The sequence below is a fragment of the Arthrobacter sp. AD-310 genome, from assembly GCF_054656615.1.
Map to the genome: position 1 here is coordinate 57672 of NZ_BAAHNO010000014.1, position 55089 is coordinate 112760.

Consider the following 55089-nt stretch of genomic DNA (forward strand, 5'->3'; position numbering starts at 1 on the left):
CTGGACCTCGACGGCAACCCCCAGCCGGTCATCGAACGCACCGACGCCTCCGAAATGGCAGTGACGGTGGGCGCCGACGGCTTCTCCTACACGCGCAAGCCCGGCGAGGGCCCGGATGTGGCGGACCGCACCGGCTTCAAGCTGGGAGCACAGGTCTGACCCATGCTGGAGCCGACGACGATTGAGGCCATCGCGGACGAACTGGTGGAAGCCGGCCGCACCCGCACCCCTGTTCCACTGCTGACGGCCCGGTATCCGGGCATGACGGTGGAGGACTCCTACGCGGTCCAGCAGCTCTGGCGGCGCCGCAACGAGGAAGCGGGCCGGACCCTGGTGGGGCGCAAGATCGGCCTCACGTCCAAGGCCATGCAGGCCGCCACCGGCATCACCGAACCGGACTACGGCGCCATCTTCGACGACATGGTGCTGGACACCGGCTGCTCCGTCGAGTGGGACCGGTACACGCATCCGCGCGTGGAGGTGGAGCTCGCGTTCGTGTTGAAGGACGGGCTCAAGGGTCCCGGCGTGACCATCTTCGACGTCCTGAAGGCCACCGACTACGTGGTTCCGGCCCTCGAAATCCTGGACTCCAGGATTGAGATGGAGGGCCGGACCATCGTGGACACCATCTCCGATAACGCCGCGATGGGAGCCATGGTGATCGGCGGAAACCCGGTCAAGCCCGACGCCGTGGACCTGCGCTGGGTCTCGGCCATCCTCTACAAGAACCAGACCGTGGAGGAAACCGGTGTGGCCGCCGGGGTCCTGGACCACCCGGCCAACGGGGTCCACTGGCTGGCCAACAAGATCGCCGCCCACGGCGACGCCCTGAAGGCCGGGGACATCATCCTCGCCGGCTCCTTCACCCGGCCCATGTGGGTCTACAAGGGCGACACCGTCCACGCCGACTACGGCCCCCTGGGGAGCGTGACATGCCGCTTCGAATAACGGACACCTTCCGGGACGCCCTCGCTGCGCAAAAGGGCGGGGCAGGCCGGCCGCTGGCCGGCATGTGGGTCTGCTCCGGCAGTCCCCTGATCGCCGAACTGTGCGCCGGATCCGGCCTGGACTGGCTGCTGGTGGACGCCGAACACAGCCCCAACGGGCTCGAGTCCATCCTGGCCCAGCTCCAGGCCATCTACGGCTACCCCGTACACACCCTGGTCCGGCCGCCGGTCAACGACACCGTGGTCATCAAGCAGTACCTGGACCTGGGCGTGCAGAACCTGCTCATCCCCATGGTCAACTCCGTCGCCGAGGCCGAAGCCGCGGTGGCAGCGACCCGGTATCCGCCGCAGGGCGTCCGCGGCGTGGGTTCCGCTTTGGCGAGGGCGGCGCGGTGGAACCGGGTCCCGGACTACCTGGCGCGCGCCAACGAGACCATCAGCGTCACCGTCCAGATCGAATCCACCGCCGCCGTGGAAGCCGTAGAGGACATCTTGAAAGTCGACGGCGTGGACGCCGTCTTCGTCGGGCCCTCCGACCTCGCCGCCTCGATGGGCCTGCTCGGCCAGCAGGACCACCCCGAGGTGCGCGCCGCCGTCGAACACTGCCTCGCAGCTGCCAAGGCGGCCGGGAGACCCGCGGGGGTCAACGCCTTCAACCCCGACACCGCCCGCCACTACCTCGACCACGGCGCCAACTTCATCCTGGTCGGCGCCGACGTCGCCCTCCTCGCGAGGGGCTCCGAAGCCCTCGCCGCCCAATACGTCCCCAAAGGCGACATCAAGCCAACCGACGGCGGCACCTCCGCCAGCTACTAACCCCAACTGACTCGCAGTTGTTGTCGTTCTGACGCCTGAAAACGACAACAACTGCCAGTCAGTTGCGCCTCAGAATGGTGAGAGGGCGGGCGCCCACGCCGGCTCTGATGTCGCCACCCCCCCTCGAGCGCTGGCGCAGCCTGAAGACCCGGGGGCAGGATGGGGTGATGGCCGCCAACCTGGACATTCCTCCCTCGTTCTACGGGGAACTGATCACGAGCACCACCCGTGTTGTGACCTGGAACGTCTGGGGCCGGTACGGGCCGTGGCAGGAACGCGAAGAAGCCATCGTGGCCACCCTGAAGCAGGCCGGCCCGGACATCGTCGTGCTCGCCGAGTCGTGGGCCCGGGACAATGACAGCCAGTGCGCCCGGCTTGCCAGGCCGCTCGGTCTCCCCCACCACGCCTTCAACGGCGTCCCGGCCCAGGAGGACGAGTCTGCGCTCTCGGGCGTCGGGGTGATGTCCCGCTGGCCCATCTCATCCTCGGCCAGCCTGGCCTTCGGCAGCCTCCGCGTCCAGTTTGCCAGGGTCGACGGTCCGCGTGGGCCACTCCAGGTCTACGGCGTGGTCATGGATGCCTGGTGGCTCGACGAAAGCCAAGCAAGGCAGGACGCGGTCCGGGGCCTCTTGCAGCATCTGCACAAATCCCAGGATGACCGAACCCCCATGATTGTCTGCGGCGACTTCAACGCGGACCCGGACAGTGACGAGATGCGCCTGATGACCGGCCGGGCCGCGGCACCGGTCCAAGGGTTGTCCTTCTACGACGCGTGGGACTTCGCCGCAGTGGGCGGCCGCGGCAGTACGTGGTCCAACGCAAATCCCTGGGCCACACAGCTGCTGTGGCCGGACCGGCGGATCGACTACATCTTCAGCGCCGCCCCACGCCGCGGCGGGGCCGGCCATCCGGTGGCGGCCGCACTGATTGCGACCGAACCGGTGCAGGGCACCTACCCGTCGGACCACTTCGGGGTCCAGGCCGATCTCCGCTACTGACACGCTGCGCACCCGTTCGCTCCGCGTCAAGGGTCCTGCGCTCAACGACAAGAGACCAGGCCAACGCTCCCACCACACTAAGAGGAACCCGCTATGCCGCCCGGCTGGCGTCGCTGCCTACTCGAAGTGGAGTATCCCGTGGAAACCTATGACGCGCTGTTGGCTTCAATCTCGGCCGCCCCCGGCCAGGACAGCCGGACCATCTTCAACCCGGCAACAGGCGAAGCGGTGGGAGAGGCCCCGGTCCACACCCTCGAATACCTGGAGGAGGCCGTGGCCGATGCCGTCGCCACCCAGCCCGCCTGGGCTGCGCTGGGCCACGACGCCCGGTCCGCCGCGCTCCTGAAAGCAGCCGACGCCGTCGAACGCTCCGCCGAGGAGCTCGCCCAACTGCTCTCCCGCGAGCAGGGCAAACCGCTTAACGGCCCCAACGCCCGCTTCGAAGTGGGCGCCTGCGCCGCCTGGCTGCGCAACACCGCAACCACCGTCCTCGAACCCGAAACCATCGTGGACGACGGGGAAACCCGCGCCGAACTGCACTACAAGCCGATCGGCGTCGTCGCTGCCATCGGCCCGTGGAACTGGCCCATGATGATCGCCGTCTGGCAGATCGCGCCTGCCCTGCGGATGGGCAACACCGTGGTGGTCAAGCCCTCCGGCAACACCCCGCTGTCCGTCCTCGCCCTGGTCAAGGTCCTCAATGAGGAACTCCCCGAGGGCGTCCTCTCGGTGGTTTCCTGCGGCCGCGAAGTGGGCGCCCGACTCACGGAGCATCCCGCCATCGGCAAGGTCATGTTCACCGGCTCCACCGCCGCCGGCCGCGCCATCATCAAGTCCTCCGCGGATACGGTCAAGCGCCTCACCCTGGAACTCGGTGGCAACGATGCCGGCATCGTCCTGCCCGACGCCGACCCGAAGGCCATCGCCGGGGACCTCTTCTGGGGTGCCTTCCTCAACACCGGCCAGACCTGCGCCGCGCTGAAGCGCCTCTACGTGCACGACGACATCTATGACGCCGTCTGCGAGGAGCTCACCGCCGTCGCCAGGGCCATGCCGATGGGCAACGGCCTGGACGAAAACAACGTCCTGGGCCCGCTGCAGAACAAGGCCCAGTACGACGTCGTCGCGAACCTTGTGGAGGCAGCTAAGGCTTCCGGAGCACGCGTCCTCGTGGGTGGGAACCCGGATCCCGGACAGCCCGGCTACTTCTACCCCACCACCCTGGTGGCAGACATCGACAACGACAACCCGCTCGTCGCCGAAGAGCAGTTCGGCCCCGCACTGCCGATCATCCGCTACAGCACGGTTGATGAGGCCGTGGAGAAAGCCAACGCGCTCGACGTCGGACTTGGCGCCTCCGTCTGGTCCTCCGACCGCGAGGCGGCCCGGGAGGTCGCCGCCCGGATCCAGGCAGGCACCGTTTGGATCAACCGCCACGGCGCTGTGGACCCGCGGATACCATTTGGCGGCGCCAAGCAGTCCGGCTACGGTTTGGAATTTGGCGTCGAAGGCCTCAAGCACCTCGGGGTGCCGCAGGTCATCAACGGCTGAGTCTGTCCACGGCGGAAGTGGATACGGGAGCCTGGCACGCCGCGCGGCAGTGCCGGGCTCCCGTTGCTGTCCGGGGTTACCCCATGGCGGGAGCGGCGGAGGTCCGGCCGGCCAGCTGCCGCCGGGCCCAGCGGGCAAGCTTCTTGCCCTTGCCTTTCCACCAGTTGTCCTCGTCCTTGTCGTGGTGCAGCCTGAAGATGATCGCCACCAGCACGAACATCCCCATCACCACGTCCACCCAGGACGCCAGCACCAGCGCGATAAGGACAGTGACACCATTGGCGATGATGGACGGGACGGCCAGGGTCCGGAAGACGGTGCTGGCCACCCATCGGCGGTGAGACCGTGGAACGGACAATGCCCGCACCATGTCGAAGCAGACGCACACCACCACAATGGTCTGCCCGAGCGCGAGCATCAGCTGTCCGGGCACCGATCCGCTGAACGCGGCCACCACCTGCATTCCCGGGCTCATGGCCGGGCCTTACCGAAACCACACATGGAAAACCCCCAGAAACTTCGAACCACTGCTGATCCAGCGGTGGTTCCATTGAAGTTTCCGGGGGCTACAGGAACACGAGTAGTCAGTACTCTATTTTTTACCGGCCCGGAAGAGCAGTACTTATTGCCCGATCGCCCTCGGCCGCCACAGGACAACAGCCTGCGACCTTGGCCGGGGGCGCTGGCCACGCGCCAGGCTCACCACGTCACCGGCCGCGCCCGCGGCGAAAATGCGGGAGTCGAACGGCTGCGGGCGGCGCCCAAGTTCTTCGGTGAGTTCGGCAACGCGCATCTGCAGGGCTGCCACCTGGTTTTCGAGTTCCAGGATCCGTTTGATCCCCTCCAGGGACACGCCTTCCTGGGACAGCCGCTGCACCTCTCGCAGCATGTTGACGTCCCGCTGCGAGTACCGGCGCGACTTCCCCGGCGCCCGGCTGGGCTTGACGATGCCCAGCCGGTCATACTGCCGAAGCGTCTGCGGGTGCATGTCCGCGAGTTCAGCAGCCACGGAAATCACGAAGATGGGCTGGTCGGCGTTGATGTCCACGGCACACCTCCCCTGCTAAAGCCGGGCCTTGGCGGCAAGGCCCTCCCGGACGTCGGCGCCCGAGGTCGCCTCGGCGAAGGCCTTGACGGCGGCCTCGGCTTCCTTGCTCAGGTTTTTGGGAACGGCGACGTCGATGGTCACCAGCAGGTCGCCGGTCGCCTTCGAGGTCTTCACGCCTTTGCCCTTGACCCGCAGGGTCCGGCCCGACGGCGTCCCGGCCGGAACGCGGACCCGCACCTTTTCGCCGTCGATGGTAGGCACCTCGATGTCGGCACCCAAAGCAGCCTCCGGGAAGGTGACCGGCACGTGGATGCGGAGGTTGTCGCCGTCGCGCGTGTAGAACGGGTGCGGCTGGACAGAGACGCTGACCACCAGGTCGCCGTTGCCGGCCGGGCCGGGCTGACCCTTGCCGCGGACCCGCACCTTCTGGCCGTCCTTGATGCCGGCGGGAACGCGGACGTCGATGACGTCGCCGCTCGCCTCCCGCAGGCCAATCGTGGTGCCCCGGATCGCGCCTGCGAAGGAGATGCTGGTGCTCGCGGTTCGGTCGGCGCCCTTCTGCGGTGCGCGCTGGAAGCCGGTCTGGCCGAAGCCGCCGCCGAAGAGGTCGGCGAACTCGGGCGGGATACCGCCCGAGGACGGGTTGAATCCGCCCGCGTGACGGCCGGTGTTGCCCGTGAAGAGGCCGCCGAAGAGGTCCTCGAATCCGCCGTTGCCGGCACCGGCGCTGCCGGGAGCAAACCGGGCGCCGCCGCCCATCGCCCGGATGGCGTCGTACTGCTGGCGCTCATCGGGATCCGAGAGCACCGAGTAGGCCTCGGAAATGTCCTTGAACTTCTTCTCGGAAGCAGTGTTCCCCGGATTCTTGTCAGGGTGGTGCTCGCGGGCCAGCTTCCGGTAAGCCTTCTTGATATCGGCGTCGGAAGCGTCCTTGGCAACACCAAGGATCTTGTAAAAGTCCTTGTCCACCCAATCCTGGCTAGCCAATGGCGTTTCCTTTCAAAAGTTATGGGTCGGTGGTTGAGCCCGTCGAAACCACGCTTCGGCAGGCTCAACCACCGGGGTAATGCTACGCAGGAACGGCGACGATGACCTGGGCTGCGCGGAGGACGCGTTCTCCTGACTTGTAGCCGGAGCGGAGCACCTGGCTGACGGTGTCAACCTCGATGTCCTCGCCGGGCTGCTGGATCAGGGCCTCGTGGATGGTCGGGTCGAACTCCACGCCGGTCTCGTCGATGCGGGTCAGGCCGTAGGTCTTCAGCGCGTTCTCCAGCTTGGTGGCGATCGCGGCGAAGGGACCGTCGGCGAGGTCGCCGTGCTGCCGCGCGGCGTCGACGTCGTCCAGCACCGGAAGCAGGGCGTTCAGGACGCCGATGACGGCCATTTCCCCTGCCACGGCGCGGTCGCGTTCGACGCGCTTGCGGTAGTTGACGTACTCGGCCTGCAGGCGGAGGAGGTCGTTCTTCAGCTCGGCTGCCTCAGCGCTGGATGTACCCTGGGCCACGGATTCCGCCGCGGGCACTTCCATGCCGTTGAGGATTTCCTCGGCCTGGGCCAGTGCGTCGCCGTCCGAGTCCGTTGCCCCGGCGCCGGCGGCTGTGTTGCCGCCTTCAGAGTGCCCGCCCTCCGGGTGCCGGGCCTGCCCGGTCACCGGGTCAACCTTGCGGTTGTCCCGGATGACCGGCTCGCCGTTCTGACCGCGCTCCTGTCCGGTGGAAGTGTGCTCTTCCTCGTTACCGTGGTGCGGCATGGCTACTTCTTCGCTTCGTCTTCGTCGATGATTTCGGCGTCGACGATGTCTTCATCCGAAGAACCCGCCTGGCCGCCGGCCGGGGCGCCTTCGGCACCTGCAGCACCGGTGGCGCCGTCCGGCGACCCTGCCTGCGAGTAGATGGCCTCGCCCAGCTTGGTCTGGGAAGCCTGCAGCTTCTCGAAGGCGGACTTCACCGCAGCGTCGTCGGTACCTTCGAGGGCCTTCTTGAGATCGTCGACGTCGGTCTGGACCTCGGTCTTGACCTCTTCAGGCAGCTTGTCGGCGTTGTCGGCGATGAGCTTGTCCACGGAGTAGGCGAGCTGCTCTGCGGAGTTGCGGGTGTCGGTTGCCTCGCGGCGGGCCTTGTCCTCGGCTGCGTGCTCCTCGGCGTCACGGACCATGCGGTCGATGTCTTCCTTGGACAGTGCGGTGCCGCCGGTGATGGTCATGGACTGTTCCTTGCCGGTGCCCTTGTCCTTGGCGGAGACGTGGACGATGCCGTTGGCGTCGATGTCGAAGGTGACCTCGATCTGCGGGATGCCGCGCGGCGCCGGGGCGATGCCGGTCAGTTCGAACGTGCCCAGCGGCTTGTTGTCGCGGGTGAACTCACGCTCGCCCTGGAAGACCTGGATGGCCACGGACGGCTGGTTGTCGTCTGCGGTGGTGAAGGTCTCGGACCGCTTGGTGGGGATAGCCGTGTTGCGCTCGATCAGGTGCGTCATGACGCCACCCTTGGTTTCGATGCCGAGGGACAGCGGGGTGACGTCGATCAGGAGGACGTCCTTGCGCTCACCCTTCAGCACACCGGCCTGCAGGGCTGCACCAACGGCCACAACCTCGTCCGGGTTCACACCCTTGTTCGGCTCCTTGCCGCCGGCCAGTTCCTTGACCAGCTCGGAGACGGCGGGCATACGGGTGGAACCACCGACCAGCACGATGTGGTTGATGTCGGAGAGCTTGATGCCGGCTTCCTTGATGACGTCGTGGAACGGCTTCTTGGTGCGCTCGAGCAGGTCCTTGGTGAGGTCCTGGAACTTGGCGCGGGTCAGCTGCTCGTCCAGGTGGACCGGGCCGTCGGGGGTGACGGACAGGTACTGGAGGGAGACATTGGTGCTGGTGGAGGAGGAGAGTTCCTTCTTGGCCTGCTCGGCAGCTTCGCGGAGGCGCTGCAGGGCGATCTTGTCCTTGGACAGGTCGATGCCCTTGACCTTGAGCTGGTTCAGCAGGTAGTCAACGACGCGCTGGTCCCAGTCGTCGCCGCCGAGGCGGTTGTCACCGGCGGTGGCGCGCACCTGGATGGTGGAGAAGTTGTCTTCGTCCTTGCCGACTTCCAGCAGGGAGACGTCGAAGGTACCGCCACCGAGGTCGAAGACCAGGATGAGTTCGTCTTCCTTGCCCTTGTCCAGGCCGTAGGCGAGTGCTGCGGCGGTGGGCTCGTTGACGATGCGCAGGACGTTCAGGCCGGCGATTTCGCCGGCTTCCTTGGTGGCCTGGCGCTCGGCGTCGTTGAAGTAGGCCGGGACGGTGATGACCGCGTCGGTGACCTTTTCACCCAGGTAGGACTCGGCGTCGTTCTTCAGCTTCATGAGGATACGCGCGGAGATTTCCTGCGGGGTGTACTTCTTGCCGTCGATGTCCACCTTCCAGTCGGTGCCCATGTGGCGCTTGACGGACGCGATGGTGCGCTCGATGTTGTTGACGGCCTGGCGCTTGGCGATCTCGCCAACCAGGACCTCGCCGGACTTGGAGAACGCAACAACCGACGGCGTGGTGCGGCCACCCTCGGCGTTGGCAATAACGGTGGGCTCGCCACCTTCGAGAACGGAGACGACGGAGTTGGTGGTTCCGAGGTCGATACCTACTGCACGTGACATGTGTTGCTTCCTTCTTTCCTTGGAAACTGGTTGGCGCCCGCTAATTGAGCGTTCTGCACTCAACTTTACTCAGGGCGTTCACGATGTCAATCCAAAGTTGAGTCGAGTGCGCTCAACTTATTCTTCCTATCCGCTGAAGTTGGCTGCAATGGCGCGGTTTTTGGGCACAAAGAAGCCCGACGGCGGTTCTCCGTTTCGCTCCTGGAGAACCGGCCGCCGGGCTGCTTCGACGGTGCGGAGGCTTAGCGTTCGGCGTCAGGGTCGCCATGCAGGGGGCCTCGTTCCTCGGCCGTGGTGTTGACCTGGCCGTCCGTCAGCCGCTCCCGAATGCCGTCTTCCGCGGTTTCGCCTGCCGACTCGACGGAGCCGTCGCCATAGTCACTGTCCCCGTACTGGCCGCCTTCGCCCTCCAGGCCGGGGGCACTGCCAGCCGCCCGGGCTTCCTCGCCGGGGATTTCCGGGTTCTCAGTCATAAGGCATCTCTCCCTTGAGTTCCGCGTCCATCCGGACGCACTGGCAGTTTACCCAGCGGGGTTTTGCGCGAACAGGGGACAGGCCTTGCGTCACGGAGAGCCCGCTTTTAGCCCTGACGGATCGGCTCAGGCCCGGAAACATGGGGCTTCGTCGCCCTTCGTCGGCCAAAAGGGTGCCCTCACGGCCCCGAACAGTGCACTCCAGATACGACCCCGCGGGCAATAAGCTCCTCGGTGGCCGCAGCAGGGCTGAACTTCAGCGGCTGGAGACTTCCTCCAAGGGCTCGACGCCGGGCCGCCGCGCCGCGCTCCCGCCGCTCGCGCGGCCCAGCCTACTGGGCCACCAGATCCCGGGTCCGATGTCGTAGGCCAGGGCGGGCACCAGCAGCGAGCGCACCAGCACCGTGTCCAGCAGCACGCCGAAGGCCACGATGAAGGCCAACTGCACCAAGAACATGATGGGGATGACGCCCAGCGCCGCGAACGTTGCCGCCAGGACCACCCCGGCGGAGGTGATCACCCCGCCGGTCACGACCAGGCCGCGGAGGATACCGGGCTTTGTGCCGTGCTTGAGCGACTCCTCGCGGACGCGGCTCATCAGGAAGATGTTGTAGTCCACGCCCAGGGCCACCAGGAAGACGAAGCCGAAGAGGGGGACGGTGGCGTCTGCCCCCGGGAAACCCAGGACTTCGTTGAAGACGAGGGCCGAGACACCCATGGCGGCGCCGTACGAAAGCACCACGGAGAGCACCAGCAGGACCGGAGCCACCACGGAGCGCAGGAGCAGCATGAGGATGAACAGGATCACCACCAGGACCACGGGGATGATAATCACCAGGTCGCGCTGGGCGGTGGTGTTGGTATCCAGGGCGGTCGCGGTCACGCCGCCCACCAGCGCGGTGGCGTCCACTGCCTTGACGTCCGCGCGCAGTGCCTTCACTGATTCCTCGGCCTCCAGCGAGTCCGCGGCCGAGTCCAGCGTGGCGTTGATGAGGACCTTGCCTTCGCGGACGTCAGGTGCGCCGGGAGCCCCGGGCGCTCCGGTGATGGGCACGCCGCCCTCGGCCAGCAGGTAGGCATCGCCGACTCCGTCGGCCGCCTTCACCGCGTCCAGCACCTCCTGCGCCTTGCCTTCGTCCGCAACCACGACGGCGGGGCTGCCGCTGCCGGCGTCGTAATGGCGGGCGAGTGCGTCCTGCCCGTCCACGGCGTTGGAGTCCGTCAGGATGACGTCCGTCTGCGGGACGCCGTTGGCCTTCAGCTCCAGGAGGCCGGCCGACGCTGCGACGAGCAGCAGGACCGACGCAACCCAGATTGTCCGGGGCCTCCGCCGGACCAGGGAACCGGTGGCCCGCCAGAGCCCCTTCTGGCCTTCCAGTCCGGTGACGAGCCCGGGTTCGAGTTCTTCGGCGGGCAGCAGTTTGGGCCGGAATGGCCAGAACGCCGCGCGCCCCAGGAGGCCCATCAGGGCGGGCAGCAGGGTCAGTGCCGCGAACAGCGCACAGAGGATACCGGCAGCAGCCACGGGCCCCAGCGCCTTGTTGGAGTTGAGGTCCGAGAAGAGCAGGCACAGCAGGGCGATGATCACGGTGGCACCGGAGGCCAGGATCGGTTCGAAGGAGGCCTTCCATGCAGTCAGCACAGCGGCGGTCCGGTTGCCGGTGTGCGTCAGCGCTTCACGGAAACGTGCCACGTAGAGCAATGCGTAGTCCGTGGCAGCGCCGATCACCAGGATGGAGAGGATGCCCTGGCTTTGCCCGTTCAGCTGGATCCAGCCGGCCTTGGCCATGCCGAAGACCAGCAGGATGGCGGCGCACAGCGCGAAGACCGAGGTCAGGAGCACCATGAAGGGCAGGAGCAAGGACCGGTAAACGATCAGCAGGATGACAAAGACGGCCGACAGCGCCACCAGCAGGAGGATCCCGTCGATACCGCCGAACGCCGCGGTGAGGTCCGCGGCGAGCCCGGCGGGTCCCGTGACGAACGTCTGCATCCCGTCCGGCGCCGCCTCCGCCACCGTGTCCCGCAGTTCCTGGACGGCTTCCTTCAGCTCGACGGACTCACTGATGGGGGCCACGAACTGCACCGCCCTGCCGTCCTCCGACGGGATGGGGCCGATCACGGCGCTGCCCAGTTTTAGCGCCTCCAGTTCAGTCCGGAGACCGGCGAACTCCCCCAGCTGGGCAGGGGTGATGGCCTCGCCGCTTTCGATGACGATGATGCCTGGCACCTCATCGGAGTCACGGAACTTCGACTGCCAGTCCTGGGCTTCAGTGGCCTCGGCGCTTGCCGGCAGGAACGAGGCTTGATCGTTGGACGAAACCTCCTCCAGCCTGCCGAACGTGGGTCCGCCCACGCCCGCGAGCGCCAGCCACGTCAGTACCAGGACAACCGGAACCAACCAGCGCAGCCAGAAAGGGGAGCGATGCTTGCCTTGGGTTGTGTGTTTCATGATGCCTTCCTGGCGGTGCGGGACGTGAACGTTGATTCCAGAGTAGACTATCTCCATCATGGAGATAAGAGTCGGTCAAGCTTTTTTCGGGCTGATTCGGAAACCCCAACCGGGAAGGACTCGCGGGCTGAAGTAATATCCCTCAGTACGGCCGGGCGTTTCCGGCACATCCCGAACGCAAGTGAGGAGGCGGCAATGGCAGGCACTGAGTCGTCCCCGCCCGCTTCTTCAGTGACGGCGGGGCATGCCGGCAACACCGGGCCGCATCCGCTGGTGCGGCTCCTGCAGGAGTTCACCCTGGAGGCCAACCGCTATGTGGACACGGCCGGCGGACGCAAGGACATGCACCGGACGGACTTGAACGCCCTGGCCGTCATCATGCGGCACACCGCGAAGGGAAACATCGTCACCCCCGGGCTCCTTCGCAAGGAACTGCACCTGAGTTCACCGGCCACAACTGCGCTGATCGACCGGCTGGACAGTTCCGGGCACGTGGTCCGCGAGCGCACCGGTTCCGACCGCCGGCAGGTCCAGCTGAAGATGACCCCCAAAGCCTTCGAGGAGGGCGGCGCCATCTTTGCCCCCCTCTCGCAACGGATGGGGGCCGCGATGGCTGGCTTCACAGCTGAGGAGCTCGAAACCGCGTCCCGGTTCATGACGGCCATGGTGGAAGCCACGGTCGCGGCCCGGGAAGAATCCTCCGCAGGCTAGGCCGCCCCCGGTGGCCGGTTGGGGGTAGCGTTTGGTTATGAGTGCGCAGCAGCCTGAAGAAGACGTCTATACGCACGGCCATCACGTATACGCACGGCCATCACGAATCGGTGGTCCGCGCCCATGCCGCCAGGACCGCCGAAAATTCGGCCGCGTTCGTCCTGCCGCACCTCACCCCGGGTTCCGACGTGCTCGACGTCGGCTGCGGACCGGGCACCATCACCTGCGACTTCGCCGCGCTGGTCAGCCCCGGAACGGTCACCGGCCTGGACCGCTCGCCGGACATCATCGCGCAAGCCAAGGAACTCGCCGTCGAGCGCAAAGTGCCCAACGTCGAGTTCGTTGCCGGCAACATCTATGACCTGGAGTTCAGGGACGGGACGTTCGACGTCGTCCACGCGCACCAGGTGCTCCAGCATCTGACCGACCCCGTCGAGGCCCTCCGTGAGATGCGGCGCGTGGCCAAGCCCGGCGGCATTGTTGCCGTGCGCGACGCCGATTTCCACGGAATGAGCTGGTACCCCGCCATCCCCGAACTGGATGAATGGATGGAGCTGTACCAGCGCATCGCGCGGCGCAATGGCGCCGAGCCCGACGCCGGGCGGCGGCTGGTCAGCTGGGCCCAGTCCGCGGGCTTCACGGATGTCGCGCCCAGCAGCAGCAATTGGCTCTATGCGACGGGCCAGCAGCGCCGGTGGCAGGCCAGGGTATGGGGCGAACGGGTACTGCACTCTGCCTTCGCAGAGCAGGCCTTGGAGTACGGCTTCGCCAACCCGGCGGACCTGGCGCGGATCTCTGCCGGCTGGCACCGCTGGGGCTCCACCGACGACGGCTGGTTCCTGATTCCCAACGGTGAGGTCATCGCCCGGGCCTAGGGTTTTCCACATGCGATTTCACTTGCGTGCCGCTGGAGCGGCTCCGGGCTTAGCCTCGGGAGATGACGTACTACGGCGACAACGAGTATTGGGCGGAACCTTTTTGCGCCGAGGTTGACCAACTAGACTTGGTCAACATGGGACAGTACAACGTCCAGGATGCAAAAACCCGCCTGTCTGAGCTGTTGAACCTCGTGGAACGCGGCGAGGACGTGATTATCGCCAAAGCCGGAAGACCAGTAGCCCGCCTCGTCAAAATCGAGCGTCCCACCCGGCGCGAACTGGGCTTCCTGGCGCCCCTCCACATCCCGGACGACTTCTACGAACCGTGGACAGACGAGGAAATGGGTGTTGTCGACTGATGCAGCTTCTACTCGACACCCATGCCTTCCTTTGGGCGATTGCCGAGCCAAAGAGGCTTTCCACCAAAGCCCGGAATGCAATCACCAAGCTGGACAACCAGGTCTTTGTGTCAGCGGCATCCGCCTACGAGCTGTCGTACAAGCATCAGCAGGGGAAGCTGCCGGCCGGAGCTGCCCTTGTCGCCGGCTTCGGACGGCAGCTCGCCCACCTCTACGCGTCCGAGCTTGCGGTCGGCGCGTCCCACGCGCTCGCGGCAGGACAACTTGACTGGTCCCACAAAGATCCTTTCGACCGGCTGCTGGCAGCGCAGGCCATGGTAGAGGGTTTCACGCTCGTAACGGCCGACGAGAACCTGCAGGCCTTCGAACCCGCACCCACGTTGTGGTGACAGGTGGCCTGCGCCCGCCCCGTAGGATTGACAGGTGCAATTTTCCCTTTGGCTGGCCCTGGCCGGCGCCGGCGCCCTGATCAGCTTCACGCCCGGAGCCGGAGCCATCAATACGATGAGCAACTCGCTCAACGCGGGCTTCCGCCGGTCCATCTGGGGCATCCTGGGACAGCAGGCGGCACTGGTGGTCCATGTGGTGATCGTGGCACTTGGCGTCGGCGTACTGGTCGCGAGCTCGCCCGTCGCCTTCAACGTGATCCGCTACTCCGGCGCCGCCTACCTGATCTACCTGGGCATCCGGCAGTTCCTCAGCAAACCAACCGTCGAAGAGGAGCAGACCGCGGCACTGCGGGATGAACCCGCGTGGTCGATCTTCCGGCGGGGATTCTGGGTGAACCTGCTGAACCCCAAGGCCATTGTGTTCTTCCTGGCGTTTACCCCCCAGTTCATCAGGCCGGACCAGCCCCTCGTCACGCAGTATGCGGTGCTGACCGCAACGATCGTCGCCATCGACATCCTCGTGATGTGGTTCTTCTTCGCCGCCGCAGCCCGGTCCTTCCAGAGGTTTACCCGGACACCCCGCGGCCAGATGGTCCTGAGCAAGGTCTTTGGCGTGCTTTTCGTGGCTGTCGGGATCCTGCTTGCCCTCATGCATTAGGCACCGCCCCAACCTTGACTAGTACCCTTCCGGCACTATGTCATGCATCTTTACAAAACAGTCAATTTTTATGAAACGGGCGCTAGCCAAGAGGCGCATTTAGCGCGCATGCTTACCTTTATGAACTCAGCGTCGAGCCCATACCGCGTCATCGCCGTCTGCACCGGCAACATCTGCCGCTCCCCCATGGCGGAGCTCATGCTGAAGGCCGCGTTGGAGCGCGAGGGGCTCGGCAGCATGGTGGCCGTGGACTCTGCCGGAACCACCGGCTACGAGGCAGGGCGGTCCATCGACCCGAGGGCGGCACGGCGGCTGGCAACAGCGCAGCTCGCTTCAGAACTGCATATCGCCCGGGAATGGGTCCCGGACTGGTTCCGCGAGCGGGACCTGATCCTGGCGCTGGACATCGATCATCACGCCTGGCTCAGCCAGGCGGCCCCGGACCAGGAGTCCCGGAACAAGATACGGATGCTGCGCAGCTTCGACCCCGCCATGGTTGGCCAGGACCTCCTCGACCAGGGCATCGAGGACCCGTGGTACGGCGGGCACGCGGACTTCGACGCAGTCTGGCACCAGATCCACGCGGCACTGCCGGGGCTGGTGGACCACATCAAGGCCTCCGTCCTGGCGGATGCACGCCTGTAAAGGCAAGCCACCTAGCACCCTGCCTTGCAAATGAGAATGATTCTCAACTAGCCTCATTCGCATGAACCTTATCGTCGTCAGTTCCCTTGATGCCCTCTGCCGCCAGCAGGCCTGCGAGGCCCTGGCAGCAGCCCGTCCCGGCAGCACGGTGGTCCTCCATGACCTGCTCGAAAACGGGCTCGTCATTCGCAGGATCTTCAACGGTGAAGGCACTGTCGAACGCGGCGAAGCCACGCTTGAGCACGGCTGCCTCAGCTGTGCCGTCCGGCTTGATCTGGTCCCGGCGGTAGGGCGGCTGCTGGAAAAGGGCCACGGCTCGATCATCATCGGCCTGCCGCCCGCGGTGCCCGCAGCTGCTGCTGTCTCCGCACTCAACCATGGACTCAGCCGCCAGGTTTCGGTCTCGTCTGCTGTCCTTGCCTGCGCGCCGGACGCACTGGAAGACCACATCTGGGATTCCCATACCCTGTTCGAGTCGGGATTCACCCCGGTTGCAGACGACCAGCGGACACCGGGGGAATTCCTGCTGGGCGAACTGGCGTTTGCGGACACTGTCCTCCTGGCCGAGCCGGACATCGTGCCGGCCGATCCGGTGGGACGCAGCCGCGGCCTGCACCTGCTGCGGGAACTGGCCCCGCATGCGGACATCGCCCCATCCGCCGCGGCAGTCCGGCCAGGACTGCACCGCTTTCCGGAAGCAGTTGCCCGGACAGCACCCGGAACCGTCCATGCACGCACCTCCGCACGCAACGGCACGTCACCGTTCACCACGGTACTGAAGCACGTCGAACGCCCCCTCCACCCCGGCCGCTTCCGCCAGGTCCTCGGTACGCTCGCCGCCGGGTGCTGTGTCCTGCGCGGCCACCTGTGGGTGGCCTCGGCCCCCGAATGCCGGATCGCCATCCAAGGCATCGGCCCCCGGGTCTGGCTCGAAAACCTGGGCAGCTGGACCGGCGGGCAGGCCGGCACGGGACCTGCCGAACTGGCGCAGCCGCTGACGGCTGCCACCGTCATCTGGGCCACCGGCGAGGACCTGGATCCTGCGGAGTTCGAGCACCTGCTGCGCGGGTGCGAGCTCACTGATGAGGAACTGGCTGCAGGCGGCGACCTGCCAGACCCCTTCGGACTCACAGCGGCGAGCTAGCCCCGCCCCACAAGAAGAACCCGCGGATGAAAGCCCGGCAGGGATAACGGTACGCTCTACTCCATGAGCCCAGCCCCCGTCATCATCGCCATCGACGGGCGCTCGGGCGCAGGGAAGACCACCCTCGCCGTCGAACTCGCTGCCCGGCTGCGCGCGCACCACAAGGTTTCCCTGTTCCACCTGGAGGACATATACCCGGGCTGGAACGGCCTGGCGGCGGGTGTCGAGCGCTACGTTTCCACCGTCCTCACCCCGCTGAGCCGTGGTGAGGCGGCGGCGTGGACCAGCTGGGACTGGGAGAACCATTACGACGGCGGCCCCCGGGTCACGCTGCCGGCGGAGATCGTCATCGTGGAGGGTGTGGGCGCCGCCGCGGCGGAGGCGCGCCGCCTGCTCAGTGCGGTCATCTGGGCCGAGTCCCCCCGCGAGGTCCGCAGGACCAGGGCGCTGGACCGTGACGGCGACACCTACGAACCCTACTGGGACCAGTGGGCCGCGCAGGAAGAGGAATGGCTCGCGGGCGACGACGTCCCGCGGCACGCCGACCTCCAGGTGCACAACCGCGCGGACGGGTCGGCCGTTGTTGACCTGTTGCGCCTCCTCCCCTATGTCCCGGCGCTTGCCCCGGTCCTGGCCCCCGAACTCTCGGCCCGGCGCGGCCTGCGGCTCCGCGCCGAACAGCTTGGGGTGCGGCCGGACGCCGCGGCCCTGTTCCAGTCCCTCTACGCCGGCTCGCCCAACGCCGTCTGGCTGGACTCCTCCAACGCAGGAGCCTTTGCCGCGCCTTCCTTCCAGCGGGATCCCGCGGCGGACGCCACCGCCCGCACCGCGGCGGAGCGAAGCCGCTTCAGCATCATGGCGGACGATTCCGGTACGTTCGGCCAGTCTGTTGCCCACTGGTCGGGGACGAGCCTGATCAGTGCAGGCTCGGTAACTGCCACGGTGAACGGCCCCTTCTTCCGCTGGCTGAACAGCGTGTGGGGCCGCCGCGCCGTCCGCGCCCCTGAAGGCTACGACTGCCAGTTCACGCTTGGCTGGCTGGGATGCCTCGGGTACGAACTCAAGCGCGAGACGGGCGGGGCGGACCTGCCCGCACCCACTCCGGACGCCGCCCTGATCTTCGCAGGCCGTGCGGTGGTCCTTGACCACCACACGGGCGCCGTTTGGCTCCTTGCCCTCGACGCACCGGACGCGGAGGAGTGGCTGAACAGCGCCCGCGCCGCCGTGGAAGCCGCCGCGGTCCCTTCCAAGGACAAACCGGCAACAGACGGCGGCAGCACCGGCGTCGTCCTCCCGCCCATTTTCCGGAGCCGTGACACGGGAGCGGACTACCGAAAGAAAATCGCCGCCTCGCAGCACGAGATCGCCGAGGGCAACACTTACGAGGTCTGCCTGACCACGACCCTCGAGGCCCGGATCCCCAGCACTTCGCTGGATCCCTGGGGCGCCTACCTTGCGCTGCGACAGCGGAACCCGGCTCCCTTTGCCAGTTTTCTCCGGCTCGGCGGCGTGACCGTTGCGAGCACCTCGCCGGAGCGGTTCCTGAAAATAACGTCCGACGGCGGCATGCGCGCCGAACCGATCAAGGGAACCCGCCGCCGGGCAGCCGATCCCAGGGAGGACGCACGGCTAAGGACCGACCTCGCGACGTCGCTCAAGGACCGGGCGGAAAACATCATGATTGTGGACCTGCTGCGGAATGACCTCAGCCATTTCGCGGTCCCCGGCTCAGTCACCGTGAGCCGGCTGTGCGCCATTGAAAGCTATGCCACCGTGCACCAGATGGTGAGCACGATTGACGCGCACCTGCTGCCGGGCTCGTCCCGGGCCGAGGCTGTGGCAGCCTGCTTCCCGGCCGGGTCCATGACTGGTGCACCCAAGATCAGCACGATGGCGATCCTGGACCGGCTGGAGGCCGGTCCCCGCGGTATTTACTCGGGCGCCATCGGGTACTTCTCTCTGAATGGGGCAACCGACCTCGCCGTCGCCATCCGGACCCTGGTGATCAACGACAGGGGTGACGGGACCTCGGAACTGGCCCTTGGCATCGGCGGCGCCATCACGGCTGATTCGGTGCCGGACGAAGAATACGAGGAAATCCGCACCAAGGCCTTTGGCGTCCTCTCAGCCCTGGGCGCAGAGTTTCCGGAAGACTGAGGAACCGCGCCGGGCGGCCGGTGACCCGATACCGCCCGGCATGGAAATCTCAACCCCGCCGGGCAGGCCTGTCGAACTTCCACCCTTCGGACTTGAGCTCCGGGATGACCTGGTCAACCGCCTCGACAGTCTGGAGCCGGTCACCGCCGCCGTCATGCAGGAGCACCACCGCGCCCGGCCGGATGCCCTCCCGGATCCGCCGAACCAGTTCCGCGGTTCCCGGGGGTTCCCAGTCGGTGACGGTGAGCTGCCAGCCAAGCGGCTGCAGCCCAAGTTCGGCGGCTACCTGTGGCGTTTGCCCCCAACTGCCGTAGGGGGCACGGAAGTAGTCGATTTTCGCATCCGGTACGGCCTGGCGGATGACGGCGCTGGTTTCCAGGAGGTCCGCCTTGATGGCGTCAGCAGTCCAGGTGCCCATGTTGTCGTGATGCATGGTGTGGTTGCACAGCAAATGGCCCGCTGCGGCGATCTGCCGCACGATGTCCGGGTGCTGTTTCACGTGGTCGCCCCACAGGCAGAACGTCGCCTTGACATGGTGCTTCTCCAGGACAGCCAGGAGTTTGGGTGTGTTCACCGGGTCCGGTCCGTCATCGAACGTGAGGCTGACGTACTGGCCGTCATGCCTGGTGCTGTCGACGATTGCAGGAGTTGCGGAGTCTGCCCGGGCGGACGGAGCAGACGCCAGGCCTGACGGGACGGAGGCGCCCAGGGCGAGAACTGCCGCCGCGAGAGGAGCCGCTGCCTTGCGCAGGGCGGGTGCACGGTGGATTGGGAGCTTCATTGCTTTCCTTTCAGCAATCGGTCCCGCGGACCGCCTCCTTGACGCATGAAACGGTAAGGAGGCGGTATGCGGGCCCCGAGAAATTTCCGGTAACTTCCGGAAGCAGCAGCGTAAATTTGCGGCCACGACGGCGTCAAGAGTCCTGGCAGGGTAATCCGGCGGATGCCGGGCGGGGAAGGGCACCGCGGATTCTGAACGCCGTCACGTCTTGACGCTACTGCGAGGATCTTTCTAATCTACAACGATAGCTTCCGGAATGTTCCGAAATATTTTGTCCACCAGCAGCGGCCATCCGCCCCAATACCCCTACTCTTCAGACCGCTCCGCCGCGGCAGCTGCGGTCTTGGAATCCGCCCGACCAGTTAGGCTTCCCGCGTGACGGACACCGCACCTTCCCCCGGTAATGGCGCCCGGCCATCCAGGTCCTTCAAATACGTCCTGATGCTGGGCGCACTGGCGGCGCTGCCGGCCGTCACCACAGACATGTACCTGCCTTCGCTCCCGGACGTTGCTGACGACCTGGGGACCAGCCAGGCGGCAGCCCAGCTCACGCTGTCCGGGACCCTGCTTGGGGGCGGGGTTGGCCAATTGGTCATTGGGCCGTTCTCGGACCGGTTCGGCCGGCGGCTGCCGCTGGTCATCGGGATCTCACTGCACGTCGTGATCTCGCTGCTGTGCTCCGTCACGCCAAATATCGAGGCGCTCACCGGGCTGCGGGTGCTGCAGGGCTTCTTCAACGCCGCTGCTGCAGTGGTTGCCATCGCCGTCATCCGTGACCGTTTTGTGGGTTCCGCGGCCGCCCGGCTGCTGTCCCGCCTGATGCTGGTGATCGGCGTCGCCCCGCTCTTCGCCCCGACCATTGGCCAGGCCATTGCGGGAGCATGGCATTGGCGCGCCGTGTTCTATGCGCTGGCGCTCATTGGCCTGGTCCTGGTAGCGATCGTCTGGAGGTTCATGCCCGAGACCCTGCCCGTGGAGAAGCGCAGTCCCGGCCGCCCGCGGCACGTGGCCGGGACGTATTGGGCGCTCCTGCAGGACCGGCACTTCATGGCTCTGGCCGTCATTCCCGGACTGGGGCTCGCCCTGATCATGAGCTACGTGGTCGGGTCCCCTTTTGTCTTCCAGGATGAGTACGGCTTCACCGAGCAACAGTTTGCCCTTGCCTTCGCGCTGAATGGTGCAGCGCTGGTCCTTTCGGCACAGGTCAATGCGGCGCTCGTCCGGAAGTTCCCGCCGGTCCGCCTGCTGCGCATTGCCGTCCTCGTCCAATTGGCCCTTGCCCTGCTGCTGGCAGCGGTGGCCTCCGGAGCAGGCGGCGTGTTCGGATTGATGGCCGGACTCTGGCTCGTCCTGGCGGCACAGGGAATGATCCCGGCCAACGCCTCAGTGCTCGCACTGCACAACTACGGGCATGTGGCGGGGACCGCCGCGGCGGTCATCGGAGCCCTGCAGTCCGGCGTGGCCGGCCTCGTGAGCCCCCTGGTCGGATTGTTGGGGGGAGATGCCATTGCCATGGTGAGCGTGATGATCGGCAGCTGCATCGTGACCGTTGCGGTGCTCGCCGCCGGAACTCCCGCCTATCGGAAGCGCGGCTGGCATGAACAAGCCGTTTACGACGACGGGGATCCGATACCTGCCGGGGACTAGCGGAGGCTACTGCACGGTTGCGGTCAGCCGGGCCACATTGTCCACGTAGCGGGCTGCAAGGGGCCGTTTGAGCCAATCCGCCAGCCGCAGCTCATGGGAAATGTCCCGGTACGTGTCCTCCACGGCGCGCATCTTGGTGACGATGTCCGCTCCCAGCAGCATCACCGACACCTCCAGGTTCAGCGAAAAGGACCGCATGTCCATATTGCTGGAGCCCAGGACCGCCACCTCATCGTCAATCGTGAAGTGCTTGGCGTGCAGCACGAACGGGGCCTTGTAGAGGTAGATCCGGACGCCGGCCCGGAGCAGGGCCTCATAGTAGGACTGCTGTGCGTGGTGGACCAGGAACTGGTCGCCCTTTTCGGAGACGAACAGTTCCACATCAACGCCCCGCTGCGCGGCGGTGGTGATGGCATACAGCAGGGAATCGTCGGGCACGAAGTAGGGGCTGCAGATGGAAATGCGGTGCTGGGCCGAGTAAATCAGCGTGTTGAACAGGCGAAGGTTGTTCTCGGTGATGAAGCCCGGACCGCTGGGCACCACCTGCGCCGTGACGTGCCCCGGGTGGGGATCCGACGGCAGCTGCAGCTGGTGTTCCAGGGACTCGTCGGTTTCACTGAGCCAGTCCGTGGCGAAAACGACATTCAGGGTGGTGACGATCGGCCCGCGCAGGCACGCCATCAGTTCCACCCATTCGCGGCCCGCCTTGCGGTGCCGCGGGTTGTTGTACGAGGGCTCGATCAGGTTCTGGGACCCCGTGAAAGCAATCTCGCCGTCCACCACCATGATCTTGCGGTGGTTCCGGAGGTCGGGCCGGCGCCACTGGCCATGGATGGGCATCAGCGGAAGCATCCGCTTCCACTGGATCTTGCCGGCTTTGAGGCGCTTCAGGAGATTGCCATAGCCTTTGACCCGCAAAGTGCCGATGTGGTCGAAAAGCACCCGCACTTCCACCCCGCGTGCGGCCGCTTCCTCCAGGGCAGTCAGAAGGTCGTCCGTGACGTGGTCCGTACTCATGATGTAGAACTCGGCGTTAACGAACTTCTTCGCTTTCCGCACGGCCTCCGTCATTGCCAGGATGGAGTCCGGATAGCCCGGAATAAGGTCCACCGAGTTGCCGTCCACCATGGGCAGTGACCCCAGCCTGCGGTTCAGCTCCGCGGCGGAGGTGACCCATTCGGGCCCAGGGTAGTGGCTTTCGGCGTCAGCGAGCGAGGAGATGCCTGCCCGCACCCTGTCATTCACCAGCTGCTGCTGCTCCCGGCGCCGGGTGGACAGCTTGAAGTTGCCGAACAGCAGGAACAGGACGATTCCCACGAACGGCACGAAGAAGATACCCAGCAGCCATGCCATGGCCGTGGTGGGGCGGCGGTTTCCCGGAATGATCCCCACAGCGAGCACCCGGATTACGAGGTCGGCGACGCCCAGAAGCACAACAACCCACATCGGCGCGGAGCCGGCAAGCGAAAAGGGCCACAACACGGAAAACCTACCCCCGGAACATCGGCTCCCGGCGGCGGTTTCCGGCCGGGGCACTCCGCCCAGCTTATCCGCGCGGCGCCCCACTAAGCTGGAGCCATGACCTCACCTGCCTCCGTGGTTCTCGTATTCCTTGATCCTGCCTTCCCCAATGGCCGGGTGGCCGACCCCACCCGGCCACAGCTGATGGTCACGGACCAGGGAGCCACCAGGGGCGACGGAGTGTTCGAGACCATGCTGGCCGTGGGCGGCCACGTCCGGAAGATGCAGGCCCATCTGGACCGGCTGGGCGGTTCGGCCGACGCGCTGGACCTGGTTATCCCCGGCCAGGACGAGTGGCGGCGGGCCATCTCCACAGCCCTCACGGAGCACCGCAGCAAGCATGTCCCCGCCACCGCTGATGACGAACTGGTGGTAAAGCTCGTGGTGACCCGCGGGGTGGAGGGCGCGGGCGCACCCACGGCCTGGGTGCAGGTTGCTCCCGCAGGTGCGCTGGGCCGGCGGCAGCGGGAAACAGGCATCGACGTCATCCTCCTTGACCGCGGATACGACAGTGATGCCGCCGAGCGGGCCCCCTGGCTTCTCCTTGGCGCCAAGACCCTCTCCTACGCAGTCAACATGGCGGCGCTGCGCCATGCGCACAAACAGGGCGCGGACGACGTCATCTTCTTCTCTTCCGATGGTCGGGTCCTGGAGGGCCCCACGTCCACGGTGCTGCTGGCTAATGTGGACAAGTCCGACGACGGCACGCCGGTCAAGCGCCTCGTCACGCCGCAGCTGGACAGCGGCATCCTTGCCGGCACGTCGCAAGGCGCCCTGTTCAAGGCCGCCAAGGCCGCGGGCTGGCAACTCGGCTACGGGCCATTGGTGCCGCAGGACCTGCTTGACGCAGACGCCGTCTGGCTGATCTCCAGCGTGCGCCTGCTGGCGCCGGTGAACCGGATTGACGGTAAGGAGATCGGCACCCCTTCCCTGCAGAAGGAGCTGACCGCCGAACTCGCTGAACTGTTCGCCGGCATCCAATAAGCCGCCGGACGCGGGAGCCCCCGCGCACGGCGCGTGGCAGGTGTCCCCCGGGCGGCCGCCGTCGTAAGGTGTGGTCATGGACCCGCGCACGCAGCCAGCCGACAACCTGACCTTCGATGAGTGCTGGGAGCTCCTGGAAAACGACACCCTGGGGCGTCTTGCCCTGGTGGTGGACGGCCACCCGGAGATCTTCCCGATCAACTACGTGGTGTACCGCCGCAGCATCGCGTTCCGCACGTCCGGTGTGACAAAACTATGGGGCGCGGCGCAGGAACGCCCCGCCGCACTGGAAATCGACGGCTACGACCCGCATACCGAGGAAGCCTGGAGCGTCGTGCTGCGCGGTGACACGGGCATCATCGAGGACCAGGCAGAAATCGATGCAGTGGACAACCTGGGGCTGGAGCCGTGGCATCCGGGCGACAAGGCCCACTACATCCGGATCACGCCGCGTGCCCTGACCGGCCGCCGCTTCAAGGTCCGGCGGCCCGACATTTGGAACACACGCGTGCAGGACCCCCGGCGCGCGTCGTTCGAGTAGCCCCTACCCATCCTGCCGGGAAAGCTGGGCTTCGAGGCCGGAGAGCAAAATGTCCAGCCCCTGGTCAAGTTCCGCGGCCCCGTCGTACACGGCAAGGTCCGGCGCCAGTGCACGAAGCCGGGGAAATTCCCTCGCCGGCAGGCGGTGTAGTCCGAGCCGCAGCAGGGCCTCGTTCTCTTCCGGATCCACCACGAATTCCTGTAGTTCGTTGAGGATGTGGCCGTACAGGAACCCGTAGTAGGCCCGGTAGACGTGCAGCGCGTCGGCTGGCACAAACCCTGCGCCGATCAGCAGCGAAAGGATCTGCTCAAGCGGCCGCAGTGTCCCCAGCGGCCGCAGCCCGAGTGGCGTGGACAGGGGCCTGGTCACCAGCAGCGGGACCACATTGGGATGCAGCAAGGCCAGCTGACGCAAATTGTGCGCGATATGCCGGAGCTGCGCCTTCCAGTCCGGGTCTGCCGGCTGGATGGAAAGCTCGTTGAGGACCAGCTCGGCGACCCCGTCAAGGAGGGCGGCCCGGTTCTCCGCGTAACGGTAGAGGCTCATGGGGTCCCGGTTGAGTTCCTGGCCCAGCCGCCGCATTGTCAGCGCGTCCAGGCCTTCGGCGTCGACCAGTTCCAGTGCCTTGGTCAGCACCAGTTCGCGACTGAGCCTGCCCCTGCGCGCATCAGTTCGGCTGCCAGGCGTGTCTGGGGAGGCCATCGGTTCCGTTCCGTACGAAGCGGCAGCGTTCGGGCTGTTAATCCAGACGCTTGCCTGACGTGTAGTCTACGCGTAAAGTCTACAGTGTAGATAAGGATAAGCGCCGCTTGGGGTCCCGGTTTTTTCTGAAAGGGCCCAGTCACACTCCATTGCCCCCGTGCAAGGCATTGAGGTCCGCTGCTGGAGCAATACGGCAGCGTCACGCACTTTTAGCGAAGGGACGCCGTTATGGCACATTCGCAGTTTGATATTTTTCTCGAGGAAGCCACCTACCGCGACCGGGCCTCCGATTACACCCTCAACCGCGACCGTCTTTATGGGCTCTATATCAGCTGGTGCTTCATCAACCAGCAGGCGGTCAGCGCAGAGGACAGCTTCTGGTCTGCCATGAAAGACCGGTTCAACCCTGACCACAACGGCCTCCGGATGAAGGGCCCGGCGGCCACCGATTACATCCTCACCAGTTATCCGGGCCTGGTCTAGCGCCTGGGACAGGGCAACGTGAACCGCCGGCGGACCGCCGGCGGTTCACGTCTTTCTACGGCGCAGGGTAGGCCGCGCCTGAACTGCAGGGCTACGTAGGGATGATCCGGAAGAGGAATTTAGTCCTGACCATCACCCACAGCAGCCCCAGGACTACGGCGTAGGCAGCGGTATTGAGCAGGATGTTTTCCTGCTGCAGGGCCGGGATGTTCGCGACGACGGCGATCAGCACCACGTGCATGATGAACACGTACAGGGTTGCGCGGCCCAGCGGAATGAGGAACCACCCCAACGCCCGCTGCACCGGCTTCCAGTAAGCCGTGAGGAACGCGTAGGCCGCCACCACCAGGACCAGCACGTTGAGCAGCCGGCCGGGCTCCAGGTAGGTCCGGGCAAACAAGGCATCATAAAGGTTCCTGTACACCGTGTCCGGAACGATGGCGACGCGCAGGTCGAATCCATTGGCCAGGTACGGGTTGCCCCAGGACAGGAAGGCGAACAGGAAAGCCAGGCCGGTGCAGGCGGCAACCACCCAGGTCCTGGCCGCCAGCCACGCCACGATGGCCCGGCGGTGGTAGCCGGCCACCAGCCCGATCACGAACAGTACCTGCCACACCAGCAGGGGAAACGAATCCTCGAACTGCGAGGGCAGGAGCCGGAACCGGGTGCTCGTGCCGACCGCATACAGCGCCAGCGTTGCGGCCAGAACCCACACGGCCTTCCCCCGGTTGAGCGCCCACAGGATCAGCGGGCTCACCAGGAGCAGCACCACGTACAGCCCCATCACGTTGAACTGCCACGGCCCGAACTGCAGGAGCAGGATGGCGGGCAGGACCTGTGGGGGCACCGGGAACTGGAAGATCGATTCCATGCCGGCGTAGAGGTCGTACGTCCGGCCGGCCCCGTCATGCCCTGCGCCGCCGGTTCCCTGGTCCACGAAGGTAGTGAGCGCGTCGGTGCGGAAGACCGGGAGCAGGGAGGCCAGGAAGACGGCCAGCAGGACAATGAGGGCGGTCAGGTAGAGCTTGCCGGCGCGTTTGGATGTCAGGTCCACAACGGTCCCGAAGTCTTCCTTGACTCTGGGTCCGTAGACCATGCCCACTACAAGGCCGGAGAACAGCACGAAAAGCTCAGCGCCGGAGACGAAGCCCACTGCCTCCTGGGTGAGGATCTGGAACAGTGATGTCATGCCCAGGTGGTTCACCACCACGAACACGATGGCCAGCCCGCGGAGCAGGTCCACCCGGGAATCGCGTTTGGACGGCTCCCCATATCCCCATGCCGTGGCGGCATCCACCCTGCGCGGGATCTGCCAGAGCGCCACCAGCAGGATGAGGAGCGCAGCGGCCACGGACCACGCGGCGGCGCCGGTCAGTGTGTTCGCCGGAGAGTAACCAGCCCCGGCGGTGACGTCGGTGACCGGCCCGGTAACCATGGGTGAGGACTCGAGCCTGTCCAGGGCGCCCTTGGCGATCCCGGGGCTGCCGGTGAGGAGCCAGTTGATGCTCGCGACGCCGGTGTCCCGGGTGCTGGTCCGCTCGTCCCAGACGACGGCGGCCGTCTTGGCGAATGCCTCGGAGGTGGCCGTGCCGACCACCTGGTCCCACCAGCCGAGCTTGATGTCCGCTTCCGGCGCCCCACCCGAAGCGGGGCTGTAGAACGCAGCGGTCTGCAGCAGGAACGGTTTGTCCCGCCCGGCCGAATAGGTCCCGTAAAAGTTTTCTCCGCCTGAAGATGTGAGCATCTCCTGCAGCTCTCCGGCGCGCGGAACGGTATTGACGGCGGCCCCGCCGGCGGTGTCGTCGTGGAAGGCCGACAGGCCCACCCAGTCCACCGCGTCGTCGCCCGGGTAGAACGGCTCGTAGGCGCTGTCTGCACCGTCCCATACGCCGTCGCCGTTGGTGTCCAGCAAGGCGAAGCCGTCGCTGCCGGAGGCTGGCGCGTTACGGTTCCGGTCGAAGGGGTAGTCCGCGCCCAGGTAAGGCTCCCACACAAGGACGGCGCCGCCGTCGGACTCCTTGAACGCGGCTGACACCGCCCGGAACGCGTCCCGGTACGTGGCGGGCTGTTGGCCCCAGTCCACCCAGCTGGTGTTCATGTCCGGTGCGAAGCGGACCAGGACCTGGCCCTTGAACCGCCCTGTCAGGTCCCGCACCCGGCCGGCGAACGATTCGGCGGCCGCGGCGTCGATCTGGTCCAGCGGCACCGTGGGCTTCACGGTCAGCATGGCGTGGGAGCCCTGCAATGACGCCTGCTGCAGGAACTCCCGCAGGTCGTTCTCCTCCGACGGGCGGTAGGGGAAGGCGATATCGTGCCCAAGAACCGCCGGGGACGCACCGAGGCGCTCGGCAAACCCGGCAGCGGTGTCCTCGCCCCATTCGAGGACCGCCCCGAGCAGCGGCTTGCCTTCGTCCGCCAGGGGTTCGGCCGCGCGGGCAGGTCCGTTCGGGAGTGCTGCGGCGATGAGCGCCACCAGCAGGGCCGCAAGGAACGCCCGGGCCACGCGAAGGCGGGAGACGGGAAATGGGCTGGTGCGGCGCCCAGGCGTGGCAGTTGGCATACTGATCGGTACCCCCCCGGTGCTGATGTTCAGTGGCGGGGCGGTGCCCCGTAAGAACTGCCCCGTATGAACTGTATCGGCCGGGCAGGCCGCGAGGGGAAAGAAAAGCCCGCCCACCTGCGGTGATACCGCCGTCGGACGTTCCCTCCAGGAAGCCGTCGGCACCGGCTCCGGCAGCGCTTCCGCTTCAGTTACGGAACATGACGGCGACGGCGGTGCGGCTGTCCGTGCCAGATGTTACGTTTTTGGGGAGTAATGAGTACCGGCGCCAAGCCCTGACTGGCCGGTCGGCAACCCTCCTTCCGCGGCGGGGTGCCTCAGGTGAATACTCGGCATATCGACCGTTCGAGCTGCAAGCGTGAGTGAAGGAGATCCGTCGTGTCTGACGCGCCTGCCCCTGAAGAAAAGCTGTCCTACCGCCTTATCAGCGGCCCGGACAACCGTGAATTCTGTGAGCGGATCTCAACCGCCCTGGCCGAAGGGTACGTGCTGCACGGCAGCCCCGCTGCCACCTTCAACGGCACCAGCGTCATCGTTGCCCAGGCTATCGTCCTGCCGGCAGCCATTGCTTCGGCAGACGCCGCCGTCGCCACAGCCGTGGACAACCTCGAAGCGTCCAACGAGGACCTCGACTTCGATGGTGAGGGCCACGCATGAGCTACGCAGGAGACATCACTCCCGAGGAAGCCTGGACCAAGCTCGAGCAGGGCGCCATCCTGGTCGACGTGCGCACCGAAGGCGAGTGGGCGCACATCGGTATTCCCGACACCAAGGCAACGGACAACGATCCGCTGTTCATCCAGTGGACGTTCCCCGGCGGCATTCCCAACCCGGACTTCATCACCGACCTGAGCCAGCAGGCCCCGGAAGACCGCGGCACCGAACTGCTGTTCCTCTGCCGCTCAGGCCAGCGCTCCATCGCTGCTGCCGTCGCTGCCACGCAGGCCGGCTTCACGTCCTACAACATCCTCGAGGGATTTGAGGGTGAGCCCGACCGCTACGGCGAACGCACCGTCAACGGCTGGAAGAACCGCGGCCTGCCTACGAACCTGGGAAAGAACTAAGTGACCTTCAACCAAGACGCCGCCGGCTGGAGCCCCGACACCCAGGCCGTCCGCGGCGGGCTGGACCGTACCAACTTCCAGGAAACCGCGGAGCCGGTGTTCCTCAACTCGGGGTTCGTTTACGAATCCGCGGCCGCTGCCGAGCGGGCCTTCACGGGTGAGGACGAGCGCTTCGTCTACTCCCGCTACGGCAACCCCTCGGTGGCCACGTTCCAGGAGCGGCTCCGCCTGCTTGAGGGAACGGAAGCGTGCTTTGCTACGGCGTCGGGCATGTCCGCCGTCTTCACCGCCCTGGGTGCCCTGCTGGGTGCCGGTGACCGGGTGGTCGCCGCCCGTTCCCTGTTCGGCTCCTGCTTCGTGATCCTGAACGAAATCCTGCCGCGCTGGGGCGTGGAGACGGTCTTCGTGGACGGCCCGGACCTTGAACAGTGGCGCGAGGCGCTGTCCCAGCCTACGACTGCGGTCTTCTTCGAGTCCCCGTCCAACCCGATGCAGGAAATCGTGGACATCGCGGCAGTCAGCGAACTTGCGCACGCCGCCGGGGCGACCGTCGTCGTCGACAATGTCTTTGCCACGCCCCTGCTGCAGCGCTGCGGGCAGCTCGGCGCGGACGTCATCGTTTACTCCGGCACCAAGCACATCGACGGCCAGGGCCGGGTCATGGGCGGTGCCATCCTGGGCACCAAGGAATACATCGATGGTCCGGTCAAGCAGCTTATGCGCCACACCGGGCCGTCCCTCTCCCCCTTCAACGCGTGGGTGCTGACAAAGGGGCTGGAGACCATGGCGCTGCGCGTCAACCACTCCTCCGCCACGGCCCTGCGCCTGGCCGAGTGGCTGGAGCAGCAGCCCGCTGTGGGCTGGGTGAAGTACCCGCTGCTGAAGTCGCACCCGCAGTATGAGCTGGCGGCCAAGCAGATGAAGGCCGGCGGTACGGTCCTGACGCTCGAGCTTGCCCCTTCCGGCGGCCGCTCCGGCAAGGAGGCCGCGTTCGCGCTGCTGGACGGGCTGCGCATTATCGACATCTCCAACAACCTCGGCGATTCGAAGTCCCTCATCACCCACCCTGCCACCACCACGCACCGCGCGATGGGTCCTGAAGGCCGTGCTGCCATCGGCCTGAGCGACGCCGTGGTGCGGCTGTCCGTGGGCCTCGAGGATGCCGACGACCTTATCCGCGACCTGGAACAGGCGCTGAAGCAGATCTAGCCAGTTACCTCTGGCTGTGTGCCGTCCGGCTGGAGTTCCAGCCGGACTTCGACGCGGTCCCCGGCGCTGATTCCGGCTTGAGTCCGAACCGCCTTCTTCACCGGCAGCAGGTAGGAGCCGGCTTTGGCGTCCGGGAAAAGCGATGTCTGCCAGCTATGCCCGCCGATGTCCGCGGTGACCTTCACGGAACCGAAGGCTTTGCTGCCCACGTCTTGCTCGGCAATGTCGTCCGCCACATCCGGCGGCAGGGTCAGGAAATGCCAGCCCGCTTCACCGGGGTAAAGCCACAGCTCGGCTTCAAAAACGTACGACGGCGTCACGCGCCGAGTATGGCACGCCGCCTTCAGCGGCGCCACGGTATGGCGGCTGGCCGGTGGGGTCGGGCGATGGTGCAGCCCGCCGAAACCCGGTCCGGTGGTTGAGCCTGTCGAAACCCACGGGACGAACCACCCGGCTGGATCTCACCAGCGGGCCGGTACTACGCCAGCGAACACCAGGACTGGCAACCACCCCACTGGCCACCCGGACTCCTACCCCACGACGGATCAAGCCCGCCACTGGATGGTGCGCTGCCCGCACCTGCACCTGCACCTGCACCTGTATCAGGGGCAGGCCCGGATGAGCCGTGTCCGTTCCGCGAGGCCCCGCCCTGGGCATTCACGGATGAGCCGTTCACGGATGAGGACCCATCATTCCAGGAATCACCGGGGCACCACCTGATCGATGAGGACGACCTCCCACCCGACCACGAAGCCTGGGACATCCTCCACACCATGCCCATCACCCTGCCCCCGGACCCCTACAAAGACCCGGAACCGGCACTCACCTGACACCGGAACGAAAGGGATCCATCTGTTGGCAGCCGGGTTGGCCGTTGACGCTCCGTCGCCTGCGGAGTAGCTTCTGCTCCATCCAGGCTGCCCTCACCTCAGCGGACAAGCCGTCGTCAGGTACCAGCCATCTTCGGAGGAGGCAGGCAGTAATGGCCCAACTGAACCCCTACCGGCGGGCAGGAGCCGTCATCACAGCGGCGTGCACGTGCTGGTTCCTTGGAATTTCAATGCTGGGTAACATCCACACTGTCACCGATGCTGCCACTCGGCTTGAGATGCTTGGCCGGCACCGTCGGCTCTGGATTCTGGGCCAGTTCCTGGCGGCTACCGGAACTGCCGCTGCTCCGGTTGGTTTCATCCGGCTCGCACAGCAGTTTCAATCCCGCCCGGCAGAAGTTCCAGGTAAAGCCAGCCATCTGGCCGTCGTCGCAGCAGGGGCACTGTCAGCCGGCAGCCCGCTGTTCATAGTTGCCCTGGCCGACCGCGCCGCCCACCTCCGCCGGTTTGCTTTCCGGGAGGGCGCCAGCTGGCCATTCCTCACCTATGCAGGACTGCAGACGGCGGGCGTCGGAGCGTTGGGCGCTGCACTCCAGCTCTCAGCGTTCAAGGGAGCAGTCGCGGCCAGCAGCGTCGCGAGCACCCCGCTCTTCGCCACCATTCTTGTGCGCTCTAAGGACATCCCGCCGTTTGTCTTCTACCTGCTGCAGCTCGCCGTAGGAATCAAGCTGCTGCGGTACCAACCCGAAATGCCCGGGAAGTCTGACGTTTAGGCCTGGCGGACCCGCAGCAGCTCCGGGACAGCCTCAATTTCCGCGGGGTCGAGGGCGTCCCGCATCGTGATCTTGACGGCATGGCGGACAACAGCGCCGAAGCCGAAATCTTCCGGCGGTGGACCTTCCAGCACTTTGTCCCGAACCCGCCGCTGTTCGGCCGCCCCCGTCCCCCGCGCAATGATGTCCTCTACGCCCTGCCGCGCCAACCCAAGCTCTCCCTGCTCGGCAAGGACAGGCGCCAGGTAGTCCACCAGGGACCGCACCACATCCACGGCGGGCGCCGGCCGGAAGGTGCCAAAATCCAGGAGTTCGCCGCCGAGCCCGCCGCTGCTCGCCTGCCACGATGCCATCCGCAGCAGCACGGTTGGCACCGGCGCGGGGTCGACACCGTCGCGCCACTCCCTCCCGGCCGTCTCCACCATCGCACGCACAAGGAGGGCGATGAGGGCCGCGTCCTCAGCACGGAGGCACACATCGGCCACCCGGACCTCCACGGTGGGGTGGTTGCGGGACAGCCGTGCGTCGAAGTAGAGCATGCCCTCGTCCAGCATCACGCCGGTGTCCAGCAGCCGGGTCACCAACCGGCGGTACGCGGGGTACGTCCCGTAGATACCCGCAGGCCCGGCCGTCGGCCAGCGGTTCCAGGCCTGCGTCCGGTAGCTTTCGAATCCAGTGGGGACCCCGTTCCAAAACGGTGAATTGGCGCTGAGGGCCGTCAACACAGCCAGTTTGTCCCGGATGCGGTCCAGCACGGCCACACCCTCTTCAGGTGACTCGACGAAGGTGTGGACGTGGAAGCCGCACGTCAGCTGCTCCTGTGCGGTGAGGCCGAAGCGCTCCAGCATCCTGGCGTACCGCGGGTCCGGGGTCGTGTGGCTGTTCAGGCCCAAGGGGGAAGTGGCGAGGGCGGCGACACGTGCCTGGTTCTTTTGCGCCGCCCGGTCGGCGAGCGTCCGCCCCGCACGGATCTGGTCCAGGAGCGGGCCGTACTCCAGGCAGGGCCGGGTCTGCGTCTCGATCTGCTCGAGCTTCAGCTCGGCACTCAAGCCCATCTCGTCGTCGTCGTAAACCGTTTTGTCCTCGGTTTCCAGCGCGTGCGGGTCCTGTGCCGAATCATCGGCGGCTACACGCCGTCCGGACAGCAGCGCGTCAGCCAGGGCAAGCGGCTCCCCCGTCTCGGGATGCACAATGAGGAGCTCTTCCTCCACGCCGAATGTACGCATACTCACATTCTGCGGCAGCGACGGGGGATGTGTAGCAGCCCCGCCCTTCATGACGAACCGTTAATGGTCAGTCCTGGAAGTACTCCACCTTTGCGCCAATGGTGTTCAGCCGCTCCGCCAGGTCCTCGTAACCGCGCTCGATGACGTAGATGTTCCGGAGTTCCGAGACGCCGCGGGCCGCGAGCATGGCCAGCAGCAGGCAGGCTGCCGGACGCAGCGCGGGCGGGCACCCCACTTCAGCTGCACGCCATTTGGTTGGCCCGTTCACGTAGATACGGTGCGGATCGAGCAGCTGGACCTGGGCGCCCAGCCGGTTCAGCTCCGTCAGGTAGATGGCGCGGTTCTCGTACACCCAGTCGTGAATCATGGTTTGGCCGGTGGCGTTGGCCGCAATGACCGCAAAGAACGGCAGGTTGTCGATGTTGAGCCCGGGGAAAGGCATCGGGTGGATCTTGTCCTCGGGCGCCCGCAGCTCAGAAGGCTTGGTGGTCACGTCCACCAGCCGGGTGCGGCCGTTCCGCGCCATGTATTCGCCAGAGATCTCCAGTTCCTGGCCCATCTGGCCGAGGGTTGCCAGCTCGATCTCCATGAACTCAATCGGTACGCGGCGTACCGTCACCTCTGAATTGGTGACGATGCCCGCGGTGATCAGGCTCATGGCCTCGATGGGGTCCTCGGACGGGAAGTATTCGATGTCGGCATCGATCACCGGGCGGCCGGTGATCCTCAAGGTGGTGGTTCCAACGCCTTCGATTTCCACGCCCAGCATCTGCAGGTAGAAGCAGAGGTCCTGCACCATATAGTTGGGGCTGGCGTTGCGGATCACAGTGGTTCCCTCGCGGTGCGCCGCCGCCATGATGGCGTTCTCGGTGACGGTGTCCCCCCGCTCGGTCAGCACGAACGAACGGTCGTTGGTGTCCGCCGGCGGCGCCTGGATGGTGTAGAAGCCCGCACTGGCTTCCACAGACAGGCCAAACTGGCGCAGGGCCTGCATGTGCGGTTCAACCGTGCGGATACCCAAGTCACAGCCACCGGCGTACGGAAGCCGGTATTCCCCTGATTCGTCCAGCAGCGGTCCCAGCAGCATGATCACGCTCCGGGTCCGGCGGGCGGCCTCGACGTCCATTCCCGCCAGGTCCAGGACAGCCGGGCGACGCAGCCTCAGGTCTGTATCGTTCAGCCAGGTGCATTCGACGCCGATACTGGTCAGGACCTCAACAATCCTGTTCACTTCCTCGATGCGGGCGAGCCGGCGCAGCACGGTGGTTCCCCGGTTGATAAGGCTGGCACAGAGCAGTGCGACGCCGGCGTTCTTGCTGCTGTTCACGTCCACGGACCCGGACAGGGTGCGCCCGCCCTCCACCCGCAGGTGCGTCATCTGGGGTTTGCCCACGTTGACGATGCTCAGATCAAAGATCGACTCGAGGCGCTGGATCATCTTCAGGCTCAGGTTTTGCTTGCCCTGTTCCATTCGGGCGACGGCGCTTTGGCTGGTTCCCAGCTCGGCGGCGAGCTGGCCCTGCGTCCAGCCCCTCTCGCTCCGAGCGTCCCGGAGCATGGCGGCAACGTACTCGCTGGTTTCCTGCGTCATGCGAAAAATATATCATAGATGAGTTACGACGACGGCAACTTGCCTTGCCCCGATGGAACGTGCCGCGCTTTACCCGATTCGTGCGATAGAGCAAATTTTGAGGTGCTGCTGCTTGTCCGGCTCCAGCCGCCGCGCGAGACTGGAAGGGAACCTTCTCCACCGCAGTAACGGAGCTGATATGTTGCCCCGGTCGTCCGCCCGCCGCTCACTGGCAAGGCGAGCCTTGCTCGCGGCAACGGCCCTGCTCCTCGCCGTAGCGGGCCCGGTTGTCGCGGCGCCGGCCGGGGCAGGCGAAGGGCTTGCCGCCGCATTCCAGGCGAGCCCGGCCGCGGCCGCGCCTTCGTCCGGCGAGGGAGGCGAGGCAGCCCTGGGCAACGACGTGTCCTGGCCGCAGTGCGGCAAGGAACTGCCGAGGGGGCACGCGTTCGGCATCGTGGGCGTCAACAACGGGCTTGCCAACAACACCAACCCCTGCCTCGAAGAACAGCTGGAGTGGGCCGCCAAATCACCGGGCCTTCCCGGCCAGCCGGACGTATCCCTCTACGTCAACACCGCAAACCCGGGCAGCGGCGGTTCGTGGTGGCCCGCCAGCAACGACTATCCCACCGGCCGGCAGGTCCACAACCCTTATGGCTCCTGCAGGGAAGGTGACTACGGCACGGCCTGCGCCTACATGTACGGCTACGCCAAGGCCTACGACGACGCTTACGTCCGCGGGATCACCAACCCTGCCGGCTACTTCTGGTGGCTGGACGTTGAAACCGAAAACAGCTGGTCAAGCGACAAGGATGCCAACCGGGCGGTCCTTGAGGGCATGACGGACTTCTTCCACAGCATCAAGGTCAAGGGCGTCGGCATCTACTCCACGAAGCTGCAATGGAGCCGGATCGTCGGGACGGTCAGCAGTTCCAGCAACCTCTATCCCCTGCCCAGCTGGCTGGCCGGTTCCCGGGATGCCGTCCGCGCGGCTGCCGCATGCTCCCGCGCTCCGCTCACCGGCGGCGGCAAGGTGGTCCTGACACAATTCGTCGCGGACGGCTTCGACTACAACCATCCGTGCAGCTAGGACAGCGGGGGCAGGGACGGCCGGCGCCAGGACAACAGGCACGGACAACATGCACACGGACAACTGGCGCAGGGAGGTCAGCTGCCCAGCCACACCATGTTCCACGTGCCCGCAGAGACGGCCGCCACCATGGCAAGGGCCGCTACCAGCAAGCCACCGGCCAGCACCCAGGCATCCAGCGCGCTGTAGGTTGATGCGCGCGCCCAAGTGCGGGTTCCGCCGCCAAAGCCCCTGGCTTCCATGGTGACCGCAAGCCTGGAAGCACGGCGGATTGCCTGCACCAGGAGCCCGAAGCTTTGGCCCAGCGTCGCCTTGGCCCGCTGGACGGCATTACCCCGCGAACCAACGCCCCGGGCACGTCGGGCCATGCCGATCGTCTGCCATTCCTCGGCCAGGAGCCCGACCAACCGCATGGCGGCCAGGGTGCCCAGCACGAACCGGTGCGGCAGCCGTGCCTTCTGCGCCAGCGCATCGGCGAGGTCGGTGGCATCGGTGCAGCTCATCAGCAGGACGGCCGGCAGCGCAATCGCCAGGCCGCGGAGCATAAAACCGATCCCCGTCTCAAGCGAGCCTTCGCTCATGGTCCAGATGCCGGCGTCGAGCAGTATCCGCCCGCTGTCCGGCGCCAGGATGGAAGTACTCCATCCACCCACCGCGGCGGCAAGAATCAGCGGCCAGCCCCGCTGCCAGAGCAGGGTGAGGGTAAGGCCTGCCAACGGAAACAGCAGGAATTCGAAGGCAAGCGCCACGGAGGCTGAGACCCAGTCGATGGACAGCGCCAGTACCACGGTGATGAGGACGACGGCGGCCAGCTTGCTCAGCGGGTTTGCGCGGGTGAGGAGTGCCTGGTTTCCGCGCAGGTGCAGTTCCTGCCTCACAGGGCCATCTCTTCGGCTGGGGACATTTTCAGCTCGGACCCGCCCAGTGCGGCCGTGAACTCGGCGTCATGGGTCACGGCCACCACGGCGGTGCCGGCGTCGAGTAGTTCGGACAGGAAGGACGCGAGTTCGGCCCAGGTGTTGGCGTCCTGGCCGAACGTCGGCTCGTCCAGGACCAGGACCTGCGGGCTCGCGGCCAGGACGGTGGCGACGGAGAGCCGCCGCTTCTCACCGCCGGAGAGTGTGTAGGGGTTCGCTTCCACGAGTGCGGTCAGGCGAAGCCGTTCGAGCAGCTCGTCCACGCGGTCCTCCCCGTACCCCAGGTGCCGCGGACCGAACAACAGCTCATCGCGGACAGTGCCGGTGACGAACTGGTGCTCCGGTTCCTGGAAGACGGTACCGATCCGCTGGATCAGCTGCTCCGCTTTCCACTTGTACGGATCGATTCCCGCGCCCCGGCTCAGCTCCGTGGTGGCCGAAACCTTCCCGGCCACCGGCTCCAGCAGCCCGGCGAGGGTCAGGGCGAATGTGGACTTCCCGGTGCCGTTGGGTCCGGTGATCGCCAGTGCCTGGCCTGCCCGGACCTGGGCGGTGATGTCCTCCTGCACCGGGACGGGCGGGATCTTCCGGAACCCGCTGCGCCGGGGGCGTTCCCGGGAAACCGCTGCCTTTTCCGAAGCCAGGAGGAGGTTGCCCGCACCAGCGGCCGGGGCCGGCGAGCGTTCACGGGTGGCCGGTATGTACCCGGGAACCCAGACGCCCGTCCGCGCCAGCATCGCACGGGCTTCGCCAAGCACCTGGTCCGGCGGGCCGTCCAGGAGCACGGCGGGAGCGGCGGACGAGCCCGGCTGCAGGACAACGATCCGGTCCACCAGGTCCTTCCAGACGGCCACCCGGTGTTCGACCACCACCAGGGTCGCCCCGGTTTTGTCCAGGCACCGCGCGACGGCGTCGCGGACTTCCAGCACGCCCACCGGATCCAGGTTGGCGGTTGGTTCATCCAGCAGGATGAGCCCGGGCCGCATCGCCAGGATGCCCGCCAGCGCCAAGCGCTGCTTCTGCCCGCCGGACAGGGCGGACGTCGGATGGTCCAGCGGCAGGTGGGAAAGTCCGACGTCGGCCAGGGCCTCGTGCACGCGCGTCCAGATCGCGTCGCGCGGCACAGCGAGGTTCTCGGCGCCGAAGGCGACGTCGTCCCCCAACCGTGAGAGGACCACCTGCGTCTCGGGGTCCTGCTGCATCAGGCCGGCGCGTCCGCGCTGCCCGCGCGGGGACGTTCCGTCCACCAGAAGCGAACCGGATTCGTCGGAATCGCCTGCCTCGCCGTCGTCGTTCACGTCCCCCAGCACCCCGGCGAGGGCGTGGAGCAGCGTGGACTTGCCGGCACCCGACGGGCCCAGCAGGAGCACGCGCTCCCCCGGGCTGATGTCCAGGTCGAGTGCGTGCACGGCCGGCTTGGGACGGCCGGCATGCCGCCAGCCCCAGCCCCGCGCCGTAACTTTCGCGGGCCGCACGGCTGCTGCTCCGCCGTCGAACGTTCCCGGCATCAGGAGAAGACGGGCTCCGTTGCTGCCTTGCGGGAGGCGAAGGAGCTCAGGACGCCCGTTTTGGCCAGGCCGCGCGTGGCAATCCAGGACAGGGCGCCTGCGATGACGGCCCCGGAGACTGCCGTGAAGATGATGTACGCGAGCTTGTCACCGGCGGAGTAGGCGATGTTCCAGCCCCACGGCGCGAACGAGTCGTTCAGGCCGCAGAACAGGCCTGCGGCGGCACCGGCCAGCAGCGATACCGGCAGGTTGAACTTCTTGTAGACGAAAATCGCGAAGACGATCTCGGCCCCGAGGCCCTGGACAAAGCCCGAGAACAGCACGGACGCCCCGTACTGGGAGCCCATCAGGAGTTCACCGGTGGCGGCGACGGTCTCGCAGAACAGCGCAGCGCCTGGCTTGCGGATGATCAGCATGCCGAGGACGGCGGGGATCATCCAACCGCCGGCGATCAGCCCGGTGAGCGGCGGGTAGACGGCGTTCATCGGTGCTGAAACGGCGGCCGCGCCCTGGGACCAGGCCCAGAAAATGACGCCCCCGGCGATGGCGATCAGGGCCGCCACCACGATGTCAACGACGCGCCAGGACTTGCTCGTGGCCTTCTTGATTGATGCAGTGCTCATGGAATCCTCCTGGGAAACAGGAGGGGAAAGTTCGGCGACGGCCCACTGCCGCTGCCGGACTTCGAGAACTCGACTCCCTTGCGCCGGTACTAACCGGATCAGGTTCGAGGGTCTGCGGCTGTCCGCACTCTCAGCGCCCACCTTCGGTGCCTGGCCTGGCCAGTGCCGACGGCGGCGCTCCCCTGTCGTAATAGATGCTTTGTTGATGCTTCGGATGCCCTGTTGGGCGGTGTCCAGTTTACACCGGGAGAGGGGTAGATTGTGGGCCATGACTGCCAATCCGCCGCATGTGACTGTCTTCGATCCGGACTCCGACTCCGCCCAGCCGGAGGGTTCGCTGGAAGCCCTGATCGGCCGCATCGAGGGTGAAATCCGCGAACTGCAGTTCCCCGGCTTCTCCCTGGACGACGCACTGAACCTCGGCCTCCTGCTGGTGGAGCTGGGCAAGGAGCGCTTACTGCCCATCGCGATTGACATCACGAAGGGCGACCAAGTCCTGTTCCACGCTGCCCTCCCTGGCGCCACCCCGGATAACGACCAGTGGATCCGCGCGAAACAACGGACTGCTGCCCGCTATGAGGTCCCGTCACTGCTGGTGGGGCTGCGCGGGCGGCTCCGGGGTGGCCGGATCGAGGACAACGCGTGGTTCGACCAGGCCCGCTATGCGGCGCACGGCGGGTCCTTCCCGGTCTACGTCACGGGGGTTGGTGCGGTGGCAACCGTCACCGTGTCCGGGCTGCCCCAGCTGCAGGACCACGACCTGGTGGTAGAGGCGATGCGTGAGGTGCTGCGCCCGGCCGGTGCCAACGGCACGTCATGACCGCGGCCCCGGACAACAACCCCGTCCGGGCGGCGCTGGACAAGGCGGAGGACGAAATGATCTACCTTGGCCCGGACCATCCGTACTACCCGCTGCTGGCCGAACTCGCGGCGGCCGTCGGCAAGGCCTGGCAACAGGGGTTCGAACAGGGCCAGAGCGGCGGCCACCATGTCAACCCGTATACCTGGAGCAGCGCCGGCTGACACAAGATCCCCTTTGCAAGAAACGCCAAATACAAAGCCTGCTTAGCTTTTATTAGTAACCCTGCTTACTATATTCTTCCACGGGGTTGGAGGAGGACAGGGACATGGCAGTCAACACGCGACCGGCAGGCGTCCGCACGGCTCTGCAATGGTCAGCCCTGGCCACAGGCGCCGTGTTCCTGCTCGCAGGCACTCTGGGCTTCCTTCCGGGCATTACCGCCAACTACACCTCGCTCCAGTTTGCGGGTCCGGACTCGGGTGCCCTGCTGCTGGGCATTTTCCAGGTCTCAGTCCTGCACAACCTGGTCCACCTTGCCTTTGGCGTTGCAGGCCTGGCCATGGCCCGCACACACCGGCAGGCGAGGAACTTCCTGATCTACGGCGGTGTCACCTACCTGGCCCTCTGGCTGTACGGACTGCTCATCGGCGATGACACCCCCGCGAACTTCATCCCTGAAAATCACGCGGACAACTGGCTGCACCTCATCCTGGGGCTGGCCATGATCGCCCTGGCCATCGCACTTTCCCCCCGGACGGCCCCGGCAGGCCGCCGGGAACCATGACGACGGACGGAACCGGCGTCTGCGCCCGGCAGCCGCACCGGAACCGCCGCCCGCCTGAGACCGCATCCGCCGAAACAAGGAGCACCACATGAGAATCCCGGAACCGCGAGGTCCCATCAGCAGCGCCCTCTTCGACATCCTGGTTGGCGGCCCGGACGGGTCTGACGGCTCCCTCGCCGGGCTGGGCACCCTGGCCGCCAGGCAGCTGGCTGCCACAGACGACATCATTTGCGACGACGACGTCCAGCTGGCCCTCTTCTGCCTCTACGAACTGCACTACTCCGGGCTGGAAGGCGTACAGGACGACTGGGAGTGGGATCCCGGGCTCATCCGGGTCCGCCACCTCCTCGAGCAGCCGTTCGAGCAGGCCTTGCGGCGTGCCGCCAAGGAAGCTGCCGGGGACCTGGAGCTTCCGCCCACGGCCCGGCTGACCAGCGATGCGGTGGCGGACGTCCTGTTCGGCCTGGCAGGCAGGGACTCGGGCCCCAGCGTTTCCCGGTTCGCGGCCAGGAAAGCGAGCCTGGAGCAGCTCAAGGAGTTCCTGGCCCACAAGTCCATATACCAGCTCAAGGAAGCCGATCCGCACACCTGGGCCATCCCGCGGCTGAGCGGACGGGCCAAGGCCGCGCTGGTCGAGATCCAGGCGGACGAGTACGGAGGCGGCCGCCCCGACCGGATGCACAGCGCACTGTTTGCCCGGACCATGCGCGGCCTGGGTATGGATGACAGTTACGGCGCCTACGTCAACGCGGTTCCGGCCGTCTCCCTTGCCGCCGTCAACCTCATGTCGCTCTGCGGGCTCAACCGCCGCCTCCGCGGCGCCATCACAGGCCACCTGGCGATCTACGAAATGACCTCCTCACGCCCCAACCGCTTCTATGGCAACGGCTTCCGCCGGCACGGCTTCGGCACCGACGTAACCCACTACTTCGACGAACACGTCGAAGCGGACGCCGTCCACGAGCAGATCGCCGGCCGTGACCTCGCCGGCGGACTGGTCGAGGCCGAGCCGGCCCTGCTCGACGACGTCCTGTTCGGTGCCACGGCAGTTATGGCCATCGACGCACGGCTGTCCGCACACCTGCTGGAATCCTGGGAAAACGGCCGCTCCTCACTCCGGGCGGCAGCACCGGCGGCGGCATGACCTGGTGGACTACCTGCAACACCTCACCGGCTGGATCGACGTCCGCTACACGCGCGGGTCCCTTACCGCCGTCGCGGGTTACCTGTGCGGGGCTGCCCCCGCCACCGGCCACGGGCACGAAACGTTCAATCAATGAAGGAGCAGCCATGAACCAAAACCCGCCCGACAGCTCCATAGTGGTGTGCCCCGACGGGCCGCTGATCATCCGGGGCGACTTCGAGATTGTCACTCCTTCCGGGGAAACCGTACCCCGCGACCGGAAGACCGTGGCACTGTGCCGGTGCGGCGCGTCCGCAATCAAGCCGTACTGCGACGGAACGCACAAGCTGATCAAGTTCCGCACGGAGCCGGCGGCCCCCTGAGGTGCCCTCCATCGCGGACTGGACCGTGTCCTGGGAGGCCTGGTGCGGCCGCCCTGACGCTAGGCTAGGGGAAGTCCTGCATTCACCGACGCCGGGAGGCACGCAATGAACTTTTTCATCAAGCTGCTGGGCACGGGCATCAGCCTGCTGGCCGGATTCGCCGGAACCAAGGCCGTGGACGTGGTCTGGGAGAAGGTCACGGGCAGCAAGCCGCCTAAGCACGACAAGGACGACGTCCCCACCACGCTCCGCACCGCCCTGACGTTCGCGCTGGTGTCAGCATCAGTCAGCGCCGTCATCCAGGTGCTGACCAACCGCGGCACCCAGCGGGCCATCACCCGGTTCGCAAAGACCAAGGACCTCGTCTAACCCTTCCGGATCTCCCCCGCTAGGGGTGTGGGCCGTCGCCGGAGCCGTCCTCGCGGGCGGCTTTGGCGGCGGCCTTTTGCACTACCGCTTCCAGCTCATCCTTGCTGAGCAGCTCGCGGTGCAAGTGCTTGGTCCGGTAACCGGCGCGGCCCACCATATGCGCCGAGACAGGCACCGTGAGGAGCTGGAAAATCCAGGCCACCAGCAGCACCGGCCACACCCACCAGGTGCGCATCTGCAGCCCGATGGAGGCCAGGAGCAGGAACAGCCCCAGCACCTGGGGCTTGGTGGCGGCATGCATGCGGCTCAGAAGGTCGGGGAAGCGGAGCAGGCCGATGGCGGCGCCCAGGGACATCACCGCGCCCACCACCATAAATACGGCGGATACCAGGTTGATCCAGCCGTCCACTGTGGCCAGGTCAAGGCTCCAGCTCTCAGGACTCATTGGGCTGCTCCCTCCGGTCCGCCACGAACCGGGCGACCGTCACGGAGCCGATGAAGCCAATCACGGAGATGGCCACCACCAGCATGAGGTTGTTGAGGTGGCGGTTCACGGCCATGTCGATGCACAGCGCCCCGCCCAGGATTGCCAGCAGGACATCGGACGCGAGCACCCGGTCCAGCAGCGATGGGCCGCGGGCGATCCGGATGATGGCCCCCGCGGCGGCGAGCGAGAAGATGACGGCCGTGATGGCCAGGACAGCCTGCATCATGCGGCGGCCTCCTTCCGGACGGCTTCGAGTTCTTCGGGCGTGCCCATAATCCGGATCAGGCCGGCCTCGATGGAGCGGACCTCATTGCGCAGGTTTTCCACGTCCTCCGGGGTGCTGATGTTGATGGCGTGCAGATACAGCGTGGACGTTGACCGGTCCACTTCCACCACCAGGGAGCCCGGGATCAGGGAAATCACGTGCCCCGTTGCGGTGACCAGCAGGTCCGAGTGGCTGCGCAGGGCCACGGCGACGACGGCGTTCGTCACCTTGGGTCCCTTGGCGATGGCCAGGTACAGGATCTGGGCGCTGGCGATAACCACCTTGGCAAGGAAGGTCAAGGCGAACGGGATGGCATGGAGAATATTGAAGCGGCCGCTAAGCTCCACCGGCGGAAGGTAGAACATCCGGGCCACGGCAATGGCCAGCAGTGCACCGAACAGCAGGTTGCCGGGGCTGAAATCCTGCCACAGGGCACCCCAGACGATCACCAGCCATACAAGGAGCGGCAGTTCCTGGCGGAGCGAAATGCGTTGGCGGCTCATTGCCCTCCTCCCTCCACGCCGGCAGCCGGGGTTTGAATGGGAGGCACCACGGTGTCTTCACCCATCACGGCCTGGATGTACGGGGCCCTGTCCAGCATGTCCTTTGCCGCCCGGTCGGACAGCCCGAACAGCGGCCCGGCGAAGACGGTGAGGGCCACACCCATGACCACCAGGCCCAAGGTTGAGCCCACCATGGTCCTTGGCAGCAGGGTGGCGTGGCGTGCGGTCCCCGTGCGGCTGGCGAGCATCAGGCCGGCAGGGCCCGGCTGCACCCCGCGTCCTGTTTCCTCAGGGTCGGCCGGGTCGGCCAGCAGCACCGGGTCGGGGTGCTCGGCGTCGGAAGGCCGGCGCCAGAATGCGCGGTTCCAGACCCTGGCCACCGCCAGCAGGGTCAGGAGGCTGGTGAGGACGCCGCCAACCACCAGCGCGTAGGCAAGCGGGGTTCCCAGTTCGATGCCGGCCTGCATCAGCCCCACTTTCCCCAGGAATCCGGAGAAGGGCGGGATGCCGGCCAGGTTCATGCCCGGGATGAAGAACAGGAGGGCCAGGAGGGGCGAAAGCTTGGCCAGGCCGCCCAGCCGGTCCACGGAGGAACTTCCGCCGCGGCGTTCAATGAGGCCGGTCACCAGGAAGAGACTGGTCTGGATGGTGATGTGGTGCGCAACGTAGAACACGGCCGCGGCCAGTCCCACCACGGAGGACATGGCCAGCCCGAACACCATGTACCCGATGTGGCTGACCAGCGTGAAGGAGAGCAGACGCTTGATGTCGCTCTGCGCCAGGGCGCCCAGGATCCCCACCACCATGGTCAACAGCGCCGCGATCATCAGGGGTGTGTTTAGCGAGTCGCCGGGGAAGAGCAGCGTTTCCGTGCGGACCATCGCGTAGACGCCCACCTTGGTGAGCAGGCCGGCGAACACGGCAGTGACCGGCGCGGGCGCCGTGGGGTAGGAGTCGGGGAGCCAGAAGGACAGCGGGAACACGGCCGCCTTGATGCCGAACGCCACCAGCAGCATCACGTGCAGGAGGGTCCGGGTGCCCTGGTCCAGCTCGCCGAGCTTGAGGGCGAGGTCGGCCATGGTGATGGTTCCGGTGGCCCCGTAGACCATGGCGATGGAGATCAGGAACAGCACCGAGGACACTACCGAGACCACCACATAGGTGACGCCGGCCCGGATGCGCGGGCCGGTGCCGCCGAGGGTCATCAGCACGTAGCTTGCCGTCAGCAGGATCTCGAAGCCCACGTAAAGGTTAAAGAGGTCCCCGGACAGGAAGGCGTTGGACACCCCGGCCACCAGGATCAGGTAGGTGGGGTGGAAGATCGAGACGGGCGCGTCGTGGTCGCCGTCGGCCATGCCCTGCCCGGTGGCGTACACGAGGACGGCGAGGCTGACGGCGGAGCTGACCACCAGCATCAGCGAGGAGAACTGGTCCACCACCATCACGATGCCCCAGGGCGGAAGCCAGCCTCCGATTGTCACCGCCACCGCGCCGCCGTCCCACACGTGCGCCAGCAGCACGCATTCGAGCAGCAGGGTCAGGGACAGCAGGCCGATGCTGACGGCCCGCTGCGCCCGGGAGTGCCGGATCAGCAGGAAGGTGAAGGCAGCACCAAGGATGGGAAGTACGACGGCGAGCGGCGCCAGGCTTGCGATGTTCACTTTCCGCCGCCTTCCGGGCCGGGATCGACGTTGCGTGGGCCGGGTTTTTCTTCCTCGGCGGCATGTTCAGCGGGCATCTCCCGACCACCGGCAGTGACGGTGGCCAGTGGGAACTCGGACGTCTCGACGGGGATCTCCGCGTCATCCTCGGCGTCGAAACTGGGGGTCTCGGCAACGCGAAGGTCTTCCACGTCGTCCTGGATTTCGTCACGGCGGGCAAGCACCCAGGTGCGGTAGATGATGCCCAGCATGAACGCGGTGACGGCGAAGGAGATGACGATGGACGTCAGGATCAGGGCCTGCGGCAGGGGATCGTTGTAGTCCCCGGGTGCAATGTCCTTGGAGTACAGCGGGGCCAGGCCCGCGTAGCCGCCGGTGGCGAGGATCAGCAGGTTAGTGGCGTTGGCCAGGAGCATCAGGCCCAGCAGCACGCGGGTGAGGCTGCGTTCCAGGATCAGGTAGATGCCGCAGGCGTACAGGGCGCCCATGACGATCAACAGGGTCAGGTTGATGCTCATGCTTTGCCCTTCACGGTGGTTTCAGCGGGAACCCCGTCCGGCTCCTGGTCCTCGGCGGGGGCGGCGGCCCGTTCCTCGAAGTGTTCATCGATCTCCGCGCCCAGGCTGCGCAGCACGTCCAGCACCAGGCCGACCACCACGATGTAGACCCCGATATCGAAGATGGTCGAGGTGACGAACTTGATGTCGCCGAACACCGGCAGCCAGAACTGGATAATGGCCGTCTGGAACACCTGGCCGCCCAGGAGCAGCGGCACCACGCCTGAGGCCGCTGCCACGGCAAGGCCAACGCCCAGCAGTGCACCGGCGCTGATGGGCGTTGCCTCGCGCAGTTCGAACCGGCCGCCTGCCAGGTACCGGATGGTCAGGGCCAGCCCGGCGGTCAGGCCGCCGGCAAAACCGCCGCCCGGAAGGTTGTGGCCCGCCAGCAGCAGGTAGAGCGAGAAGATCACCAGGGAGTGGAAGATCAGCCTGGTCACCACCTCGAAGATGATGGACCGGCGTTCGGGGGCCAGCGTCCGGCCGGCCACCAGCCAGGCGTCCCGGGCGGCGGCGGCGAACTTCCGGCTGAGGGCCAAGGCGGCACCGTCCCGGGAGCCCGGGTCCACGCCGTGGTGGCGGCCCACCGATCCCTCAGCTACCGAGGCGGATGCCTGGATCCGGTCGCCGCGGCCGCGGACAAAGATCAGGCTGGCCACGCCGGTGGCGGCGAGCGCCAGCACGGTGATTTCGCCAAAGGTGTCCCAGGCGCGGATGTCCACGAGCGTGACGTTGACGATGTTCAGTCCCCCGCCGCCCTCGTAGGCCAGCTCCGGGAACTGGAGCGAGACGGGGGCCGCAACGCGCGCTCCCATGGCGAAGATGGCGGCGAACACCATGGTGGCGCCGAAACCCAGGCCGATGATGACGCGGACCACCCGGTACTTCCCCCCGGTCCGGTCGCGGAGCTCCGCGGGAAGGCTGCGCATGGCCAGGACGAAGGCCACCAGGATGATGGTTTCCACCAGCATCTGCGTGAGGGCGAGGTCCGGCGCGCCCTGCAGCGCAAACATCAGCGCGATCCCGTAACCGGTGACAGAAACCATCAGGACCGCCAGGAAGCGTTTGTTCGCCTTGACCGCGGCGAGCGCGCCGATCACGATGCCCGCCCCGACCACGAGTTGGAGCGGAGAGCCGGGGTCCACCAGGTAGACGCCGTCCGGCAGGGGTTTTCCGGCCACCAGGATCACGGCCAGGGGCAGCACGAACGCGACGCTGAGGATGACAGCCAGGTAGAAGTACAGCGAACCGCGCTGGGTGCGGCCGGTGATCCAGACGGCGATGTCGTCGAGCGCGCCGACGGTCAGCTGGTAGGCACGGTCGGCGTCAACCCAGTCCGGGACCCGGGACTGGGCCCGGGACACGGCGTCGCGGCCGAAGTGCATCGCCAGGCCCAGCGCGAAGGTGAGGGCGGTCAGGCCAAGTGCCGGGGTCAAACCGTGCCACAGCGCAAGGTGCCCGGCCTGCTCGGCTGCAGTGCCGGCGTCGGGCGCTGTGGAGGCGAACAGCGCGGCGTAGGGCTGGATCCAGGAGTCCACGGGAACGGGCCAGATACCGTACGCGATGGTGAGGATGCTGAGGACGGCGGGCGCCGCGAGGAAGGCGGGGCTGATCGCCTTGAAAGGGGTGGGTTCCACGCCTGGCTTGACGGCGAACGCGCCCCACATAAAGCGCGCACTGTAGGCAAAGGTGAGGACGGATCCCACCACTAGACCGGCCAGGACCACCATTCCCCAGGGGCCGGCGGCAGGATCGGCGGCGTGGTGGACGAAGGCCTCCAGCACGGACTCCTTGGCAACGAAGCCGGCCAGCAGCGGGACGCCGGCCATGGACGCGGCACCGATGCCGGCCACGATGCCCAGGGCGCGGGACGAGCGGAAGACGCCGGAGAGCTTGCGGACGTCGCGGGTTCCGGACTGGTGGTCGATGATGCCGACCACAAGGAACAGCGTGGCCTTGAACAGTCCGTGGGCCAGCAGCATCGCAAGGCCGGCGAGCGCCGCGTCCGGCGTTCCAAGGCCTACCACCATGGTGAGGAAGCCGAGCTGGCTGACCGTCCCGTAGGCCAGGATCAGTTTGATGTCGGTTTGCCGCAGCGCCCGGTAGCCGCCCACCAGCATGGTGGCCAGGCCCAGGCCCAGCACCACGGGCTGCCAGTAGGCGGTCTCGGAGAATCCGGGAGCAAGGCGCGCCACCAGGTAGATGCCTGCCTTCACCATCGCAGCAGCGTGCAGGTAGGCGCTGACGGGGGTGGGCGCGGCCATGGCGCCCGGGAGCCAGAAGTGGAAGGGGACCAGCGCGGACTTGGTGATGGCGCCCACCAGGATCAGGACGACGGCGGCGCCCACCAGGGTGCCGGACGGTCCGCTGGCCAGGCCGGGAGCCTGCTCAAGGATGGCGGAGACGCGGTACGTTCCGGCTGTGTGGCCCAGCATGATCAGGCCAACAAGCATGGCCAGGCCGCCTGCCGTGGTGACCATCAATGCCTGCAGCGCGGACCGGCGTGCCGCAAGCCTGGTCCGGGCGAAGCCGATCAGGAGGTAGGACAGGATGGTGGTCAGTTCCCAGAAGATGAAAAGCAGCAGGAGGTCGTCGGCCACCACCAGGCCGAACATCGCGCCGGCGAACGCCAGGAGCTGGGCGCCGAACGCTCCGAGGTCCTGGTCCTTCCGTTTGAAGTACCGCGCGCAGTAAAGCAGGACCAGGGCACCGACACCGAGCACCAGCAGCGACATGACCCAGGCGAGGGCGTCCAGGCGGAACGCGAATTCGAGGTGCAGGCCGGGAATCCAGGGGATGACCTCAGCCACCGCTTCCGCGCCGCCATAGACGGGGGCGTGCTGCGCGACGAGCCACCCGAAGGAAGCGGCAGGAACCACGGCGAGTGCGTAGAACGCGTTGCGCCCCCACATCCTGAAGAGGAACGGCGCCAGGACAGCCACCGAAAAGTGCACGGCAAGGACTGTAATCACTGGATTCTCCGCAACGTCAGGAATTCGATTGTCAAAAGTTAAAGCAGGCGGGGCACAGAGTCAGGTTCGGGAGTAGCCAGTTTATCAAGCGTCTGTGCTCACCCCGGACGCATGCAGGCGGCCCCTCCCCGGTTTGCCCCGCCGTCCCGGGCCCTGGGTCCAACGCCTGTTCGCCACGGGCGGATACGATGCATCGTATGAACAGCGCCAGCGCTCCCGGGGCCATGCAGCCGGCGTCGGAACTCGAGTCCGGACACCAGGCATCGGGCAAGGGCCGGATCCTTGCCTGGGCATCCTGGGACTGGGGCTCGGCCGCCTTTAACGCCGTGATGACCACCTTTGTGTTCACCGTCTACCTGACCTCCAACGCGTTCGGCGGCGAGGACCAGGCGTCAGCAGTCCTGGGCGGTGCCCTGGCCGTGGCGGGCTTCGCCATCGCATTGCTGGCCCCGGTCACCGGCCAGCGCTCCGACGCGGGCGGCCGGCGCAAGCTGTGGCTGGGAGTCAACACGGCCGCCGTCGCCATCCTTACCGCGCTGTGCTTCTTCGTCTTCCCCCGGCCTGAATTCCTCCTCCTCGGGGTATCCCTCATCGCGCTGGGCAACATCTTCTTCGAATTCGCCGGCGTGAACTACAACGCCATGCTCGCCCAGATCTCGACCCCGCGGAACATCGGCAAGGTCAGCGGCATCGGCTGGGGGGCGGGGTACCTGGGCGGAATTGTTGCGCTGCTGATTGTCCTCCAGCTGTTCGTCCAGCCCAGCTTCGACTGGTTCGGCGCCTCCACCCAGGACAGCCTGAACATCCGCCTGGTCGCGGTGTTCTCCGCGCTCTGGTTCTTCGTTTTCGCCCTGCCCGTGCTGTTCGCGGTCCCCGAGCTCCCGCGGTCCGCCCACGCTGCCCGCCTTGGCATCGTCGCCAGCTACGGCCTGCTGGTCCGGCGGATCAAGGCCATCTACGCCACCAGCCCGCACACCATCTACTTCCTGCTGGCCAGCGCCGTGTTCCGCGACGGGCTTGCCGCCGTCTTCACCTTCGGCGGGATCATCGCGGCCGGCACTTTCGGCTTTGAACTCTCCCAGGTCATATTCTTCGCCATCTTCGGCAACGTGGTGGCTGCGGTGGGTGCCGTCATCGGCGGCTTCCTCGATGACAGGGTGGGGCCGAAAACCGTGATCATCGGATCCCTGGTGGGCCTGCTGATTGCGGGAACGGTCATCCTGGTCCTCGGCAACGGGAACTATGTCTTCTTTGGCATGGAATGGGCGGGCAGCACCACGTTCTGGGTGTTCGGCCTGTTTCTCTGCCTGTTCGTCGGACCTGCGCAGTCGTCGTCGCGCGCCTACCTGGCGCGGCTGGCACCGCACGGCGAATCGGGCGAGCTGTTCGGCCTGTACGCGACCACCGGCCGGGCCGTCAGTTTCCTGGCACCGGCACTGTTCACCCTCTGCATCACCCTGGCCACCCCGCTCGTGCCGGCCGGGCAGGCGCAACGCTGGGGGATTTTGGGCATCATGGTGGTCCTCCTGGCGGGGCTTCTGGTCCTGCTGCCGGTGAAATCGCCGGACAAGGCACCCATAGCGGTTGTCCCTGCCGCCTAAAACGACAACCGGAAACCTTGCAGCGCCATGGCCTTTGGCCCGCCCCACGGGCGCTGACGGAAGACTAGGCTGGAACCATGAACGTGGACGAGACCAATCTTCCGGGCCTGGGCCGGCGGAAGGATTTCATGACAGCCTCCGGCCGCCGGATCGGCGTGGTGGAGCTGCGCGAAGGCCAGACGGAACTGATCATCTCCACCTGGGACGACCCCGATACCTGCCAGGCGTCCATTCCGCTGACCGGTGACGAAGCCGCCACACTGGGCAACCTGCTGGGCGGGCAGCACCTGGCCATGAAGCTGACGGAGGAGCACAAGGACGTCCCGGGCATCGTTACCCGGCAGTTCTCCATTGCCCCGGACTCCCCGTTCCAGAACCAGCCGATGGGCAAGGCGTGCATCCGCACCCGCTGCGGCGTCTCCATCGTCGCCATCATGCGCGAAGGCGAGGTGCTTCCCTCGCCGGGACCCGACGTCGTGCTTCACACAGGTGACCTGCTTATTGCAGTCGGAACCCAGGAAGGCCTCGATACGGCCGCCGACATCCTGCGCCACGGCTGAGCCTTATGGACCCGCTGGCCCTTACCCTCATTGAACTGGGGGCCGTTGTGTTCTGCCTCGGCCTGCTGGCCCGGCTGGCCGGACGGATCGGAATGTCACCCATTCCGCTCTACCTCCTGGGCGGGCTCGCCTTCGGCGCCGGCGGGATCATCAAGCTCGAAGGCATGCACGAGTTCGCGCATCTCTCCGGGGAGATCGGCGTTATCCTGCTCCTTCTTATGCTCGGTTTGGAATATACCGCGGCGGAGCTCTTCACCGGCCTGCGCAAGTCCTGGCAGGCGGGCGTGCTGGACCTCGTGCTGAACTTCCTGCCGGGCGCACTGCTTGCCGTGTTCCTGGGCTGGGGCGGCGTCGGGGCGATGGTGCTGGGCGGCGTCACCTATATCTCCTCCTCCGGCATCGCGGCGAAGGTCATCACCGACCTCGGCCGGCTGGGCAACCGCGAAACACCCGTGGTGCTGTCCATCCTGGTGTTTGAAGACCTGGCCATGGCTGTCTACCTGCCGATCCTCACGGCAACCCTGGCCGGCGTGAGCTTCCTTGGCGGACTCACCACGGTGGCGATCGCGCTGGCCGTGGTCACCGTGGTGCTGATGGTGGCCCTGCGGCACGGGCACCGCGTCTCCAAAGCCGTGCACAGCGAGAACTCCGAGGTGTTCCTGCTGAACGTGCTGGGCGCCGCCCTGCTGGTGGCCGGGCTGGCCTCGGCCATGCAGGTCTCGGCGGCGGTTGGCGCCTTTATGCTCGGGATCGCCATCTCCGGCGCCACCGCGCACAACGCCACCCGTATCCTCGAACCGCTGCGCGACCTGTTCGCGGCCATCTTCTTTGTGGCGTTCGGCCTGAACACGGACCCCGCCACCATCCCGCCGGTCCTGGGCTGGGCACTTCTGCTGGCGGCCGCCACGGCCGCCACCAAGATGCTCACGGGAATCTGGGCGGCGAAGCAGGCCGGCATTGCCCGGCCGGGCCGGTTCCGCGCCGGGGCGACACTGATTGCCCGCGGCGAGTTCTCGATCGTGATTGCAGGCCTGGCCGTGGCATCCGGAGCCGTCCCCGACGAGCTGGCCGCGCTGGCCACCGCCTACGTGCTGGTCATGGCCGTGCTCGGACCGCTGGCCGCCCGCTACGTGCAGCCCTTGGTCAAGGCCGCGGGCCGCCCCGGTGTTCCGGCGAAAGCCTAGAGGCGCTACCCCCGCCCCGCCGTGGGCCCCGGCCTGGCTAGATGGTGGTGCGGTGGAAGTTCAGGTGGCTGCGGCTGGCAGTGGGTCCGCGCTGTCCCTGGTACCGGTTGCCGTACTCGCCCTGGCCGTAGGGGAACTCGGCGGAGGACGTCAGGCGGAAGAAGCACAGCTGGCCGATCTTCATGCCAGGCCACAACTTGATGGGCAGCGTGGCCATGTTCGACAGCTCCAGGGTGACGTGGCCTGAGAAGCCGGGATCGATGAAGCCTGCCGTGGAGTGGGTCAGGAGGCCCAGCCGGCCCAGCGATGACTTGCCTTCCAGCCGGGCTGCGATGTCGTCCGGCAGGGTGACGGTCTCGTAGGTGGAGCCCAGGACAAACTCGCCCGGGTGCAGGATGAAGGCCTCGTCCTCTTCCACTTCGACCAGCCGCGTCAGCTCGGGCTGTTCCTGCGCCGGGTCGATGTGTGCGTACTTGTGGTTGTCGAAGAGCCGGAAGAACTTGTCGATCCGGACATCCACCGAGGACGGCTGCACCATCGCAGGCTCGTAGGGTTCCAGGACAATCCGCTCGGAGTCTATTTCGGCACGAATATCGCGGTCAGAGATCAGCACCGTCCCAAATTACCGTATGGCTTATCCACACCAACATTTTTCCGTTGTTGCTGTGACCTGGTGGGACTAATGTGGCCTCAGATACTTAGGCGCCGGATGGTCTCCCGGATGGCCCAACAGAGCTGGGGATGTTGTGAACAGATTAGTAGCGCCTTCGTTAATTGGCGCGCTCTGCGCCGTCGCGCTGGTTTCGTCGTCAACCGGTACGGTGCCCCCGCCGCTGCCCGCTGCCCAACCCGCCGCCGTCTCCGGGCCGCTGGGCGTCTCGCTGGAACCGGCGGTAAACGACGCCGGCACCTCCTTCGCGGGCGACGGCACCGCCGGATCCCGGCTCACGCCCGCCGTGGAACCAAACATCCGGCCGGCTTCGCCAACCACCGCATCTGAACCGCTGCCCGCGCCGGCACCTGAACCCGCCGCAACCTCCAGCACCACGGCACAGCCCGACTCACCATCCCTTGCCCAGGCCGCGCCGTCGGACACCCCCACTGTCGGCGAACCCGCAACGGCACCCGAGCCGCCGTCCATTCCGCCGCTCTGGGCACCGGACGAGGAACTGGGGAAGTCCACCACGGTGAGTCCGGCCCCGGAGGCCCTTGCGGCGCCGTCGCCCGAAGCCCTGGTCAGGGACGACAACACCGCCGCGATCCTTACAGTCTTTAACCGCATCAACGAGTACCGCATAGCCAACAGGCTTAATCCGGTGAAGTACAACTACACTGTGGCGGGCATGGCCCAGGAATGGTCGGACAGCATTGCATCCCGCGAGGTGATCGAACACCGCGCAAATTTCTGGACCGACCCCCGTGCCTTGAATCCAAACAACGGGGCCGGCGAGGTCATCGCCATCCGGACCGACCGCGACGCCGCAATGCTCGTCGAATGGTGGAAGGGCTCCCCGGGACACAACGCAATGCTCCTCGATCCGCGCTTCAACGTCATGGGCGCCGGCATCACCTACACGGACCGCACGTACAAGATCTGGGGCGTGGTCAACTTCTTCGGCTACACCACGCTGCCTGTCGGAACCGTGGATGCGCCCGGCGGGTCCGTCGGCGGCGGAGGCGGCACCGCCCTGCCGCCACCCGCACCCAGCATGTGCGATGCAGGCACCCGGCACATGCCGCCCACCCTTGACCTGTCCTCCGCCGCAATCACCGGTGGCGGCGACCTCGTCACCGTGGACTCTGCCGGACAGCTCATCCGAAGGGCCTCCCTCGGTGCCCGCGCCTATGGCCCCGGCAAGGTCATCGGCTCCGGCTTCAGCGGCGCCAAGGAAGTCTTTGTCACCGACTGGGACCGCGACGGCGCCTACGACCTGCTGACGCAGTGGACCGGCGGGAACCTCACCCTGCACCGCGGCATCGCCGGAGGTGGCTTCCTGGCGCCGGTAACCCTTGGTTCCGGCGGGTGGCAGTCCCTGACGCTGGCGGTGGGCGGCTGGTGCGCCAACAACCGGATGCCCCAGATCCTCGCGCTGGACACGGCCGGCAACCTCTTCCTCTACCCGAACAAGGGCACGGGCGACCTTGCGGCGCGGGTCCAGGTGGCCGGCGGCATCGCGGCCGCACGGCTGGCCATGGTGGACTACGACGCCGACGGGTTCCAGGACGTCCTGGGAATCCGGGCAGACGGCGTCGTCCAGCTCTATCGGGGATGGGGCACCACCGCGTTGCGGGCCGAAGCCAGGCCGACCGTGGCCACCGGATGGCAGGACGTCACGGGGATGAAGGCGCTGCGGGACGTGACGGCAATGAACTCCACCGGGCTCGCGCTGCGCCGCGCCAACGACTCCGTGCAGTACTGGGACCTGACCGTCGGAAGCCTCCAAGCGCCGTCGAACATCGTGGGCCCGTGGACGGGGCAGCGGCTGGCGCAGTAAGGGGCGGCCCGCGGGTCCTACCTGGCCGCCGGCTGAAGTTCCAGGACGTCCTTGAGGCGTTCCAGCTGCGCCACCTCGGCACGGACTTTCCGCTGGATCATGCCGTTCAGCAGGCCGAGCTTGTCCAGGTAGCCGAAGAGCCCCTCAGGCTGCGCCTTGAGCGCGAAACGGAGCCGGGTTCCCTCACCTTCGGTGCTGAGGTAGTAGCCACCTGTGCGGTTCGCGGGGCCGGACGTGACGTGGAACTGGATTTCGGCGCCCGGCCTGGCGTGGGTGATTTCAAAATCGGCCGGGATGCTCAGGCCGGACCTCCCGGCCACCATCTTCCGGTAGACAGCTCCCTTTGCTGCGGCCGTGCCGTGCAGCAATTTGACGCTGCGGACTCCGTCGCTCCAGGTGGGGAGGTTGGTTGCATCGAGCAGGTACAGATAGACGGCCATGGCGTCGCGCCGGATGAGGACCTC

At 66.7% G+C, this 55089-nt stretch carries 58 protein-coding genes and 2 riboswitches (2 of these 60 running past the window's edge); of the genes, 33 read left to right on the forward strand and 25 right to left on the reverse strand.

What is annotated here, in order from left to right; all coding sequences use genetic code 11:
• The 5 genes from hpaD to ACYQ1Z_RS10150 all read left to right on the forward strand — a co-directional run.
• Positions 1-159: the final stretch of a 3,4-dihydroxyphenylacetate 2,3-dioxygenase gene (hpaD, locus tag ACYQ1Z_RS10130; protein WP_459792388.1), read on the forward strand. The gene continues 945 nt to the left of window position 1, outside the view; only the last 159 of its 1104 coding nucleotides appear in the window; the start codon falls outside the window, past its left edge; its stop codon occupies positions 157-159.
• A 3-nt stretch (positions 160-162) separates the two neighbouring features.
• Positions 163-948: a 2-oxo-hept-4-ene-1,7-dioate hydratase gene (gene hpaH, locus ACYQ1Z_RS10135; protein ID WP_459792389.1), complete on the forward strand. Its 786-nt coding sequence runs from the start codon at positions 163-165 to the stop codon at positions 946-948.
• On the forward strand, positions 933-1763 hold the full coding sequence (locus tag ACYQ1Z_RS10140; protein ID WP_459792390.1) for an HpcH/HpaI aldolase family protein: 831 nt from the start codon (positions 933-935) through the stop codon (positions 1761-1763). Before hpaH ends, ACYQ1Z_RS10140 begins: the two co-directional genes overlap by 16 nt.
• A 107-nt stretch (positions 1764-1870) precedes the next feature.
• Positions 1871-2761 carry an endonuclease/exonuclease/phosphatase family protein gene (locus ACYQ1Z_RS10145; RefSeq protein ID WP_459792391.1) on the forward strand — a complete coding sequence of 297 codons (891 nt, stop codon included), beginning with the start codon at positions 1871-1873 and terminating at the stop codon, positions 2759-2761.
• 138 nt (positions 2762-2899) lie between these two features.
• Entirely contained in the window at positions 2900-4312 is a 1413-nt protein-coding gene (locus ACYQ1Z_RS10150; protein ID WP_459792392.1) for an aldehyde dehydrogenase family protein, read from the forward strand.
• A 76-nt stretch (positions 4313-4388) separates the two neighbouring features.
• Here ACYQ1Z_RS10150 and ACYQ1Z_RS10155 read toward each other — a convergent pair whose 3' ends face one another.
• From ACYQ1Z_RS10155 to ACYQ1Z_RS10185, 7 genes are all read right to left on the reverse strand, one after another.
• Entirely contained in the window at positions 4389-4775 is a 387-nt protein-coding gene (locus tag ACYQ1Z_RS10155) for a hypothetical protein (RefSeq protein WP_459792498.1), read from the reverse strand.
• 159 nt (positions 4776-4934) lie between these two features.
• Positions 4935-5360 (reverse strand): heat shock protein transcriptional repressor HspR, encoded by a 426-nt coding sequence (locus ACYQ1Z_RS10160; RefSeq protein WP_459792393.1) that lies wholly within the window; start codon positions 5358-5360, stop codon positions 4935-4937.
• Between the two features lie 15 nt (positions 5361-5375).
• Positions 5376-6347, reverse strand: coding sequence for a DnaJ C-terminal domain-containing protein (locus ACYQ1Z_RS10165; RefSeq protein ID WP_459792394.1), 972 nt, complete (start codon positions 6345-6347; stop codon positions 5376-5378).
• Between the two features lie 82 nt (positions 6348-6429).
• The gene (locus ACYQ1Z_RS10170; RefSeq protein WP_459792395.1) at positions 6430-7110 is read right to left on the reverse strand and encodes a nucleotide exchange factor GrpE; all 681 of its coding nucleotides are present in this window, start codon (positions 7108-7110) and stop codon (positions 6430-6432) included.
• Between the two features lie 2 nt (positions 7111-7112).
• Positions 7113-8987, reverse strand: a complete 1875-nt coding sequence (gene dnaK, locus ACYQ1Z_RS10175; protein WP_459792396.1) for a molecular chaperone DnaK — start codon at positions 8985-8987, stop codon at positions 7113-7115.
• Positions 8988-9229: 242 nt separating this feature from the next.
• Positions 9230-9460, reverse strand: coding sequence for a hypothetical protein (locus ACYQ1Z_RS10180; RefSeq protein ID WP_459792397.1), 231 nt, complete (start codon positions 9458-9460; stop codon positions 9230-9232).
• Between the two features lie 256 nt (positions 9461-9716).
• Positions 9717-11912, reverse strand: a complete 2196-nt coding sequence (locus ACYQ1Z_RS10185) for an MMPL family transporter (protein ID WP_459792398.1) — start codon at positions 11910-11912, stop codon at positions 9717-9719.
• 195 nt (positions 11913-12107) lie between these two features.
• Here ACYQ1Z_RS10185 and ACYQ1Z_RS10190 point away from each other — a divergent pair, with 195 nt between their 5' ends.
• The 8 genes from ACYQ1Z_RS10190 (at position 12108) to pabB (ending at position 18853) form a co-directional block, all read left to right on the forward strand.
• Positions 12108-12623 (forward strand): MarR family winged helix-turn-helix transcriptional regulator, encoded by a 516-nt coding sequence (locus tag ACYQ1Z_RS10190; protein ID WP_459792399.1) that lies wholly within the window; start codon positions 12108-12110, stop codon positions 12621-12623.
• Positions 12624-12664: 41 nt separating this feature from the next.
• A complete protein-coding gene (locus ACYQ1Z_RS10195; RefSeq protein WP_459792400.1) occupies positions 12665-13498 on the forward strand; it encodes a methyltransferase domain-containing protein in 834 nt (277 codons plus the stop codon).
• 137 nt (positions 13499-13635) lie between these two features.
• Complete coding sequence (locus tag ACYQ1Z_RS10200) at positions 13636-13860, forward strand: type II toxin-antitoxin system Phd/YefM family antitoxin (protein ID WP_459792401.1); 225 nt, start codon at positions 13636-13638, stop codon at positions 13858-13860.
• Complete coding sequence (locus ACYQ1Z_RS10205) at positions 13860-14249, forward strand: type II toxin-antitoxin system VapC family toxin (protein WP_459792402.1); 390 nt, start codon at positions 13860-13862, stop codon at positions 14247-14249. The genes ACYQ1Z_RS10200 and ACYQ1Z_RS10205 overlap by 1 nt, the downstream gene beginning before the upstream one ends.
• Positions 14250-14283: 34 nt before the next feature.
• The gene (locus ACYQ1Z_RS10210) at positions 14284-14907 is read left to right on the forward strand and encodes a LysE family transporter (protein WP_459792403.1); all 624 of its coding nucleotides are present in this window, start codon (positions 14284-14286) and stop codon (positions 14905-14907) included.
• Positions 14908-15027: 120 nt separating this feature from the next.
• The gene (locus tag ACYQ1Z_RS10215; protein ID WP_459792404.1) at positions 15028-15552 is read left to right on the forward strand and encodes a low molecular weight protein-tyrosine-phosphatase; all 525 of its coding nucleotides are present in this window, start codon (positions 15028-15030) and stop codon (positions 15550-15552) included.
• Positions 15553-15613: 61 nt separating this feature from the next.
• Positions 15614-16696, forward strand: coding sequence for a GTP-binding protein (locus ACYQ1Z_RS10220; RefSeq protein WP_459792405.1), 1083 nt, complete (start codon positions 15614-15616; stop codon positions 16694-16696).
• 63 nt (positions 16697-16759) lie between these two features.
• Entirely contained in the window at positions 16760-18853 is a 2094-nt protein-coding gene (pabB, locus tag ACYQ1Z_RS10225; protein ID WP_459792406.1) for an aminodeoxychorismate synthase component I, read from the forward strand.
• Positions 18854-18902: 49 nt separating this feature from the next.
• On the opposite strand, the gene ACYQ1Z_RS10230 is transcribed toward pabB, so the two are convergent.
• Complete coding sequence (locus ACYQ1Z_RS10230; protein WP_459792407.1) at positions 18903-19634, reverse strand: polysaccharide deacetylase family protein; 732 nt, start codon at positions 19632-19634, stop codon at positions 18903-18905.
• A 375-nt stretch (positions 19635-20009) separates the two neighbouring features.
• Between ACYQ1Z_RS10230 and ACYQ1Z_RS10235 the strand changes: the two genes are divergently transcribed.
• A complete protein-coding gene (locus ACYQ1Z_RS10235) occupies positions 20010-21281 on the forward strand; it encodes a multidrug effflux MFS transporter (RefSeq protein ID WP_459792408.1) in 1272 nt (423 codons plus the stop codon).
• Between the two features lie 6 nt (positions 21282-21287).
• Here ACYQ1Z_RS10235 and cls read toward each other — a convergent pair whose 3' ends face one another.
• A complete protein-coding gene (gene cls, locus ACYQ1Z_RS10240) occupies positions 21288-22727 on the reverse strand; it encodes a cardiolipin synthase (RefSeq protein WP_459792499.1) in 1440 nt (479 codons plus the stop codon).
• 132 nt (positions 22728-22859) lie between these two features.
• Between cls and ACYQ1Z_RS10245 the strand changes: the two genes are divergently transcribed.
• Complete coding sequence (locus ACYQ1Z_RS10245) at positions 22860-23786, forward strand: aminodeoxychorismate lyase (RefSeq protein WP_459792409.1); 927 nt, start codon at positions 22860-22862, stop codon at positions 23784-23786.
• Positions 23787-23862: 76 nt separating this feature from the next.
• A complete protein-coding gene (locus ACYQ1Z_RS10250) occupies positions 23863-24327 on the forward strand; it encodes a pyridoxamine 5'-phosphate oxidase family protein (RefSeq protein WP_459792410.1) in 465 nt (154 codons plus the stop codon).
• Between the two features lie 3 nt (positions 24328-24330).
• On the opposite strand, the gene ACYQ1Z_RS10255 is transcribed toward ACYQ1Z_RS10250, so the two are convergent.
• Complete coding sequence (locus ACYQ1Z_RS10255; protein ID WP_459792411.1) at positions 24331-25029, reverse strand: TetR/AcrR family transcriptional regulator C-terminal domain-containing protein; 699 nt, start codon at positions 25027-25029, stop codon at positions 24331-24333.
• A 228-nt stretch (positions 25030-25257) separates the two neighbouring features.
• Here ACYQ1Z_RS10255 and ACYQ1Z_RS10260 point away from each other — a divergent pair, with 228 nt between their 5' ends.
• Positions 25258-25512 (forward strand): hypothetical protein, encoded by a 255-nt coding sequence (locus tag ACYQ1Z_RS10260; RefSeq protein WP_459792412.1) that lies wholly within the window; start codon positions 25258-25260, stop codon positions 25510-25512.
• A gap of 91 nt (positions 25513-25603) precedes the next feature.
• Here ACYQ1Z_RS10260 and opgC read toward each other — a convergent pair whose 3' ends face one another.
• Positions 25604-28072 (reverse strand): OpgC domain-containing protein, encoded by a 2469-nt coding sequence (gene opgC / locus ACYQ1Z_RS10265; protein WP_459792413.1) that lies wholly within the window; start codon positions 28070-28072, stop codon positions 25604-25606.
• Between the two features lie 251 nt (positions 28073-28323).
• A riboswitch (SAM riboswitch) is annotated at positions 28324-28437 on the forward strand.
• 13 nt (positions 28438-28450) lie between these two features.
• Between opgC and ACYQ1Z_RS10270 the strand changes: the two genes are divergently transcribed.
• From ACYQ1Z_RS10270 to ACYQ1Z_RS10280, 3 genes are read left to right on the forward strand one after another with little or no spacing between them, the layout of a single operon-like run.
• Positions 28451-28729 carry a DUF1737 domain-containing protein gene (locus tag ACYQ1Z_RS10270; RefSeq protein ID WP_459792414.1) on the forward strand — a complete coding sequence of 93 codons (279 nt, stop codon included), beginning with the start codon at positions 28451-28453 and terminating at the stop codon, positions 28727-28729.
• On the forward strand, positions 28726-29136 hold the full coding sequence (locus tag ACYQ1Z_RS10275; RefSeq protein ID WP_459792415.1) for a rhodanese-like domain-containing protein: 411 nt from the start codon (positions 28726-28728) through the stop codon (positions 29134-29136). The genes ACYQ1Z_RS10270 and ACYQ1Z_RS10275 overlap by 4 nt, the downstream gene beginning before the upstream one ends.
• The gene (locus tag ACYQ1Z_RS10280) at positions 29137-30345 is read left to right on the forward strand and encodes an O-succinylhomoserine sulfhydrylase (protein ID WP_459792416.1); all 1209 of its coding nucleotides are present in this window, start codon (positions 29137-29139) and stop codon (positions 30343-30345) included.
• Here ACYQ1Z_RS10280 and ACYQ1Z_RS10285 read toward each other — a convergent pair.
• Positions 30342-30665: a DUF1905 domain-containing protein gene (locus tag ACYQ1Z_RS10285; RefSeq protein ID WP_459792417.1), complete on the reverse strand. Its 324-nt coding sequence runs from the start codon at positions 30663-30665 to the stop codon at positions 30342-30344. The two genes, ACYQ1Z_RS10280 and ACYQ1Z_RS10285, sit on opposite strands and share 4 nt — an antisense overlap.
• Before the next feature lie 662 nt (positions 30666-31327).
• Here ACYQ1Z_RS10285 and ACYQ1Z_RS10290 point away from each other — a divergent pair.
• Positions 31328-31948, forward strand: coding sequence for a hypothetical protein (locus ACYQ1Z_RS10290; RefSeq protein ID WP_459792418.1), 621 nt, complete (start codon positions 31328-31330; stop codon positions 31946-31948).
• Here the strand turns inward: ACYQ1Z_RS10290 and ACYQ1Z_RS10295 are convergent.
• Both ACYQ1Z_RS10295 and ACYQ1Z_RS10300 read right to left on the reverse strand, forming a co-directional pair.
• The gene (locus ACYQ1Z_RS10295; protein ID WP_459792419.1) at positions 31945-33174 is read right to left on the reverse strand and encodes a glutamate--cysteine ligase 2; all 1230 of its coding nucleotides are present in this window, start codon (positions 33172-33174) and stop codon (positions 31945-31947) included. The genes ACYQ1Z_RS10290 and ACYQ1Z_RS10295 overlap by 4 nt on opposite strands.
• 67 nt (positions 33175-33241) lie before the next feature.
• Positions 33242-34765, reverse strand: coding sequence for a UDP-N-acetylglucosamine 1-carboxyvinyltransferase (locus ACYQ1Z_RS10300; RefSeq protein WP_459792420.1), 1524 nt, complete (start codon positions 34763-34765; stop codon positions 33242-33244).
• Positions 34766-34946: 181 nt separating this feature from the next.
• Between ACYQ1Z_RS10300 and ACYQ1Z_RS10305 the strand changes: the two genes are divergently transcribed.
• Complete coding sequence (locus ACYQ1Z_RS10305) at positions 34947-35831, forward strand: hypothetical protein (protein WP_459792500.1); 885 nt, start codon at positions 34947-34949, stop codon at positions 35829-35831.
• Positions 35832-35908: 77 nt separating this feature from the next.
• Here ACYQ1Z_RS10305 and ACYQ1Z_RS10310 read toward each other — a convergent pair whose 3' ends face one another.
• Genes ACYQ1Z_RS10310 through ACYQ1Z_RS10320 form a run of 3 tightly spaced genes read right to left on the reverse strand, consistent with a single transcriptional unit; the run spans position 35909 to position 38879 of the window.
• Entirely contained in the window at positions 35909-36709 is an 801-nt protein-coding gene (locus tag ACYQ1Z_RS10310; RefSeq protein WP_459792421.1) for an energy-coupling factor transporter transmembrane component T family protein, read from the reverse strand.
• Positions 36706-38256, reverse strand: a complete 1551-nt coding sequence (locus ACYQ1Z_RS10315) for an ABC transporter ATP-binding protein (RefSeq protein ID WP_459792422.1) — start codon at positions 38254-38256, stop codon at positions 36706-36708. Before ACYQ1Z_RS10315 ends, ACYQ1Z_RS10310 begins: the two co-directional genes overlap by 4 nt.
• The gene (locus ACYQ1Z_RS10320; protein WP_459792423.1) at positions 38256-38879 is read right to left on the reverse strand and encodes an ECF transporter S component; all 624 of its coding nucleotides are present in this window, start codon (positions 38877-38879) and stop codon (positions 38256-38258) included. The genes ACYQ1Z_RS10315 and ACYQ1Z_RS10320 overlap by 1 nt, the downstream gene beginning before the upstream one ends.
• Before the next feature lie 57 nt (positions 38880-38936).
• A riboswitch (TPP riboswitch) is annotated at positions 38937-39073 on the reverse strand.
• A gap of 74 nt (positions 39074-39147) precedes the next feature.
• On the opposite strand from ACYQ1Z_RS10320, the gene ACYQ1Z_RS10325 reads away from it, so the two are divergent.
• The 7 genes from ACYQ1Z_RS10325 to ACYQ1Z_RS10355 all read left to right on the forward strand — a co-directional run bounded on the left by ACYQ1Z_RS10325 (position 39148) and on the right by ACYQ1Z_RS10355 (position 42340).
• Complete coding sequence (locus ACYQ1Z_RS10325; RefSeq protein ID WP_459792424.1) at positions 39148-39699, forward strand: heme-degrading domain-containing protein; 552 nt, start codon at positions 39148-39150, stop codon at positions 39697-39699.
• On the forward strand, positions 39696-39902 hold the full coding sequence (locus tag ACYQ1Z_RS10330; RefSeq protein WP_459792425.1) for a hypothetical protein: 207 nt from the start codon (positions 39696-39698) through the stop codon (positions 39900-39902). The genes ACYQ1Z_RS10325 and ACYQ1Z_RS10330 overlap by 4 nt, the downstream gene beginning before the upstream one ends.
• Before the next feature lie 104 nt (positions 39903-40006).
• A complete protein-coding gene (locus ACYQ1Z_RS10335) occupies positions 40007-40465 on the forward strand; it encodes a DUF4383 domain-containing protein (protein WP_459792426.1) in 459 nt (152 codons plus the stop codon).
• An 88-nt stretch (positions 40466-40553) separates the two neighbouring features.
• Positions 40554-41609, forward strand: a complete 1056-nt coding sequence (locus ACYQ1Z_RS10340; protein ID WP_459792427.1) for an iron-containing redox enzyme family protein — start codon at positions 40554-40556, stop codon at positions 41607-41609.
• Positions 41610-41613: 4 nt separating this feature from the next.
• A complete protein-coding gene (locus ACYQ1Z_RS10345) occupies positions 41614-41745 on the forward strand; it encodes a hypothetical protein (protein WP_459792428.1) in 132 nt (43 codons plus the stop codon).
• A 10-nt stretch (positions 41746-41755) separates the two neighbouring features.
• Positions 41756-41971 (forward strand): CDGSH iron-sulfur domain-containing protein, encoded by a 216-nt coding sequence (locus tag ACYQ1Z_RS10350; RefSeq protein WP_459792429.1) that lies wholly within the window; start codon positions 41756-41758, stop codon positions 41969-41971.
• A 105-nt stretch (positions 41972-42076) separates the two neighbouring features.
• Positions 42077-42340 (forward strand): DUF4235 domain-containing protein, encoded by a 264-nt coding sequence (locus ACYQ1Z_RS10355; RefSeq protein ID WP_459792430.1) that lies wholly within the window; start codon positions 42077-42079, stop codon positions 42338-42340.
• A 19-nt stretch (positions 42341-42359) separates the two neighbouring features.
• On the opposite strand, the gene mnhG is transcribed toward ACYQ1Z_RS10355, so the two are convergent.
• From mnhG to ACYQ1Z_RS10385, 6 genes are read right to left on the reverse strand one after another with little or no spacing between them, the layout of a single operon-like run.
• On the reverse strand, positions 42360-42785 hold the full coding sequence (gene mnhG / locus ACYQ1Z_RS10360) for a monovalent cation/H(+) antiporter subunit G (RefSeq protein WP_459792431.1): 426 nt from the start codon (positions 42783-42785) through the stop codon (positions 42360-42362).
• Positions 42775-43053 (reverse strand): monovalent cation/H+ antiporter complex subunit F, encoded by a 279-nt coding sequence (locus tag ACYQ1Z_RS10365; RefSeq protein ID WP_459792432.1) that lies wholly within the window; start codon positions 43051-43053, stop codon positions 42775-42777. Before ACYQ1Z_RS10365 ends, mnhG begins: the two co-directional genes overlap by 11 nt.
• Positions 43050-43595, reverse strand: a complete 546-nt coding sequence (locus tag ACYQ1Z_RS10370; RefSeq protein ID WP_459792433.1) for a Na+/H+ antiporter subunit E — start codon at positions 43593-43595, stop codon at positions 43050-43052. Before ACYQ1Z_RS10370 ends, ACYQ1Z_RS10365 begins: the two co-directional genes overlap by 4 nt.
• Positions 43592-45256, reverse strand: coding sequence for a Na+/H+ antiporter subunit D (locus ACYQ1Z_RS10375; protein WP_459792434.1), 1665 nt, complete (start codon positions 45254-45256; stop codon positions 43592-43594). Before ACYQ1Z_RS10375 ends, ACYQ1Z_RS10370 begins: the two co-directional genes overlap by 4 nt.
• On the reverse strand, positions 45253-45774 hold the full coding sequence (locus tag ACYQ1Z_RS10380; protein WP_459792435.1) for a Na(+)/H(+) antiporter subunit C: 522 nt from the start codon (positions 45772-45774) through the stop codon (positions 45253-45255). The genes ACYQ1Z_RS10375 and ACYQ1Z_RS10380 overlap by 4 nt, the downstream gene beginning before the upstream one ends.
• A complete protein-coding gene (locus tag ACYQ1Z_RS10385; protein ID WP_459792436.1) occupies positions 45771-48785 on the reverse strand; it encodes a Na+/H+ antiporter subunit A in 3015 nt (1004 codons plus the stop codon). The genes ACYQ1Z_RS10380 and ACYQ1Z_RS10385 overlap by 4 nt, the downstream gene beginning before the upstream one ends.
• Positions 48786-48982: 197 nt before the next feature.
• Here ACYQ1Z_RS10385 and ACYQ1Z_RS10390 point away from each other — a divergent pair, with 197 nt between their 5' ends.
• The 3 genes from ACYQ1Z_RS10390 to ACYQ1Z_RS10400 all read left to right on the forward strand — a co-directional run bounded on the left by ACYQ1Z_RS10390 (position 48983) and on the right by ACYQ1Z_RS10400 (position 52130).
• A complete protein-coding gene (locus tag ACYQ1Z_RS10390) occupies positions 48983-50386 on the forward strand; it encodes an MFS transporter (protein WP_459792437.1) in 1404 nt (467 codons plus the stop codon).
• A gap of 77 nt (positions 50387-50463) precedes the next feature.
• Positions 50464-50946 (forward strand): cation:proton antiporter regulatory subunit, encoded by a 483-nt coding sequence (locus ACYQ1Z_RS10395; RefSeq protein WP_459792438.1) that lies wholly within the window; start codon positions 50464-50466, stop codon positions 50944-50946.
• 5 nt (positions 50947-50951) lie between these two features.
• Positions 50952-52130 carry a cation:proton antiporter gene (locus ACYQ1Z_RS10400; RefSeq protein WP_459792439.1) on the forward strand — a complete coding sequence of 393 codons (1179 nt, stop codon included), beginning with the start codon at positions 50952-50954 and terminating at the stop codon, positions 52128-52130.
• 37 nt (positions 52131-52167) lie between these two features.
• Here the strand turns inward: ACYQ1Z_RS10400 and dcd are convergent, their stop codons facing one another.
• Positions 52168-52743, reverse strand: coding sequence for a dCTP deaminase (dcd, locus tag ACYQ1Z_RS10405; protein ID WP_459792440.1), 576 nt, complete (start codon positions 52741-52743; stop codon positions 52168-52170).
• Positions 52744-52876: 133 nt separating this feature from the next.
• Between dcd and ACYQ1Z_RS10410 the strand changes: the two genes are divergently transcribed.
• Complete coding sequence (locus tag ACYQ1Z_RS10410) at positions 52877-54625, forward strand: CAP domain-containing protein (protein WP_459792441.1); 1749 nt, start codon at positions 52877-52879, stop codon at positions 54623-54625.
• 17 nt (positions 54626-54642) lie between these two features.
• On the opposite strand, the gene ACYQ1Z_RS10415 is transcribed toward ACYQ1Z_RS10410, so the two are convergent.
• Positions 54643-55089 carry the 3' portion of an SRPBCC family protein gene (locus ACYQ1Z_RS10415; protein WP_459792442.1) on the reverse strand. 18 nt of this gene lie beyond the right edge of the window, so only the last 447 of its 465 coding nucleotides appear in the window; its start codon lies beyond the right edge, outside the window; it ends in the stop codon at positions 54643-54645.

What these genes read in the sequence shown, in the direction of transcription:
- ACYQ1Z_RS10390 (WP_459792437.1), top strand. Translation starts at nt 48,983, where the DNA reads ATGAACAGCGCCAGCGCTCCCGGGGCCATGCAGCCGGCGTCGGAACTC.
- ACYQ1Z_RS10370 (WP_459792433.1), bottom strand. Translation starts at nt 43,595, where the DNA reads ATGAGCCGCCAACGCATTTCGCTCCGCCAGGAACTGCCGCTCCTTGTA.
- ACYQ1Z_RS10340 (WP_459792427.1), top strand. Translation starts at nt 40,554, where the DNA reads ATGAGAATCCCGGAACCGCGAGGTCCCATCAGCAGCGCCCTCTTCGAC.
- ACYQ1Z_RS10180 (WP_459792397.1), bottom strand. Translation starts at nt 9,460, where the DNA reads ATGACTGAGAACCCGGAAATCCCCGGCGAGGAAGCCCGGGCGGCTGGC.
- opgC (WP_459792413.1), bottom strand. Translation starts at nt 28,072, where the DNA reads ATGCCAACTGCCACGCCTGGGCGCCGCACCAGCCCATTTCCCGTCTCC.
- dnaK (WP_459792396.1), bottom strand. Translation starts at nt 8,987, where the DNA reads ATGTCACGTGCAGTAGGTATCGACCTCGGAACCACCAACTCCGTCGTC.
- ACYQ1Z_RS10255 (WP_459792411.1), bottom strand. Translation starts at nt 25,029, where the DNA reads ATGGCCTCCCCAGACACGCCTGGCAGCCGAACTGATGCGCGCAGGGGC.
- ACYQ1Z_RS10145 (WP_459792391.1), top strand. Translation starts at nt 1,871, where the DNA reads ATGTCGCCACCCCCCCTCGAGCGCTGGCGCAGCCTGAAGACCCGGGGG.
- ACYQ1Z_RS10275 (WP_459792415.1), top strand. Translation starts at nt 28,726, where the DNA reads ATGAGCTACGCAGGAGACATCACTCCCGAGGAAGCCTGGACCAAGCTC.
- ACYQ1Z_RS10185 (WP_459792398.1), bottom strand. Translation starts at nt 11,912, where the DNA reads ATGAAACACACAACCCAAGGCAAGCATCGCTCCCCTTTCTGGCTGCGC.
- ACYQ1Z_RS10355 (WP_459792430.1), top strand. Translation starts at nt 42,077, where the DNA reads ATGAACTTTTTCATCAAGCTGCTGGGCACGGGCATCAGCCTGCTGGCC.
- ACYQ1Z_RS10260 (WP_459792412.1), top strand. Translation starts at nt 25,258, where the DNA reads ATGGCACATTCGCAGTTTGATATTTTTCTCGAGGAAGCCACCTACCGC.
- ACYQ1Z_RS10230 (WP_459792407.1), bottom strand. Translation starts at nt 19,634, where the DNA reads ATGAAGCTCCCAATCCACCGTGCACCCGCCCTGCGCAAGGCAGCGGCT.
- ACYQ1Z_RS10380 (WP_459792435.1), bottom strand. Translation starts at nt 45,774, where the DNA reads ATGAGCATCAACCTGACCCTGTTGATCGTCATGGGCGCCCTGTACGCC.
- ACYQ1Z_RS10330 (WP_459792425.1), top strand. Translation starts at nt 39,696, where the DNA reads ATGACCGCGGCCCCGGACAACAACCCCGTCCGGGCGGCGCTGGACAAG.
- ACYQ1Z_RS10155 (WP_459792498.1), bottom strand. Translation starts at nt 4,775, where the DNA reads ATGCAGGTGGTGGCCGCGTTCAGCGGATCGGTGCCCGGACAGCTGATG.
- ACYQ1Z_RS10295 (WP_459792419.1), bottom strand. Translation starts at nt 33,174, where the DNA reads ATGCGTACATTCGGCGTGGAGGAAGAGCTCCTCATTGTGCATCCCGAG.
- ACYQ1Z_RS10365 (WP_459792432.1), bottom strand. Translation starts at nt 43,053, where the DNA reads ATGATGCAGGCTGTCCTGGCCATCACGGCCGTCATCTTCTCGCTCGCC.
- hpaH (WP_459792389.1), top strand. Translation starts at nt 163, where the DNA reads ATGCTGGAGCCGACGACGATTGAGGCCATCGCGGACGAACTGGTGGAA.
- ACYQ1Z_RS10215 (WP_459792404.1), top strand. Translation starts at nt 15,028, where the DNA reads ATGAACTCAGCGTCGAGCCCATACCGCGTCATCGCCGTCTGCACCGGC.
- ACYQ1Z_RS10315 (WP_459792422.1), bottom strand. Translation starts at nt 38,256, where the DNA reads ATGCCGGGAACGTTCGACGGCGGAGCAGCAGCCGTGCGGCCCGCGAAA.
- ACYQ1Z_RS10300 (WP_459792420.1), bottom strand. Translation starts at nt 34,765, where the DNA reads ATGACGCAGGAAACCAGCGAGTACGTTGCCGCCATGCTCCGGGACGCT.
- mnhG (WP_459792431.1), bottom strand. Translation starts at nt 42,785, where the DNA reads ATGAGTCCTGAGAGCTGGAGCCTTGACCTGGCCACAGTGGACGGCTGG.
- ACYQ1Z_RS10290 (WP_459792418.1), top strand. Translation starts at nt 31,328, where the DNA reads ATGGCCCAACTGAACCCCTACCGGCGGGCAGGAGCCGTCATCACAGCG.
- ACYQ1Z_RS10320 (WP_459792423.1), bottom strand. Translation starts at nt 38,879, where the DNA reads ATGAGCACTGCATCAATCAAGAAGGCCACGAGCAAGTCCTGGCGCGTC.
- cls (WP_459792499.1), bottom strand. Translation starts at nt 22,727, where the DNA reads ATGTGGGTTGTTGTGCTTCTGGGCGTCGCCGACCTCGTAATCCGGGTG.
- ACYQ1Z_RS10205 (WP_459792402.1), top strand. Translation starts at nt 13,860, where the DNA reads ATGCAGCTTCTACTCGACACCCATGCCTTCCTTTGGGCGATTGCCGAG.
- pabB (WP_459792406.1), top strand. Translation starts at nt 16,760, where the DNA reads ATGAGCCCAGCCCCCGTCATCATCGCCATCGACGGGCGCTCGGGCGCA.
- ACYQ1Z_RS10395 (WP_459792438.1), top strand. Translation starts at nt 50,464, where the DNA reads ATGAACGTGGACGAGACCAATCTTCCGGGCCTGGGCCGGCGGAAGGAT.
- ACYQ1Z_RS10200 (WP_459792401.1), top strand. Translation starts at nt 13,636, where the DNA reads ATGGGACAGTACAACGTCCAGGATGCAAAAACCCGCCTGTCTGAGCTG.
- ACYQ1Z_RS10190 (WP_459792399.1), top strand. Translation starts at nt 12,108, where the DNA reads ATGGCAGGCACTGAGTCGTCCCCGCCCGCTTCTTCAGTGACGGCGGGG.
- ACYQ1Z_RS10335 (WP_459792426.1), top strand. Translation starts at nt 40,007, where the DNA reads ATGGCAGTCAACACGCGACCGGCAGGCGTCCGCACGGCTCTGCAATGG.
- ACYQ1Z_RS10325 (WP_459792424.1), top strand. Translation starts at nt 39,148, where the DNA reads ATGACTGCCAATCCGCCGCATGTGACTGTCTTCGATCCGGACTCCGAC.
- ACYQ1Z_RS10400 (WP_459792439.1), top strand. Translation starts at nt 50,952, where the DNA reads ATGGACCCGCTGGCCCTTACCCTCATTGAACTGGGGGCCGTTGTGTTC.
- ACYQ1Z_RS10140 (WP_459792390.1), top strand. Translation starts at nt 933, where the DNA reads ATGCCGCTTCGAATAACGGACACCTTCCGGGACGCCCTCGCTGCGCAA.
- ACYQ1Z_RS10350 (WP_459792429.1), top strand. Translation starts at nt 41,756, where the DNA reads ATGAACCAAAACCCGCCCGACAGCTCCATAGTGGTGTGCCCCGACGGG.
- ACYQ1Z_RS10220 (WP_459792405.1), top strand. Translation starts at nt 15,614, where the DNA reads ATGAACCTTATCGTCGTCAGTTCCCTTGATGCCCTCTGCCGCCAGCAG.
- ACYQ1Z_RS10245 (WP_459792409.1), top strand. Translation starts at nt 22,860, where the DNA reads ATGACCTCACCTGCCTCCGTGGTTCTCGTATTCCTTGATCCTGCCTTC.
- ACYQ1Z_RS10170 (WP_459792395.1), bottom strand. Translation starts at nt 7,110, where the DNA reads ATGCCGCACCACGGTAACGAGGAAGAGCACACTTCCACCGGACAGGAG.
- ACYQ1Z_RS10250 (WP_459792410.1), top strand. Translation starts at nt 23,863, where the DNA reads ATGGACCCGCGCACGCAGCCAGCCGACAACCTGACCTTCGATGAGTGC.